This is a genomic window from Shewanella sp. UCD-KL21 (assembly GCF_001957135.1).
Lineage (GTDB): Bacteria > Pseudomonadota > Gammaproteobacteria > Enterobacterales > Shewanellaceae > Shewanella.
Genome location: NZ_MPHK01000020.1, coordinates 1 through 57,671, shown reverse-complemented (window position 1 = coordinate 57,671; position 57,671 = coordinate 1). Strand labels below are relative to the sequence as shown.

At 38.6% G+C, this 57,671-nt stretch carries 54 protein-coding genes, 4 tRNA genes and 1 pseudogene (1 of these 59 running past the window's edge); 24 read left to right on the top strand and 35 right to left on the bottom strand.

Going from position 1 to position 57,671, the window contains the following annotated elements:
- The 3 genes from BM739_RS16125 to BM739_RS16115 form a co-directional block, all read left to right on the top strand.
- Positions 1 to 225 carry the 3' end of a site-specific integrase gene (locus tag BM739_RS16125; protein ID WP_076542447.1) on the top strand. It extends 2,655 nt beyond the left edge of the window, so only the last 225 of its 2,880 coding nucleotides appear in the window; its start codon lies off the left edge, out of view; its stop codon occupies positions 223 to 225.
- A 12-nt stretch (positions 226 to 237) separates the two neighbouring features.
- On the top strand, positions 238 to 1,494 hold the full coding sequence (locus BM739_RS16120; protein ID WP_076542444.1) for a hypothetical protein: 1,257 nt from the start codon (positions 238 to 240) through the stop codon (positions 1,492 to 1,494).
- A gap of 349 nt (positions 1,495 to 1,843) precedes the next feature.
- Positions 1,844 to 3,022 (top strand): DUF3596 domain-containing protein, encoded by a 1,179-nt coding sequence (locus tag BM739_RS16115; protein ID WP_076542439.1) that lies wholly within the window; start codon positions 1,844 to 1,846, stop codon positions 3,020 to 3,022.
- Between the two features lie 145 nt (positions 3,023 to 3,167).
- Here BM739_RS16115 and galE read toward each other — a convergent pair whose 3' ends face one another.
- From galE to BM739_RS16005, 22 genes are all read right to left on the bottom strand, one after another.
- Positions 3,168 to 4,181: a UDP-glucose 4-epimerase GalE gene (gene galE / locus BM739_RS16110; protein WP_076542436.1), complete on the bottom strand. Its 1,014-nt coding sequence runs from the start codon at positions 4,179 to 4,181 to the stop codon at positions 3,168 to 3,170.
- Positions 4,181 to 5,071, bottom strand: a complete 891-nt coding sequence (gene galU, locus BM739_RS16105) for a UTP--glucose-1-phosphate uridylyltransferase GalU (protein ID WP_076542434.1) — start codon at positions 5,069 to 5,071, stop codon at positions 4,181 to 4,183. The genes galE and galU overlap by 1 nt, the downstream gene beginning before the upstream one ends.
- An 18-nt stretch (positions 5,072 to 5,089) precedes the next feature.
- Positions 5,090 to 6,256, bottom strand: coding sequence for a nucleotide sugar dehydrogenase (locus tag BM739_RS16100; RefSeq protein WP_076542432.1), 1,167 nt, complete (start codon positions 6,254 to 6,256; stop codon positions 5,090 to 5,092).
- A 16-nt stretch (positions 6,257 to 6,272) separates the two neighbouring features.
- Positions 6,273 to 6,779, bottom strand: a complete 507-nt coding sequence (locus tag BM739_RS16095) for a hypothetical protein (RefSeq protein WP_076542430.1) — start codon at positions 6,777 to 6,779, stop codon at positions 6,273 to 6,275.
- Between the two features lie 10 nt (positions 6,780 to 6,789).
- The gene (locus BM739_RS16090) at positions 6,790 to 7,977 is read right to left on the bottom strand and encodes a glycosyltransferase family 4 protein (protein ID WP_076542428.1); all 1,188 of its coding nucleotides are present in this window, start codon (positions 7,975 to 7,977) and stop codon (positions 6,790 to 6,792) included.
- Positions 7,974 to 9,125: a hypothetical protein gene (locus tag BM739_RS16085; RefSeq protein ID WP_076542426.1), complete on the bottom strand. Its 1,152-nt coding sequence runs from the start codon at positions 9,123 to 9,125 to the stop codon at positions 7,974 to 7,976. Before BM739_RS16085 ends, BM739_RS16090 begins: the two co-directional genes overlap by 4 nt.
- A gap of 3 nt (positions 9,126 to 9,128) precedes the next feature.
- Positions 9,129 to 10,019, bottom strand: coding sequence for a glycosyltransferase family 2 protein (locus tag BM739_RS16080; protein ID WP_076542424.1), 891 nt, complete (start codon positions 10,017 to 10,019; stop codon positions 9,129 to 9,131).
- Positions 10,020 to 10,028: 9 nt separating this feature from the next.
- Positions 10,029 to 10,877 (bottom strand): hypothetical protein, encoded by an 849-nt coding sequence (locus BM739_RS16075; protein WP_076542422.1) that lies wholly within the window; start codon positions 10,875 to 10,877, stop codon positions 10,029 to 10,031.
- 8 nt (positions 10,878 to 10,885) lie between these two features.
- Positions 10,886 to 11,806, bottom strand: coding sequence for a hypothetical protein (locus BM739_RS16070; protein ID WP_076542420.1), 921 nt, complete (start codon positions 11,804 to 11,806; stop codon positions 10,886 to 10,888).
- Positions 11,807 to 11,823: 17 nt separating this feature from the next.
- Positions 11,824 to 13,350: a lipopolysaccharide biosynthesis protein gene (locus BM739_RS16065; RefSeq protein ID WP_076542418.1), complete on the bottom strand. Its 1,527-nt coding sequence runs from the start codon at positions 13,348 to 13,350 to the stop codon at positions 11,824 to 11,826.
- The gene (rffA, locus tag BM739_RS16060; protein ID WP_076542416.1) at positions 13,340 to 14,467 is read right to left on the bottom strand and encodes a dTDP-4-amino-4,6-dideoxygalactose transaminase; all 1,128 of its coding nucleotides are present in this window, start codon (positions 14,465 to 14,467) and stop codon (positions 13,340 to 13,342) included. Before rffA ends, BM739_RS16065 begins: the two co-directional genes overlap by 11 nt.
- On the bottom strand, positions 14,460 to 15,026 hold the full coding sequence (locus BM739_RS16055) for an acyltransferase (RefSeq protein ID WP_076542414.1): 567 nt from the start codon (positions 15,024 to 15,026) through the stop codon (positions 14,460 to 14,462). Before BM739_RS16055 ends, rffA begins: the two co-directional genes overlap by 8 nt.
- 18 nt (positions 15,027 to 15,044) lie before the next feature.
- Complete coding sequence (rfbC, locus tag BM739_RS16050; RefSeq protein WP_076542412.1) at positions 15,045 to 15,608, bottom strand: dTDP-4-dehydrorhamnose 3,5-epimerase; 564 nt, start codon at positions 15,606 to 15,608, stop codon at positions 15,045 to 15,047.
- Between the two features lie 14 nt (positions 15,609 to 15,622).
- Positions 15,623 to 16,495: a dTDP-4-dehydrorhamnose reductase gene (rfbD, locus tag BM739_RS16045; RefSeq protein ID WP_076542410.1), complete on the bottom strand. Its 873-nt coding sequence runs from the start codon at positions 16,493 to 16,495 to the stop codon at positions 15,623 to 15,625.
- A gap of 2 nt (positions 16,496 to 16,497) precedes the next feature.
- On the bottom strand, positions 16,498 to 17,367 hold the full coding sequence (gene rfbA, locus BM739_RS16040; RefSeq protein WP_076542408.1) for a glucose-1-phosphate thymidylyltransferase RfbA: 870 nt from the start codon (positions 17,365 to 17,367) through the stop codon (positions 16,498 to 16,500).
- Between the two features lie 49 nt (positions 17,368 to 17,416).
- Positions 17,417 to 18,493 (bottom strand): dTDP-glucose 4,6-dehydratase, encoded by a 1,077-nt coding sequence (gene rfbB, locus BM739_RS16035; protein ID WP_076542406.1) that lies wholly within the window; start codon positions 18,491 to 18,493, stop codon positions 17,417 to 17,419.
- Between the two features lie 16 nt (positions 18,494 to 18,509).
- Positions 18,510 to 19,253 carry a glycosyltransferase gene (locus tag BM739_RS16030; RefSeq protein WP_076542404.1) on the bottom strand — a complete coding sequence of 248 codons (744 nt, stop codon included), beginning with the start codon at positions 19,251 to 19,253 and terminating at the stop codon, positions 18,510 to 18,512.
- Entirely contained in the window at positions 19,254 to 20,222 is a 969-nt protein-coding gene (locus tag BM739_RS16025; RefSeq protein WP_083698200.1) for an exopolysaccharide biosynthesis polyprenyl glycosylphosphotransferase, read from the bottom strand. It lies immediately after the preceding gene.
- Between the two features lie 274 nt (positions 20,223 to 20,496).
- Positions 20,497 to 21,471 carry a Wzz/FepE/Etk N-terminal domain-containing protein gene (locus BM739_RS16020; RefSeq protein WP_076542400.1) on the bottom strand — a complete coding sequence of 325 codons (975 nt, stop codon included), beginning with the start codon at positions 21,469 to 21,471 and terminating at the stop codon, positions 20,497 to 20,499.
- Positions 21,472 to 21,586: 115 nt separating this feature from the next.
- The gene (locus BM739_RS16015; RefSeq protein ID WP_076542473.1) at positions 21,587 to 24,325 is read right to left on the bottom strand and encodes an SLBB domain-containing protein; all 2,739 of its coding nucleotides are present in this window, start codon (positions 24,323 to 24,325) and stop codon (positions 21,587 to 21,589) included.
- A 421-nt stretch (positions 24,326 to 24,746) separates the two neighbouring features.
- Positions 24,747 to 25,238 (bottom strand): transcription/translation regulatory transformer protein RfaH, encoded by a 492-nt coding sequence (gene rfaH, locus BM739_RS16010; protein WP_076542398.1) that lies wholly within the window; start codon positions 25,236 to 25,238, stop codon positions 24,747 to 24,749.
- Positions 25,239 to 25,486: 248 nt separating this feature from the next.
- Positions 25,487 to 26,047 carry a DUF4136 domain-containing protein gene (locus BM739_RS16005; protein ID WP_076542396.1) on the bottom strand — a complete coding sequence of 187 codons (561 nt, stop codon included), beginning with the start codon at positions 26,045 to 26,047 and terminating at the stop codon, positions 25,487 to 25,489.
- Positions 26,048 to 26,404: 357 nt separating this feature from the next.
- Here BM739_RS16005 and yciH point away from each other — a divergent pair, with 357 nt between their 5' ends.
- The 3 genes from yciH to ruvX all read left to right on the top strand — a co-directional run bounded on the left by yciH (position 26,405) and on the right by ruvX (position 27,946).
- The gene (gene yciH / locus BM739_RS16000; protein WP_076542394.1) at positions 26,405 to 26,734 is read left to right on the top strand and encodes a stress response translation initiation inhibitor YciH; all 330 of its coding nucleotides are present in this window, start codon (positions 26,405 to 26,407) and stop codon (positions 26,732 to 26,734) included.
- Positions 26,735 to 26,829: 95 nt separating this feature from the next.
- On the top strand, positions 26,830 to 27,390 hold the full coding sequence (locus BM739_RS15995; protein ID WP_076542392.1) for a YqgE/AlgH family protein: 561 nt from the start codon (positions 26,830 to 26,832) through the stop codon (positions 27,388 to 27,390).
- A gap of 130 nt (positions 27,391 to 27,520) precedes the next feature.
- Positions 27,521 to 27,946, top strand: a complete 426-nt coding sequence (gene ruvX, locus BM739_RS15990) for a Holliday junction resolvase RuvX (RefSeq protein ID WP_076542390.1) — start codon at positions 27,521 to 27,523, stop codon at positions 27,944 to 27,946.
- Between the two features lie 59 nt (positions 27,947 to 28,005).
- Here ruvX and hemH read toward each other — a convergent pair whose 3' ends face one another.
- The 5 genes from hemH to BM739_RS15965 form a co-directional block, all read right to left on the bottom strand.
- On the bottom strand, positions 28,006 to 29,019 hold the full coding sequence (gene hemH / locus BM739_RS15985; RefSeq protein ID WP_076542388.1) for a ferrochelatase: 1,014 nt from the start codon (positions 29,017 to 29,019) through the stop codon (positions 28,006 to 28,008).
- Between the two features lie 143 nt (positions 29,020 to 29,162).
- Positions 29,163 to 29,642, bottom strand: coding sequence for a glutathione peroxidase (locus BM739_RS15980; protein ID WP_254843570.1), 480 nt, complete (start codon positions 29,640 to 29,642; stop codon positions 29,163 to 29,165).
- 199 nt (positions 29,643 to 29,841) lie between these two features.
- Positions 29,842 to 30,963, bottom strand: a complete 1,122-nt coding sequence (locus tag BM739_RS15975; RefSeq protein ID WP_076542384.1) for a hypothetical protein — start codon at positions 30,961 to 30,963, stop codon at positions 29,842 to 29,844.
- A 188-nt stretch (positions 30,964 to 31,151) separates the two neighbouring features.
- Positions 31,152 to 32,264, bottom strand: coding sequence for a PilT/PilU family type 4a pilus ATPase (locus BM739_RS15970; protein WP_076542382.1), 1,113 nt, complete (start codon positions 32,262 to 32,264; stop codon positions 31,152 to 31,154).
- Between the two features lie 11 nt (positions 32,265 to 32,275).
- Positions 32,276 to 33,313: a type IV pilus twitching motility protein PilT gene (locus BM739_RS15965; protein WP_076542380.1), complete on the bottom strand. Its 1,038-nt coding sequence runs from the start codon at positions 33,311 to 33,313 to the stop codon at positions 32,276 to 32,278.
- A 35-nt stretch (positions 33,314 to 33,348) separates the two neighbouring features.
- Between BM739_RS15965 and BM739_RS15960 the strand changes: the two genes are divergently transcribed.
- The 8 genes from BM739_RS15960 to BM739_RS15925 all read left to right on the top strand — a co-directional run bounded on the left by BM739_RS15960 (position 33,349) and on the right by BM739_RS15925 (position 40,896).
- Positions 33,349 to 34,044 carry a YggS family pyridoxal phosphate-dependent enzyme gene (locus tag BM739_RS15960; protein WP_076542471.1) on the top strand — a complete coding sequence of 232 codons (696 nt, stop codon included), beginning with the start codon at positions 33,349 to 33,351 and terminating at the stop codon, positions 34,042 to 34,044.
- Positions 34,045 to 34,182: 138 nt separating this feature from the next.
- A complete protein-coding gene (gene proC / locus BM739_RS15955; protein ID WP_076542378.1) occupies positions 34,183 to 35,001 on the top strand; it encodes a pyrroline-5-carboxylate reductase in 819 nt (272 codons plus the stop codon).
- 86 nt (positions 35,002 to 35,087) lie between these two features.
- The gene (locus BM739_RS15950; protein WP_076542376.1) at positions 35,088 to 35,639 is read left to right on the top strand and encodes a YggT family protein; all 552 of its coding nucleotides are present in this window, start codon (positions 35,088 to 35,090) and stop codon (positions 35,637 to 35,639) included.
- Between the two features lie 42 nt (positions 35,640 to 35,681).
- Entirely contained in the window at positions 35,682 to 35,981 is a 300-nt protein-coding gene (gene yggU / locus BM739_RS15945; RefSeq protein WP_076542374.1) for a DUF167 family protein YggU, read from the top strand.
- A 213-nt stretch (positions 35,982 to 36,194) separates the two neighbouring features.
- Entirely contained in the window at positions 36,195 to 36,629 is a 435-nt protein-coding gene (locus BM739_RS15940; RefSeq protein ID WP_076542372.1) for a DUF4426 domain-containing protein, read from the top strand.
- 308 nt (positions 36,630 to 36,937) lie between these two features.
- Positions 36,938 to 37,537: an RdgB/HAM1 family non-canonical purine NTP pyrophosphatase gene (gene rdgB, locus BM739_RS15935; protein WP_076542370.1), complete on the top strand. Its 600-nt coding sequence runs from the start codon at positions 36,938 to 36,940 to the stop codon at positions 37,535 to 37,537.
- 5 nt (positions 37,538 to 37,542) lie between these two features.
- A complete protein-coding gene (gene hemW / locus BM739_RS15930; RefSeq protein ID WP_076542368.1) occupies positions 37,543 to 38,694 on the top strand; it encodes a radical SAM family heme chaperone HemW in 1,152 nt (383 codons plus the stop codon).
- 312 nt (positions 38,695 to 39,006) lie between these two features.
- The gene (locus BM739_RS15925; protein ID WP_076542366.1) at positions 39,007 to 40,896 is read left to right on the top strand and encodes a DUF885 family protein; all 1,890 of its coding nucleotides are present in this window, start codon (positions 39,007 to 39,009) and stop codon (positions 40,894 to 40,896) included.
- 622 nt (positions 40,897 to 41,518) lie between these two features.
- Here BM739_RS15925 and BM739_RS15920 read toward each other — a convergent pair.
- The 5 genes from BM739_RS15920 to trmB all read right to left on the bottom strand — a co-directional run bounded on the left by BM739_RS15920 (position 41,519) and on the right by trmB (position 46,236).
- Complete coding sequence (locus BM739_RS15920) at positions 41,519 to 42,460, bottom strand: LysR family transcriptional regulator (protein ID WP_076542364.1); 942 nt, start codon at positions 42,458 to 42,460, stop codon at positions 41,519 to 41,521.
- A gap of 546 nt (positions 42,461 to 43,006) precedes the next feature.
- Complete coding sequence (locus tag BM739_RS15915) at positions 43,007 to 43,816, bottom strand: YggN family protein (protein WP_076542362.1); 810 nt, start codon at positions 43,814 to 43,816, stop codon at positions 43,007 to 43,009.
- A 398-nt stretch (positions 43,817 to 44,214) separates the two neighbouring features.
- Positions 44,215 to 45,129, bottom strand: coding sequence for a glutaminase B (gene glsB, locus BM739_RS15910; protein WP_076542360.1), 915 nt, complete (start codon positions 45,127 to 45,129; stop codon positions 44,215 to 44,217).
- Positions 45,130 to 45,137: 8 nt separating this feature from the next.
- Positions 45,138 to 45,464: a 50S ribosome-binding protein YggL gene (locus tag BM739_RS15905; RefSeq protein WP_076542358.1), complete on the bottom strand. Its 327-nt coding sequence runs from the start codon at positions 45,462 to 45,464 to the stop codon at positions 45,138 to 45,140.
- 55 nt (positions 45,465 to 45,519) lie between these two features.
- Positions 45,520 to 46,236 carry a tRNA (guanosine(46)-N7)-methyltransferase TrmB gene (gene trmB, locus BM739_RS15900; RefSeq protein WP_076542356.1) on the bottom strand — a complete coding sequence of 239 codons (717 nt, stop codon included), beginning with the start codon at positions 46,234 to 46,236 and terminating at the stop codon, positions 45,520 to 45,522.
- A gap of 163 nt (positions 46,237 to 46,399) precedes the next feature.
- On the opposite strand from trmB, the gene mutY reads away from it, so the two are divergent.
- From mutY to BM739_RS15870, 6 genes are all read left to right on the top strand, one after another.
- Positions 46,400 to 47,536, top strand: a complete 1,137-nt coding sequence (gene mutY / locus BM739_RS15895; RefSeq protein ID WP_076542354.1) for an A/G-specific adenine glycosylase — start codon at positions 46,400 to 46,402, stop codon at positions 47,534 to 47,536.
- A gap of 9 nt (positions 47,537 to 47,545) precedes the next feature.
- A complete protein-coding gene (locus BM739_RS15890; protein WP_076542352.1) occupies positions 47,546 to 47,824 on the top strand; it encodes an oxidative damage protection protein in 279 nt (92 codons plus the stop codon).
- Positions 47,825 to 48,146: 322 nt separating this feature from the next.
- Entirely contained in the window at positions 48,147 to 49,949 is a 1,803-nt protein-coding gene (locus tag BM739_RS15885; protein WP_076542350.1) for an aryl-sulfate sulfotransferase, read from the top strand.
- A 330-nt stretch (positions 49,950 to 50,279) separates the two neighbouring features.
- Entirely contained in the window at positions 50,280 to 51,677 is a 1,398-nt protein-coding gene (locus BM739_RS15880; RefSeq protein ID WP_076542348.1) for an MFS transporter, read from the top strand.
- Between the two features lie 16 nt (positions 51,678 to 51,693).
- The gene (locus tag BM739_RS15875; RefSeq protein ID WP_076542346.1) at positions 51,694 to 54,129 is read left to right on the top strand and encodes a glycosyl hydrolase family 65 protein; all 2,436 of its coding nucleotides are present in this window, start codon (positions 51,694 to 51,696) and stop codon (positions 54,127 to 54,129) included.
- Between the two features lie 142 nt (positions 54,130 to 54,271).
- Positions 54,272 to 55,144 carry a CBM9 family sugar-binding protein gene (locus BM739_RS15870; RefSeq protein ID WP_254843568.1) on the top strand — a complete coding sequence of 291 codons (873 nt, stop codon included), beginning with the start codon at positions 54,272 to 54,274 and terminating at the stop codon, positions 55,142 to 55,144.
- Positions 55,145 to 55,217: 73 nt separating this feature from the next.
- On the opposite strand, the gene BM739_RS15865 is transcribed toward BM739_RS15870, so the two are convergent.
- Both BM739_RS15865 and BM739_RS15860 read right to left on the bottom strand, forming a co-directional pair.
- On the bottom strand, positions 55,218 to 55,805 hold the full coding sequence (locus tag BM739_RS15865) for a YceI family protein (RefSeq protein WP_076542344.1): 588 nt from the start codon (positions 55,803 to 55,805) through the stop codon (positions 55,218 to 55,220).
- Positions 55,806 to 55,934: 129 nt separating this feature from the next.
- On the bottom strand, positions 55,935 to 56,486 hold the full coding sequence (locus tag BM739_RS15860) for a cytochrome b (RefSeq protein WP_076542342.1): 552 nt from the start codon (positions 56,484 to 56,486) through the stop codon (positions 55,935 to 55,937).
- A gap of 439 nt (positions 56,487 to 56,925) precedes the next feature.
- Here BM739_RS15860 and BM739_RS15855 point away from each other — a divergent pair.
- The 4 genes from BM739_RS15855 to BM739_RS15840 all read left to right on the top strand — a co-directional run bounded on the left by BM739_RS15855 (position 56,926) and on the right by BM739_RS15840 (position 57,369).
- A tRNA-Phe gene (locus tag BM739_RS15855) sits at positions 56,926 to 57,001 on the top strand.
- Between the two features lie 39 nt (positions 57,002 to 57,040).
- Positions 57,041 to 57,116: transfer RNA gene (locus tag BM739_RS15850), tRNA-Thr, on the top strand.
- 64 nt (positions 57,117 to 57,180) lie between these two features.
- A tRNA-Phe gene (locus tag BM739_RS15845) sits at positions 57,181 to 57,256 on the top strand.
- Between the two features lie 37 nt (positions 57,257 to 57,293).
- Positions 57,294 to 57,369: transfer RNA gene (locus tag BM739_RS15840), tRNA-Thr, on the top strand.
- A gap of 47 nt (positions 57,370 to 57,416) precedes the next feature.
- On the opposite strand, the pseudogene BM739_RS15835 reads toward BM739_RS15840, so the two are convergent.
- Positions 57,417 to 57,671 (bottom strand): annotated as a pseudogene (locus tag BM739_RS15835) (IS4 family transposase); the annotation flags it as partial.

Sequence of the window (57,671 nt, the reverse complement as noted above, 5' to 3'; positions counted from 1 at the left end):
TTCGATGCCACACTGACCTTAAAACAAAACCGAAAAAGCCTTAACAGTAATAAGCTCACATTAGTCAAAACCCGCTTTGCTCGCAAGCAAGACAAAGTGTTGCATGACGTTATTCCTGTAGGTGATACCTACCTTAACATCACACTGCACACACCATTTTCAGCAGCAATATTCAAGCGCCCACTCAACCAGTATTTTGTTGATTTATCAACGTTCACCGCTTAAGAGGATCCCACTATGCCAAAACTTGAATTTCACACAGACCGTAAACAAGGCATTAGCCACCTAGTTGACGCCATCAGCGACAAAGATCCTATTCCTTATGTCACCATTGTGATAGAAAGCAAAGAGGTCGGTTATTTAATTGGTGGGCAGAGCGACTTTCCTTCTATGGTTCAATTACCGCTTAACAACGACTGGGGGCTCAAAAAAGGTCAATGGTCATTATGCGCGAGTAGTTTTAGAACATGGTGGCGAGCTGAGTTAAAAAACACGTTAAATGAAACCCCAATCACCATCGAAGCTGAGTATGCTAAACAACAAAAGCTACCGCTCCTCAATGGCTTGATGGCACATGTATCTCGCCTATATATTCAAGCTAAACCGCCGATCGAGGCTCATCTCGCCTTTCTTGAACAACATAAAAACCAAACTTACCAATCATTACCTACAGATTCAGCGAGAAGAATCCTTGAAATCGCAGATTCTCATCAACCTTTAGATGTGTTTGAACTCAATAAAGAGCAACAAAAAGTCCGCATTGAACGTGACAACAACATTCAAACTTGTGCGCTACCAGAGAATATGGAAGTAACACATGGCATATTGCTTAACAAAGAAAGCGTGGTACAACTGGAAAGGATCTGCCATAACACTGATGCACAACATATCCAGTATTATCTAGATGATGAACGCGCGATATTTAGTGATGGTAACAGTGTGAGCTCCAGCTCGTTGGCATCATTGCGTGAATATCGATTGAAAAAAGAAACAATCTACCGTACCGAGGTGAAAATTATCATCAACATTTATGATTTTAAGGAAGATCTCAAAAAATACTTGTCGATTACACCGCTAAAAAAAGCCAATCAAGCGCTACTCTATATCGATAAAGACTATGTCATGCTTGCCAGTTTAGTTGAAGAAACCGGTAGTAACCGTTTTATCCGCACCAAGCAAATCGAGTGTGATAAGCCCACTCTATACAGCATCAATCTGAGTCAACTTGAACGTGTGCGTATCAAAGATATGACCGATGCAAAACAAATGAAAATCGCGGTATTAATTAATGAGCAAGGCGAGTTAAAGCTGGGCTTTTATAATGACAGAGATAATACCGACCCTTACCAAAGCATCACTGATATCGAATACGCGTCCCCTAAAATGGAACTTGTACTGCAATCAAAAGCCAAGCTAGAGATCATGCTAAAACAACAAAATGCTACAGGGGATGAAGGCAGCCAGGATGATTTGTTTGGTTTTGAGGATGTTTAATCTCGATAAGAAACTCATGTGACGTTAAGTTCTGTGTCCGTTGAAGAAATGCAACAAAATACTGGACAAATATACAGTACTAGGTATATAACTGGACTGGTTAACTAATAAGCTAAAATATCAGTCTATTGGTAAACACACTATGATGAGTTAACTTGCGCGTTTTAAAAGCCCTGTTAACCTAAAGAAACCTAAAAAAGAAAGCAGTTGGGGCAGAGTGGCGGCAACCACTCTACCCCGTACCGGCTGCGTTAGCTATTAACCCAGACCCAGCCGATGGGCAAATTCTAACGAATTCCATTGGTAAGGGACAGATCTATTTAACGATCTGAAATCAATGGAGACCACTATGGCTCATATTCGCATACGTCCAAACGGGCGCATTCAGTTCGACATGCATCTTTATGGCTGCCGTTTTCGTGAAGGCAGTAAATTGATTGCAACCCCTAAAAACCTCACCCAAGCCAAAGCCACACTCAAAAAAATGAATGCTGAGATTGATTTAGGCAGCTTTCAATATCGTGACTATTTTCCGAAAAGTAAAAAAGTCGCTAAATTTGAGCAACTACAACGTGATAAACACCCAGACCGTGAATATCCATTTTTCAATGACTTTGCTCATCAGTGGTTTGAGCGTAAAAAAGGCACTTGGAAAAACAGCTATAAAAACACCATGCGCAACACTCTCGATAAATATCTTATCCCTGAATTCGGTAATACCTTGGTAAATGAAATCACCTTGTCGCAAATTGATTATTTTCGTCAAGAGTTGATGGAAATGATGAAAGACAGGGATAAACGTCAATTATCAAATCGCCGTATCAATTTTTTACTTTGGCCTGTGATTGCCATCATTAGCCTTGCAGCAGAAGAATGTAAGTTTGAGTATCCACTAAGACGCTACAAAGCGCTCAAGGAAGAAAAAGCAGAGTCGCACCCAATGACGATTGAGGAAGTACGTAAGTTCTTAGATAAGGTGCCACCCCAGTGGAAGGATTACTTTATTATCCGATTTTGGACTGGCATACGAAGCTGTGAGATACACGGCCTTGAGTGGCAGCATATTGATTTTGAACACCGTTTAATTCGTATCCGTCAGAACTGGGTAAATGGTGAAATCTGTGATGTAAAAACGCCTAAATCACGCCGAGATTTAAAGATGTGCGTTACTATCTATGAAGCCTTTAAACGCATTAAAGATTCAAGTGAGGCTGGATATGCCCCCTATTCTGACTTTGTATTTACCGGAAAATCAGGTGTGCCACTTGATACGCATTATGTGAGTAAAGCTTTATGGTATCCCACATTAATCAAAGCTGGACTTAAACGCAGACGAGCTTACGAGACACGCCATACTGCAGCAGTTCTTCATATCGCAGCGCTTGAGAATCCATTGTATATATCTCAAATGCTTGGTCACAGCGATACTCGCTTATTGTTTGACGTATATGCCCCTTATGTTGCTAATGCATCCCGTACTGATGGAAATGCATTTGATACGCTGATGCGCAGTGAAGGCTTTGGCTAAGTTCATCTCAAAACGATCGTTGGAATTTATCAGACTGAAAATATTGGCTAAAATTTACATGATAAAAAAAGGGTTTTGAGAATAAACTCAAAACCCTTTTTAACTAACTAGAAAAATGTAGCTAGTGGAAATTTAATGCTAAACCCTAATCACTATATCCATTAGGGTTTTGTGACTGCCACTTCCAACTGCTATTAACCATATCGTCAAGATTATGTGTCGCAGTCCAATTTAACTCTGCTTTGGCTTTTGTAGGGTCAGCATAACAAGCTCCTATATCACCAGGACGACGAGCGACGATATCGTAATTAATGACTTTATCAGAAACTTTTTCAAAAGCTTTAACCATATCTAAAACACTATAGCCTTGGCCAGTCCCCAAATTATAAGTAACTAGACCACTGTTAGTTTTTAACTTATCTAATGCTTTTAAATGCCCAACAGCTAAATCGACAACATGAATATAATCCCTAACGCCTGTACCGTCCGGTGTTGCATAGTCATCACCAAACACCATTAGTTTTTCTCTTTTACCTATAGCAACTTGAGAGATAAATGGCATTAAGTTATTTGGTATATCATTTGGATCTTCACCAATTAAACCACTGTCATGTGCACCGACTGGGTTAAAATATCGTAAACATGCGATATTCCAACTAGGATCTGAATTATGTAAATCTGCAAGTACATGCTCAACGACTAGTTTAGATTGACCATAAGGGTTTGTTGCTGAAGTCGGGAAAGACTCTAAAATCGGTAAACTAGCAGGGTCACCATAAACTGTAGCGGAAGAACTGAACACCAAGTTCTTTATACCAAACTCAGCCATGACGTCGCATAAAACGATGGTACCTGTGACGTTGTTGGTATAATACTTTAATGGCTGTTCAACAGATTCCCCTACTGCTTTTAACCCAGCAAAATGGATAACGGCTTCAATGGTATTTTCTGCAAACACTTTACGCAATAATGCTTTATCTAAAATATCACCTTCGTAAAACGATACTTGCTTTCCAGTAATACTTTTAACGCGGGCTAAGCTTTCCAAACTTGAATTAGATAAATTATCAATAACAACAACATCTGTCTCGATATTTATTAATTCTACAATCGTATGGCTACCAATATAACCTGCACCACCAGTAACAAGAACAGACATTACTTACAATCCTTAATCAAGCTTTTTACTTCAGTTAAGAACTCACTTCCGAGCTTTTTATCACGTAATCCGTACTCAACAAAGGCTTTCATATAACCCAGTTTATCACCACAATCGTGTGATTTACCGGTCATGTTGAACGCTTCAACGGTGTCTTCCTCGATCAGCATATCAATCGCATCGGTTAACTGAATTTCATCACCAGCACCTGCTGGTGTCTTCGCCAATAAAGACCAGATTTTTTCAGATAAAACATAACGACCAACGACAGCGAGATTCGATGGTGCACTGCCAATAGCTGGCTTTTCGACCATCGCTTTAATTTTAGCTGAGTCACCCGGTGCGATTTCGTCACCATTACAATCAGCAATACCGTATTTATTCACTTCATTATCTGGTACTGGTGCAACCATAATCTGACTAGCAAAACTCGTATGGTAACGTGCCATCATCGCAGCTAAATTTTCAGTTTTTTGGTCTGCGGTATACTCATCTAAAATAACGTCAGGTAATACAACAGCAAAAGGTTCATTACCGATACAAGGTTTAGCACATAACACCGCATGCCCTAACCCTTTAGCTTCACCCTGACGTACATGCATGATGGTGACATCTTTAGGGCAAATTGACTGCACCTCTTCTAACAGCTGACGTTTAACACGCTTTTCAAGCGTTGATTCAAGCTCGTAAGATTTATCAAAGTGGTTTTCAATGGCGTTTTTACTGGCGTGAGTAACTAATACAATTTCTTTGACGCCAGCTGCTACACACTCATTAACGATATACTGAATAAGCGGCTTATCGACGATTGGAAGCATTTCTTTTGGAATAGCTTTAGTTGCGGGAAGCATTCGAGTACCAAGACCTGCAACAGGGATTACGACTTTCATAATAAAACCTCTAGATAATTAATCTGATCCAAATAAATCACGAGTATAAACTTTCTGTGCAACGTCTTGAATTTCTTCAACCATCCTGTTGGAAACAATAACATCACAAGAGTTTTTAAACTCATTCAAATCCTTGATTACCGTCGAATGAAAAAACTCACTTTCATCAAGTACTGGTTCATATACAACTACTTCAATTCCCTTAGCTTTCAACCTTTTCATTATTCCTTGAACACTAGAAGCACGAAAATTGTCAGAACCAGACTTCATTATTAGACGATAAATACCCACACACTTGGGGTTCCGCTTAAGAATAGATTCAGCGATAAAGTCTTTTCGAGTAGAATTCGAGTCTACAATCGCACCAATGATATCACACGGAACATCGGCAAAATTTGCTCTTAATTGTTTGGTGTCTTTGGGCAAACAATAGCCACCATAACCAAATGAAGGATTATTATAGTGAGAACCTATACGTGGGTCTAAAGAGACACCATCTATAATTTGTTTTGTATCTAAACCATGTGATTCAGCGTAAGTGTCTAGTTCATTAAAATATGCTACACGCAAGGCTAGAAATGTATTAGAAAATAATTTTACAGCTTCGGCTTCAGTTGAATCGGTGAACAAAATATCTATCTTTTCTTTTATCGCCCCTTGGGCTAAAAGCTTAGCAAATACCCCTGCACGTTCACTACGCTCACCAACAATAATACGAGACGGATATAAATTATCATATAACGCACGACCTTCTCGTAAAAACTCTGGGGAAAATAGTAGGTTATCACAACCAAACTCTTGAGCAATACGCGCAGTATAGCCCACAGGAACAGTAGATTTAATTACCATTACAGCATTTGGGTTAATATTCATAACATCTTTAATTACCGCCTCTACTGAAGAAGTATTAAAGTAATTAGTATCAACATCATAATCAGTAGGTGTTGCTATAATTACATAATCTGCTTCGGTATAAGCTAAATGTTTATCAAGGGTTGCGGTTAAATTTAACTCTTTATTTTGAAGATAATCTTCTATTTCACAATCTGAAATAGGTGATAATTTATTATTAATCATCTGGATTTTATCAGATAAAATATCGACCGCCACAACAGTGTTGTGCTGTGCAAGTAACACTGCATTTGATAAACCTACGTAACCTGTACCAGCTATAGCTATTTTCATAAAAACCTATTTGAAATTATATTTGTTTTAAAAACTTACTTGGAACACCACCATAAATTCCGCTTTCAGTAAACTGACCAGTGAAACAAGAATTAGCGGCAATTAATGAAGAATTTGGTAACCTTGCTCCCGCAACAATAGTACAGTTTGCTCCAATCCAAGAGCCCGAGCCAATTATAATTGGTGAAGTAATTGAGTCACCAAATCGAAATGAACCGCCAATACAAGAATGATTACCTGAAACTAAAACTGAATTAAAGCCAACCATAACCTCATCATTCAAGACTACAGATGATATCGCGTTAATAACTACGTTAGGAGCCAAATAAACATGGCTACCGAAATCTAAATTTTCTAAATTACGTAATATGACAGAAGATGACACTTGGAAATTTGAGCCACAACTCTTCATGCCAAGAGAATAAAAGTGTCCCCGTAAGCGCATAATCAATGGTTGATCAGGAAAACAAACAAATATTAAACGAATAAACCATGTATATATCAATAAGAATTTGTGCTTCATATTTATCTCATCATGAACGGTTAACAATATCTAAAAGCTGCTTAATCCAATAATCCTGATTAGATATACTTGCCATATGCTGGATACTTTTTTCCATTGTTGTTAGTAATTCTGGATTAGTAACAATATTACTCACTACCAAAGATAAAGCTTGAACATTTCCTGGCTCAAAAATAAAACCATTTTCTTCATGCTTTACAAATGCATTAATACCACCAACATTAGAAACAATCACAGGCTTAAAGTTTGACCAAGCTTCCATTATTACACGAGGAAATCCCTCGTAGTTATTATTCGACGGTATAACTACCAAGTCACAACCAGCATATAACTGATTAAGTTCTGTATGAGGCAATTGGCCAGTAAAATTAATAAGATGTTCTAAACCTTTATTTTGAGTAAATTTGATAGCTTTTTCTAAATCAGGTCCATCACCTACAAATGTAGCTTTCACCTTGCAACTTTGCTCTGAAATTGCCTGAATTAAATCAAAAACCCCCTTATCTTCAACTATACGACCAACAAAAAGTAGATTTAATGCACTCTCAGTATTTAAAGAAGCTTCCGTCACCACCTTAGTACTTACTGTAGATTTGCTCATCAAATCTACAAACTGGAATGTTTTAGCGGAATATTTTTGACTAAAAGATTCCAAGACATCTCCTGTACAAAGATTAATAGTATTGTCGTGAGCACAAATCTTTTTGAGCTTCGACCTTAATACTTTAGAAAAGAAAAAAGCAAATAACTTATTTAAACCTTTATATTTATTATCTTTCCAAGTATTTGAAGCATCTGCACACATGTGATGTAGTAATTTTTGATTTAACTTTAACGCCGTTAAGCCAAATACAATACTTCCTATTGATGGGGTTCTAATCCAAAAAAAAGCACCATCATGTTCTAGAATTATTTTTTCAGACAAAGTAACATACTGACGCAAAAAACCTTTTTTAAATAGAGATTTTAATACAAAATCCTTTGTAGATTGATATGGTGGAAACGGATAAAAGTGATCCGAAGCTACTGTTGTACTAATACCAACAGGCTGTTCACCTGATGTTTGCTTTGAAGAGGATGCGACATAAACATTCTCCTTACCGATACAGTCTTGAAGAAACGCTGCAGAAGTGGGTTTTGCATGAAACGCCCCATCATACTCTTCAAAGGTTTCACCTACAAAAGCGATAATTTTCATGAATAAATCCGACCTTTAAAATATCTTACATTTAGAAAAACAAAGAAGTCTACAAAAAAACAAGTCGCCACTGCTAAAGTATGAGTTAGAGTTAAAAGAGGATGAGCTCCTGCAGTACCAAAGATCACAAAACTTAACAGTATAACGAAAGTAAATAGGAATCGGCCAGCGATACAAAATGCTAATAAAATAAAACAATATAAACCTTTAAGAATAAGACCTAGTGAGCCAAAAGCACCAACAAACCAACTCCACCAAGGGTAGAGAACATTTGCTAAAAATGGCCTTCCTGTTTCATTCCCGAAACCTAAAACGTGCAAATGGGAAACAAAATCTGAATCAATAGGTCTACTCAATGAAGAAAATAATCTTGAAAAAAACTCTGCAATATAACCTAAAAATGGAAATAACACTTTTTCACCGCCGGTAGATGCCTCCATCGAATATTGAGCTAAATAATATGAATATGCTCTATATTGGAATACGGTCCTAGTCATATCAGACAAAGCTCCAAATCCATCTGTAATCGGTCTGTTTTGTAGAAAAATGGTTGAAATTATAGCAAGAAAAATCATTGAGGCTGCAATGGCACCTAACCACATAACTTTTTTGTAACCCTTACTAAAAACTAACAATATTATATAAAAGCCAATCACATACATAAGCTCTGATCGTGAAGCTGTTAGTATAATAGTTAGTAATAGTCCTACCGTAGCTAATAACCTCAATTTTAAGCTAGTATTAAAAAAGAAAACAAAAGGAAACAGCATTTTAAAAAAACCACTTATTAGCATATAGGAGAAACCACCAGTGCCATATTCTTGCATCAACTCATGTCGTGGTATCCCTAATAAAATAAGTTGAAATGATTGAGATGCCAAATAACCAGTGTAAATAACAAGTCCAAATAAAAACCAACGGTAACGATGAAATGTTTTTATGTAGTTTTCATTAAAATAAACATTTACATTTTCAAAAAAAGTAGGGAAACGAGCCTTCACAACCAATAACACTAAAATATTAACTACTAAATCAAGAGTGCTATGTATTAAAATTGATTCAGAGATTTCATTATTAAAGCCACCTACACCTGAGTAGTAAATGGAAAAAACATGATAGATAATGGCGACTAAAATTACTGTATACATACATTACTTCAAACCTAAATTTCTAATAATCCCTAAAACTCTAACAGGAATGACATTTTTAATAACTTTTATCAAAATTGACTTAATAACAAAAAACAACATGTTATTTTCGAACCCAAAAGTAATAGCTTTAATGTAATCGTGATGAGATATCATTGACCTTATGACAACAAGCTGGTTGAAACCTTTTACTGCACTGTTAGAAAGATAGAACTTATAAATACCTAACCAATGAATCGAAAAATTATAGTCATTTAACTTAGGTATCTGCACAAACTCGTAACTTACTTCATTCAATAAAAAAAACTTTGCTCCTACAGACTCCAGAGCAAGGCAATATTGATAGTCTTGATGACGTTTCAAATTATCAAACTGGACTAAGTTTGATGTAGCCTTACTCAAGAAAATTCCGCTCGTTTGAATTATTTGTTTACTAAAAAATAAATAGTCACCAACTTTTTCATCTGTAAATATTTCTCTAGTAGGTCGAATAAAATTACTATTAACCTCTATTATTTTACATTTTGAATATATAACTGGATTCGGATATTCTACTGCATGTTGTTCATATAAAGATAACTGTTTTTCTAACTTATCTTTGTACCAAATATCGTCATAATCTAAAAAAGCGATAAATTGGCCATTTGATAAATTAACACCTGTATTTCTGGCAATGCCACCATTACTATTTTTTTTCTGACGAACTACCCTTAGTCGTTCATCATGAATAAAATCAAGCTCACTCAAAGCATCAAGAGGAGAACAGTCATCAACAACAATAACTTCTACGTTTACAATTTTTTGATTTAAGGCACTTAATACAGCTTTTTGAAGTAAGCCAGATACATTAGAATGAAACGGAATTATAACTGAAATTAACACTGAAGATTTCATAAACTACACTTAGTTAATATTTTTGTAATGTTTCCCACCTAAATATGCATGACATAAGTAGATGAAATTATATGTTCTTTTTTTCCTTAAAATTAATTTTAAGACATCTTTGCACGAAAAAATAAAACATTTATAGAAAGAATGATAAAATGGAAAGTAATATCTTAGTTGCAAACCTAAATCATAAGATCTTTCTTTCACTTTAAATGGCGTATAACCATCAGATTCAAGTCTAGATAGAGAATGTTCAAAACCATTCAATATATATATACTAGGTTTGTCTTTTAATTCAATAAGCCTTTTAAAAAAAGAGGTATCTACACCATAAAGATAAAACCGTTCATCAAATACACAGCCATATTGTTTTTTCATTGCTGTAACTACACAACTCCCCACCACTAACCCACTTGCAATACCCATGGCAGCTTTATAGTCAGAAATAACACTATTGGCTGATAAGGAATGATTGTCTATTTGTGGACTTACTATTACCTTTGAAGAAGAGATGATTGGAACAGCAACTTGATCAGTTGCTACATAACTTAGATGTTCTAAATACTGCTCAGACAAATCACTATCATCATCTAAAAAAATATATTTATGTGATTCGTTATTACTAATTACATTATTATAAATCATAGAAAGAGAGCTGTTATTCAAAGTCTCAACTAACTCAACACTTTTAAATGTAGATTTATTTATTTCTGACTCAACCAAAAATATGCCATTCGGACCATTATTCCAAATAATTAACTTTGATTTACAAAAGTCAACCCTAGAGCTAAGAATATTTTTTAAAGTTTTAGACTCAGAAATAAACTTATTATAAACAACGACAACAAATATATTATTAAACATTATTACTCTCACTTCTTGTTGAAGAAATTAGTACATTCTTTTACAAACTCAACAACACACTCTTGTGATTTTCTGTGCTCATTTTCCAAATGCTCTAATACTTTATATTTTGTTTTCTTTGCCCAAATCAACTCTTCTTCTTCAAATCCATATGCAATTCCATAACGATCAGACACATTCGGATACCATTTTTCTTTATCAATATGAATATCTGGTACTACGATTGATTCACAACCAGAAAGTGTGGCGAAAATTGAATATGCTGTGTAATCATCATAAGAAATAAAACGTTTAGATGAACGGAATATATCGCCAATTTCTTGATGTGACTTACCGTCAATCAGAATAGATTCAGAATCATGACAGGCAGACTTATGCTTACCTTTACGAATAGCATGACAGGTATTAATCTTTACATCATCATTTTCATAGTAATATTCTAATGGATAATATATAACCTTTAATTCAAGAGAGGACATTGTTGAGTAACAATAGCTAAAATCCTTTATAGCTGTATTAAACTTAAAATAAAGCTCATCAACACCAAAACAAAATTCTTTATTAAAATGACCGGGTTGGTGCAAAAACCAACGGACCACGTTAGGCGATTTTAAAGGATTACCAAAAGTAACTTCTGGATAGACTGTAATAGCATCAGGGTTATTTTTAACATCTTTAAAACTTGCTATTGGTGTATTCCAATTTTTATTAACCTCAAATCCTTTCAATTTATTAACCAGGAAATATTTAATACTTACTAAGAATGATTTTAAAGAAAAAACATTTATTTTTTCAAGTACTCTTGGCACTAAAAAAGCATTAACTCCATCAATATTATTTAATAGTGCACATAGCCTATGTAAAACAATTGCACCACCACTATTTTCGTCATAACTTGGCGCATAAATATAGAAAACTTTAACATTCATTATAAAATCTCTTAAAACTATTTAACATCACACTTGTATTTTATTAAAAACTTTTCATTAACAATATTGGGTAATAACTTAAAACACCAACAATATAAAGTCGCTACATTAAAAATAAATATAAATGAGCTAAATAAAATATCATGAAGCAATACATCAAACCTAAAAGCATCTGCTAAATAAAATATAATATACGTAAACAACATGGATGGTAAGATCTTTACCACGCTTACATAAATGAAATTATCAAAATATTTGTAGAAATTTAGATAAGACCAAAATAACAATAAAAACAATGAACTTGAAAAATAAAATCTAACAGAGCCATCTGCACCGTAATGTTTTGCAACAAGAACATTCAAAATTATTATTACTATGCTAAAAACACTATAAAATATAGTATGCCATTTCAAATTACCATGACTATATAATAATAGAAAACAAAAGTTGGAGAATACAGTAAACACAGAACCGATAAAAAGCCAGGGTACATAACGTATTACAACGTTTGCTGTTTCACTATCACCTAACCAAGCTGAAATAAAATCAACACCAAAATAAATAACCAAGAAGCAAGATGGTATGAATACTATAGCTAAGTAGTAATATGTATTTTCGAATATTTTTGAATACTCATCAAATTTTGAAGCCGAAAAAAGGGAAGTTAATCTGGGTTGTAAATATTGATTGATGGGAGAACCAAAGATACTTACAACGGAGACAGCTGAAATAGCCAAGCTGTATAATGCATAATCATTTAAGGTCATTATGCTAGTTAAGGTTAATTTATCTGACTGAGTAACAAGTACCCACAAAATCGATAAAGAAGACAATTGCATCCCAAACCTTACTATCTGTTTAAAATCTGATTTAACTGGATTACAAGAATGTTCAGGTTCGCTTAGTAAACGTCGTTTTGATTGTTTAATTAAAAAACTTGAACACAGGAAGAGGACAATTAACCTCAACGATGAAGATACTGCTTGAAAGTAAAAATATGAAAGTATTTTTTCTTGAGAATAGTAAACGAAGATTAATGCTATTGGGTTTGTTATAGTAGTAAAAATAATATCAATTGTAGATAACAGAATATGTTTTTCATTTGCCAAAATAATACTTCTGAATGGTCCTTGCAAATACCTTAGTGAAAAAATCAAACACATTAATGCTACACAGGAAGAAGCGATATCAACATCTAATGAGGTATTGAGCCAAAGATTTACAATCGAATCAGAAAAGTTATAACCTAAAAAGCTGATAAAAACTGAAATAATAAAAAAAACTAAGATTATTTTTTTAAACAATTGAACAAAACCATGATGAGATTTAGCGTCATGTTTAGTTAACACACACTGCCTTGTTAACACACCTCCAACCCCAGCATCAAGTACTTGCAAGCAGGCTTGTAGTACAACAAAAAAACCTATTAAACCATAGGCCTCATGGCCAAGCTCTCGTAAAAGAAATGGGACTAAAACTATAGATATAATAGCCATATAAATACGGCTAAAATATATTAGAGATAAATTAAGCTTAGTTTTCATTAAAGAAAGATTTAATTGCAGAAACTACAAGCTCTTGCTCTCTTACTGTAATACCATAAAATAATGGCAACCTAACTAATCGTTCACTTTCAAAAGTCGTGTGAACATCTGTACCATTAAACTCACTAAATTTCTTGCCAGCCAAAGAGGAATGTAATGGTATGTAATGAAATACTGCCATGATACCTTTTTGCTTAAGTGATTCAATAAAAAAATCTCTTTCTTTTATATCACGGACTTTAACATAGAACATATGCCCATTATGACTACAACCCTCTGGAATTTTCGGTATTTGTATTGACTCAAGGTTTTTAAGCCCCTCGTAATAATAATCCCAAGCATTAAGTCTATTATTTAAAATATCATCTGCCATTTCCAATTGACCATACAGATAAGCCGCTTGTATATCACTAGGTAAATAGCTACTCCCTAAATCTACCCAGCTGTATTTATCTACCATACCCCTAAAGAATTGACTTCTATTCGTGCCTTTCTCTCTAATAATTTCAGCTCTTTTTATAAATGTTTCATCGTTAATAATTAGTAAACCGCCCTCACCACCACTAGTGTAGTTTTTAGTTTCATGGAAACTAAATGTACCAAAATGCCCAATAGTCCCTAATTGTTTACCTTTATAAGTTGACATCATTCCTTGAGCGGCATCTTCGATAACAAATAAATTATGCTTTTCTGCAATACTCATTATGGTATCCATTTCACATGAGACACCAGCATAATGAACGGGTACAATTACTTTAGTTTTATCCGTTATTGCCTGTTCAATTAACTTTTCGTTAATATTCATTGTATCTTTGCGAATATCGACAAATTTAATTTTAGCTCCTCTAATGACAAATGCATTAGCTGTACTAACGAACGTATAACTTGGCATGATAACTTCATCACCAGGTTCTATCCCGATAAGTATGGCTGCCATCTCTAAAGCCTGAGTACAGTTAGGTGTAAGTAAAGATTTCGAGTTTAAAAGCTTACTATCAAACCACTTGTGACACTTTAAAGTAAATGGGCCGTCACCAGAGATCTTTCCACTAGTTAAAGACTCTTTTATATATTTATCTTCGTTACCTGTGTATGGTGGCTTGTTAAAATTAATCAATTTCAATTTCCTTTAAAAAACTTTTCTCTAAAACCAGTAAGTTTTTACTGCGCTCTTTAATTCGCTTACATGGTGTACCTACGTATATTCCCCATGCTTCAGTAGATTTATTAACTAAAGTCATTGCTCCAAAGGAACAACCTTCATTTATAATAACACCTGGCATTATCACACTATTAGTTCCAACTACCACATGCTTACTAATTATAACTGGAGAAAAAATTTCGGATTTATATTTAGTAGGTATTAAAGAGTTAACCATTGTATAGCCACTGTAATCATCTGACTGGGAAAAAATTTTTACACCGTATGCTAATGTACTAAAATCGCAAATAGTAACTCCAGGCTCTCCACCAGCAATAAGACACATTGGGGTAATATGTACATAGCTCCCAATATTTACATTACCTGAGATAATACAAAAATCATCTATTCTCGAATTATTACCTATTTCAATCTTTTCAGGGTCATAAATACTAGCTTTATTACTGATTTTTACATTCTTACCTAGATGTTTAAATTTTAATTCTTTTAATTCATCATTTGTATAATAGGCCATTTAAAACCTCAATAATCCCTAACGTCTTCGAACATTGATTTTATTTACAAAATCATGAAACCCTAATCCAACTTCATCTTTATCTGATAGAATTGGCTGATTTAAATTGGGCCAATTGACATTAATGGTTTCATCATCCCAAGCTAGAGTGACTTCAGTTTTAGGATTATAATAATCTGTACATTTATAAACAAATTCAGCACTTTCACTTAAAACATAAAAACCATGTGCAAAACCTTCTGGAATCCATAATTGCCTTTTATTTTCTGAAGATAAGGTTACGCCAACCCACTGACCGAAAGACTTAGAACCTTTTCTCACATCAACGGCGACGTCAAATACCTCTCCAGCAATAACTCTAACCAATTTTCCTTGAGTATTTTCATACTGATAATGTAAACCTCTTAGGATATTTTTATTCGACTTAGAGTGGTTATCTTGTACAAATTTCGTCGGTCTACCTGTTACTAGAGCTTCAAACTTCTGCTGATTCCAACTTTCAATAAAGAACCCCCTTTCGTCACCAAATACTTGAGGTTCAATAATTATAACATCCGGTATATTTGTTTTGATAATGTTCATTATTTACCATATATTCAGTATTTGTGTAAATTTAATAAAGAATTTTTCCAATCACTTTGAGAGATCTTAAAATCTTTATAAATCTTTTCACAGTTAAGTTTAGAGTTATTAGGCCGTTTTGCAGCTGTAGGATAATCTTTGGTTTCTATTGGTGTTAGTTTGACATTATGTTCAATTAAGCCCTGTTTGAATGAAGCTTTGAAAATCTCATCAGCAAATTGAAACCAATTAACATACGGATAACCACTATAATGATAAATTCCGAATGATCGATTCCCCGAAAAAATACTTCTTGAAATTTGTATAATGGCTTTGGCTATATCACCTGAATATGTTGGAGCACCAAACTGGTCAGAAACAACACTTAATGTATTCCTGCTTTTACCAAGACGAAGCATAGTTTTGACAAAATTGTTACCGTATTCTCCGAATACCCAAGCAGTTCTTAAAATTATATGACTATCACATGATTTTGATACAGCTTGTTCACCAGCAAGTTTACTGCGACCATATTCCCCTTGCGGATCAGTTTTGTCAGATTCAACATATGACCCATAAATTTCGCCTGAGAAAACATAATCTGTTGAAATATGTATAATTACCGCATTAGATTCATTGGCCGCCATTGCAAGGTTGTAGGGGCCATCACGATTAATCGAATAAGCAAGACTTTGCTCTTCTTCAGCCTTATCAACTGCTGTGTACGCAGCGGCATTTATAATGATATCAGGCTTAAAATCCCAGACAATTTTATTAACCTCAACAGCGTCAGTAATATCAAGCTGTTCTCGATCTAAAGCTAACAACGTAATATCAGCTATAGTATTTATTTGATCGACTAAACAACGTCCAACTTGACCATTCTTACCAACAATTAAGAGTTTCATCATTATAATCCATTAGCTAAGCGAGCTAAGTATTGACCATAACTATTCTTCATCATCGGTTTAGATATATTGGAAAGCTGCTTCGAGCTTAACCAACCATTACGCCATGCTATTTCTTCTAAACATGCAACTTTTAAACCTTGAATATGCTCAATAGTTTGAACAAACGAAGAGGCCTCATGCAGACTTTCATGGGTACCTGTATCTAACCATGCAAACCCACGACCGAGTAGTTCTACATTTAAGTTACCTTCGTGTAAATACATTTCATTTAAGGTTGTAATTTCTAGCTCACCACGGTGTGATGGTTTAACTTGCTTTGCCATGTCTACTACGCGATTGTCGTAGAAATAAAGACCAGTGACGGCATAATTTGATTTTGGTATTTCAGGCTTCTCCTCAATGGAAACCGCTTTCATATCTCCATCAAATTCCACCACACCAAAGCGCTCAGGATCTTTAACTTGATATCCAAAAACAGTTGCTCCTGACTCACGCGAAGCTGCATTTTTTAGAGTTTTTGAAAATGATTGACCATAGAAGATATTGTCACCAAGAACTAAGCAAACACTATCATCACCAATAAACTCTTCACCAATGATAAATGCTTGAGCTAAGCCATCAGGACTTGGTTGAATGGCATACTCAAGGTTAATACCAAAATCAGAACCATCTCCTAATAAGCGCCTAAAGCCACCATTATCTTCAGGCGTGGTAATGATTAAAATCTCTTTAATGCCTGCTAGCATTAAAGTAGACAAAGGATAATAAATCATCGGTTTATCGTAAACAGGTAATAATTGTTTTGAAACACCACGTGTTAATGGGTATAAACGAGTACCTGAACCACCAGCTAAAATAATACCTTTCATAGATCCTCATCTTTTATAGGGTAGACATAATTAGAAATAAAATAGTTAATTAAGCTTTAATACCTAATCGCTCTCTCTGATAACTACCATCTTGAACGTGGTTACACCATGTTTGATTACAAAGATACCATTCGATAGTTTTATATAATCCGGTCTCAAAAGTTTCTTCTGGATTCCAATTCAACTCATTGCTCATTTTGGTTGCATCAATGGCATACCGGCGATCATGGCCAGGTCTATCCGTCACATAAGTGATTTGCTCTGCATAAGTTGACTCTTTAGGTACTAATTTATCTAAAATTGAGCATATTGTGGTTACCACTTCAATATTCTGCTTTTCATTATGACCACCTATATTATAGGTCTCGCCAACTGTACCTTCTGTTACAACTTTATATAATGCACGTGCGTGATCTTCTACATATAACCAATCACGGATCTGATCCCCTTTACCATAAATAGGTAAGTCTTTACCTTCTAGAGCATTAAGAATAACCAACGGGATAAGCTTTTCAGGGAAATGGTATGGACCGTAATTGTTTGAACAGTTGGTTACGATAGTTGGTAAACCATAGGTCCGTAACCATGAACGTACTAGGTGGTCACTCGATGCTTTAGACGCAGAATAAGGACTACTAGGCGCATAAGGCGTTGTTTCAGTGAATAAGGTTAACTCTTCTGCACTTTGAACCTCATCAGGATGAGGTAAATCGCCATATACTTCATCTGTAGAGATATGATGAAAACGAAATGCATTTTTAGCTTCATCTGATAATTCGTTCCAATATGCACGAGTTGCTTCAAGCAAGGTATAAGTGCCAACAATATTGGTTTGAATAAAGTCTGACGGTCCCGTAATAGAACGATCTACGTGAGACTCTGCAGCCAGATGCATTACTGCATCTGGTTTATGTTGATTGAATACTCGTTTAAGTTCAACAGGATCACAAATATCAACTTGTTCGAATGAATAGCGAGCATGGTTTTCTATGCTAATCAATGATTCTAAATTTCCTGCATAAGTTAATTTATCAACATTAATTACGCTGTCAATTGTATTATTGATGATATGACGAACTACTGCAGATCCAATAAAACCTGCTCCACCTGTAACTAGAATTTTCATTTAAATACTCTATTTTTTAAATTTGACTTTTAATAAAGCCTTTGTATGAATATATTAAAAAGCACTTTAATGTTTGGAAAAAATTTAGACCTGCAACTTCACGATAAAAAAGCCATTGCCATTTTAAAACATTAAATTTGTTTTGAGTCATACCCGAATCAATTCGGTACTTAGCAAGTACCTGAGGCACGGCTTTGGCAGAATCAACTCCCTTAAGAATATCTAACCACAATCCCATATCCTGTCGTTTTCTAATCAATGGCATGTGACGTTTACCCAGTTTTTCAGCATCATAAATAGCAGTTAAACAACCGATAACATTACTATATAATAATTGTTGATAGTTGACTGTTAATCTGGGCTTAACTAGACCGCCATCCCCATTTGAATCAAATTTTTGATACCAAGTATAAGAAAGAGCAACATCATTTTTAAGCATAAAGCTTATTTGAATTTCTAATTTGTTGTTATACCAAAGATCATCTGAATCTAAGAACGCAATAAACTTACCTTGAGCTGAGCTTATAGATCTATTTCTTGAGCCACCTGCTCCAAGGTTTTCTTCATTTTCAAATAATCTAATTCGTTCATCTGTTGATGCGTACCGTTTAATGATATTTACAGTATCGTCTTGAGATTTATCATCTGTTATCAATAATTCCCAGTTAGAATATGTCTGTGCCAAAACAGAATCTATACTCTCTGATATTGTTCCAGAAGAGTTGTAACTAGGCATTATTATTGAGACTAAAGGTAGCATTTAACGTCCCATACCAAACAAAACAACTTTAACGGTTTTAAATAAAATTTTAATATCTAGATAAGCACTGTGATGTTTTATGTAAAACAAATCATATTTATGTTTCCAAATAGCATCATCTATTGATGCTCCATAAGGATAACTAACTTGAGCAAGCCCTGTTACACCAGGTTTAACTGCATGCCTAAAGCGGTAATATGGAATTTCCTTCTCAAGCTCATCAATGAACACTTCACGTTCTGGACGTGGGCCGACAATTGACATTTCACCTTTAAAGATATTAATTATTTGTGGCAGTTCGTCTATACGTGTTTTTCGTATAAAGTTACCTACTTTAGTCACACGGGCATCATTTTTTGTGGCCCATTGCGCACCAGACTTTTCTGCATCATTTCTCATTGAACGGAATTTTATAACATCAAACTCTACGTTGTATTGCCCAGTTCTTTTTTGTTTATAAAATACAGGCCCTGGCGATTCTAACTTAATAAATAATGCAGTGATCAGACCTATGGGGAATGCTACGATAGACAATAAAAATGCTGAGATTATATCAATAGCGCGCTTAGCTAACTGAGTGCGTTTAGTTGAAAGGATTGAGAAGGCTTTTTGATGTAAGAAAAAACTACTGTGAAGCAATTTAACCTCTGTATAACCAACCCTAGAATCTAAATAACTAACTAGAGGTTCTACCCAAGCTCCAAGCTCTGTAGCTACAACTAAGTAATGGCGTTGGTCTTTGGTTAAATTGCTAGCTTGGTAATGACACACTACCTTTTTATTGAAGTCAGTAATGGTGTAATCATTAACAACCATATCGAAAGAGTAATCATCAACAATTTGACCAATTGCCTTTTCCATTTCAGGTGGGCAATAGACATAAATCTGCCTTTGTTTTAACGCTTCACTTCTGGATTTAAATCGATTAGTGACTTTAATATTTTTGAATTTATCATTGTTATAGAACATTTTATATCTCATAAATTATATCTAAAAGTCCCAAATTTTAATTTAAAACCCTTTGAAACTTTGGAACCTAACATCACTATAAAGATGAATTAGAAAATATATTTTTAAAGCTTTGAAGAATTACACTTTTAAATCTCAGCCTTTAAAACCATGCAGAGACACTTTCTATCCATTTTGAGACAGCGACATTCCCGCAATCTCCTATAAAGCCACGGTTTTACTGTTTTTCTTAAAACCGTCCCAATAGGCTATAATTTTTTTAATTTTTCTTTGCTTAATCTTCTTTTCTAACGAAGTGCCTGATTAAAACAATCATTACCGCTAACATGCCACCTAGCATTGTTCCTAAAACACAAATCAAGGCTCGTTTAGGTCCTGCTTTTTCTTCTGGTACTAATGCAGGGTCAATGGTTTTGAATACGTATTCTTCACGTACTTCAGCAAACATAATGGTTTTTGTTTGCTCTTCAATTAGCTGGTACAAGATAGTGCGAATATCTGCAACATTAGTTTGGGCTATCTGAGTTTCTAAAAATGCGGTACTGCGTTTAGCTTCTGCTACATCGCGCTGTTTCATTTCTAAATTGATATCTTCAACTAACCATTTAACCCACTGCTGAGCAACCGAAGGTGATAAATGCTCTACCGACACTTTCACCATACCCGTTTCTTTGTCACTATTAATCGCAATAACTTTACTAAACTCTTTATATGCTTCCTGCATTGAAGGCTCTGGCTTAAATGGTGCTTGAACCTCACGAATCCATTTGTTGTTTTTAGCATCAAACATATCTACATCATAAGCGAGTGTATTTGATGCCATGTCCCACTTCTCAGCGGCCATGAGGTCGGCAAGAATATTATGCTTTTGTATAAACTCGCTGGTGAATTGACGTGATTTAACCACTTCTATCGCCATTTGAGTTTTGTCAACACCACCGCCACCACCAAGGTTGATGCCTGCCATACTTGCAAGACCGCCAAACTGTCCAGCAAGTGCTGCTAAACCGCCGCCACCTTGTTCCCCGTCAGCTGGTGAAAGTAGCGCTTCTGATTTATAAGTATTTGGTTGACTAAGAGCGAACAAAACAGAACCTACAGCGAAGACTGCAGTCACTGCTATGATTAACCATTTGCCTTTCCAAATTACTGAAAATAGCTCACGTAAATCAATTTCATCATCTGCTACTGATTGCGGATTCGAAGTGAAATTAGCATCTGTGTAATTTTGTGGTATTTGGTTATTCATTGTTTGTTGTTACTAGATTTACAGCGATGTTTTAATTGCATTATCTTAAGCTGTAAATCTAGTCTTATCCCTATTATTAATTTGTTTTACAAGGTTCTAGGATTAAAAACTAATTTTATAAGCCTGAAATCGTCGCTAAGGCAACAGCTGAGTTATAAACAATTTGAGTAACTTGAGTCCAAAGCGTAAGGTTATCTTTGTATTCAGTATCAAGTGGCACAATAACGGTATCGCCAGCTGTTAAAGCAGCTTTACTACTAAACCAGAAACTTTGTTTTGGCATCATTACCGAGCCGTCAGCTTTAATAATATAAGTTCTATCGCTATCAGCACGTTCTCTTGGGCCTCCTGACATAGATAAATATTGGTCTAAGGTCGTGCCTTCTTTAAATCTATGAGTTGACGGGTGTTGTACTTCCCCCATCACAGAAACGATTTGCTTGGTTGTCGGTACATATAAAATATCTTTATCTTCAAGCTGTAAATCTGCTTGTTCAATGCCCACTTGAATTGCATTTAGATCTACAACTAAACGGCCAACTGCTTGAATATTTTCTAAGTCTGTAAGCATTAGCTGTGCTTCAGAGTAATTAACAACCGTACCGTCTTTTGATACTCCGCGGGTTGCAATATCACGGCGTAATTGATCGGCAAGCTTTTTAATTTCGAGTTGTTCTTGTTGTTTTACTGATTCTCTTACAAAAACAGCCGCTGTTGGGAAGGCATAATCAGTAAAACCGCCTGCACGTTGCATAACATCAGCAAGAGTCTCGCCTCTACGAATGTTATACATACCAGGGAATTTCACTTCTCCACGAATTTCAATCGATTTACGCTCTTGCCATTCTGGAGTTGTTAGTACTACCAACATATCACGGCCTTCTAATAACAAATCATCAGATGGAAGGTGATTTAAGGCATTATTAATATTGACGTGTATATGCTTTATATCTGAAAGCGAATCAGAGTTTTCGGTTCGGGTTAATTCTGCTCTATTTGTATAAGCGCCTTCAATTAATCCACCTGCAGCAACAAGTAAATCACTGACTTTAGCATTAGTTGCTAATGGATATATACCGCCATTTTTGACTTTACCAGAGATCGCAATTACTTGAACTTTTTCTGAAGGGCTACTTTGCTGAGATAACTTGCTAATAATCGGAAATAACAACTCTTCACGACTCATTGAGCCACTCAATTTGATTAAGTCTCTGTCATCAAATAAATTAGATAACATTTTACTGACTTCATCACCAATAAGTTGTTCTTGTTCATTAAGTTCCTTATCAGAACCTGGAATAACAACTCCACCTATTGAAGCCTTATGCAGCATTGAGCCAGCAGCATCAATATTCATTGACTTAAAACCAGCTTTGAATAAATCGGTGCCAATAAGTGAGTCACTACTGAGGGATTTTATTTTTTTCGCTCTATTTTGAACTAATTTATTTAACTGGTAACGATTTATGGATGAATCATCATAGTTAAACAGAATAACTTTATCTCTAGGACTTAACTCGATATTTTGCGAGTGGTCCTTCTGTGCAATTGCTTTACCTGGAGAAAATTGTAGTACTTCAATCTTACCAAACTTATTAATTTCACGAATAATAAGTGCATAGTTCAAATCAGCAGAGATGGCTAAATCCCCCCAAATAGTAGGTAAAAGATCGTTAACTTTTTGCCCCTGATACCACTGATATTTGCCAGGTCTTACTACTGCACCGACTAAGGTAATGGCATCTTCGTATTGTGTAGATGCACTTTTTACACGGATAAAATCACCCGCTTTCGCTAGTTTGCTAGCTGCTTTTGCTGAAGTTAAGTCAACATTGACGATGCTTTTTAAACCGTTGTTATTATAACGCTCAATGCTGCTTCGCTTAGGGTATGCACCTGGGTTAACACCAGCAGCCATTGTAATAACATCATCAATGGTTTCATTGCTCTTAATTTCATAAATTGCCGGACGTCTAATTTCACCGGTAATACTGACTCGGCCACCAACTGAAGGAATAAACACCACATCACCTGAGCGTAAATTGATGTCTTTCGATGCATCACCTTTTAGCAGCAAATCATATAAATCAAAGCTACCAACTAATTGGCCCTGACGTTTTACTTGAATATTACGTAAACTACCTATTTCATTTACGCCACCAGCTGCAAACAGAGCTTGTGTAATTGTAGATAAACTAGAGACAGTATACGAACCAGGTTTATAGGCGTCTCCGGCGATAAAAATCCGTATGGAGCGCAGCTCGCCAAGTGTTATATTAGATTCAACGCCGATCATCTGCTTCTGAATTCGTTCACCTAAATATGCTCTCAACTCAGAAAATGTGTGACCAACTACGGAAATCGGCCCTAACTCTGGGAATTGGATATTGCCATCGCGGCCAATTGTTAAGGTATATTCACGATTATCTTTACCATAAAGTTGTACATTTAGCGTATCGCCTGGGCCAACAATATAGTCACTAGGGACAGGTATATCTGAAATAGGTGCGAATGTGGTGGGTTCACCTGCAAACATGTCATAACCAAAAAAGCTTAATTCCCCTTTTTTAGTTTCTTGTTCAAAATCAAGACTATCAGCTTGCTGTTCTTTTGCTTGTACTTGCCTCGCAGGAATTGGCGTTGCTTCAGCAATTTGACCCGATTGACTGCCTTGCCCCGATAATACTGAAGGGCTAATACCATACTGTTTCGCCAGTCTTTGTTGTTCAGAGGCTGGCAAGGATTTAAACTGCTCTATCATTTGCGGTGAGGGTGTAACTGCTTGAATAGGTGCGCTGATAAATAATGTCGCACTCAATGCCGCTATTGCGAATGTTTTAATCTTCTGTAACACCATGTCTCTCCAAGTAAATAATAGCAAACTAATATTTGAGCTAACGTTAATATTTAATAAATAATCTTGTAATTTTTATGTGTAAATTTTGCAAATTAGACTAATTTTAATTGCGGATGAATCACATTCAGACACGCTACCGCCCATAGATTACGGCTTCTAAAGTGCCCTTCAATAAATGAAATTCAAGTTTTGTTACTCAAAGTCTTTACTAAGCTATTGCAGACTTCTTTCTTATTTTAAAATGCTCTTACTAAAGGCAACGTTCAATTAATCGTCTTTAGTAACAGCACTGTATATTACCTGACTATTTAACGCTGTTTATCACTGAAATCTGAAAACTAAATCACCTGCACATAAAAATCGGCCATTAAAACAAAACACCAACACCATAACGACAAATCTTAACGAACAAAACTCATTAAATTTTCTTAATGCTACTACTGTCTACACACATTCTTTTTTGTTGCCCCATGATATTAAACAAAACAAAGCATCGTTTTTGGGCATTTTTTTCTTCAAAAATGGCTTCTAAGTCTACAAATGGCCCATCAGTAAATTGGACTTTGTCTCCTGCGATTAAATCACTTTCAACATCAGGCTTATGGACTGAAACTCTGTTTTTGATTGCTTGAATGATCCGCTCATCAATCGGTGTCATCGCTTCACTACAACCTATGATGCGACTTGCACCGCGGGTTGAATGAATCCGGCTTACACTGACTTCTAATGGATCAAAATAAATAAACAAATAACATGGAAATAGCGGGACATCGACGAGTTTGGTCTTTCCGTGTGAGGTTTTCTCTTCTTGAATGATAGGTAGGTAGCTTTCGACTTGTTGCAATGCAAGGTTTTGCTGTGCTCTAACTTCACTGCGTGGCTTACAATATAACAAATACCATGACTTCATTTTCTACTCACTTAATATCATCCTAGGTGACGTCCATTATCACCAAGCGCAGCATTTTACCAAAGCCAGCAAACTAAGTGAAAGCTTTTTGATATTAAATATTTCAAATGCTGCAAATTGATACAAAGGTATTCATTTGTATTACTTATGTGGCGTCGTAAGGGCGCTTTCAATGAACAACAATAAAAAAACCGTATCAAAATTAGATACGGTTTTATAATAAAGGGTAACTTAACTAACAATTAAGCCTATTTTGTTTTAGGCTGCGGTGGAAAGTTCAGCATCACTTGTGAAATTGCCGAGTTGATGATTTGTACTCGCTCTTCTGGGGTGTTTTTATTGCGGATGGTATCTGCAACACTGCCACGCCATACTAAATTGCCAGTTTTGTTATCGATTAAATCAACAATTAAGGTGCCGACTTCATATTCACGTACTGTGGTTTGGGTATTCATCCCTGCTCCGCCCCAGCCACGACGACCATAATATGGGTAGTAACCAAAACTGGTATTGAAGGTGTCGACATTAATTTTTTTATCGACTTTAGTTAAGTAGTTAACCAGTAAGTCAGCTTCTGTGATGTCTGCTTTTGTTAAGCCTTTTTGCCCAAGCTCGTTGTTAACAGCATCGCGAACACGTTGGTCCATTAGGCCATCGAGATGATAACTTGCATCTTGGTCTTTCTTTTCGACCCAAGAGTAGGTTTTATATTGGTCAAATGAAACGGCTGGATCAAAATCGGTATTGGTTTTTAAGGTGCTACATGCACTTAATGCTAAAACCGCTGCAGCAACAAATAACTTTTTCATAATAACTCCGAATAACAACCCAAACTGGCTGTTTCTGTATTAAATACATTTTAATAAGGCTAATAAATAGCTTACCTAGCTAAACTATAATCATCAACTGATAATATTAACAATAGTCGCTTTATCCCGTTTTCTAAATGTTTAACAGCAAGCTTTAGCCTTAACCACTGCGAAAGCGATACTTACCCTAGTAATGGGCTTAGTGAATGGACTTAATGAATTAACTTAGTAAATAGACTTAGCCCCAATAAGATAACAGCTAGATTATACAACTGAGGGGTCTTTGCTGCTTTAGCCAAGTCAGTTAGTTTGTTAAACTGTGTGTATTGATTATTTATATAAAGTACAAGTGAACCTATGCGTATTGATCCTAATGTTTCTTTAGTTTACAGCACCGATGGCGGTAAAATTGCTCAAGAAAAGCCAACAGAGCAAATTCCTTCAGGTGACGGCATTGTCCGCATCCATAAAGACAGTAAAGGCCGTAAAGGTAAAGGCGTTAGTATCATTAAAGGGCTTGGGCTAGATGCTAAAGCGTTAAAAGCCTTAGCGCAAAAGCTTAAAAAACAATGTGGTTGTGGCGGCACGGTAAAAGAGTTCAATATTGAAGTTCAAACTGATGACCGCGAAAAAATCAAAACCCTATTAGAGAAAATGAACTACTCGGTCAAACTCGCCGGTGGTTAAGCCTGCGCTAATTAAGCATAAATCATAATCCCGAGTTTAAGGGCGTTGTAAGTATGTATGTTGAATTGACAAGTGGTTTTTCAAAAGGATAAATAATGGACAGTTTACAAGGTCATCTGTTAATTGCTATGCCCTCTTTAGATGAGTCTTTTTTTGAGCGTTCTGTCATTTATATTTGCGAACATAACGATAAAGGCGCCATGGGAGTGATGATCAATCGCCCAACCAATATCGTTATTGATGAGCTGCTAGAGCAAATCGGCTTAGCTAAAAAAGCGCAATTAAGTCTTTCCCTTGAAGAGTCGGTAGTTTTAGGCGGCCCAGTTGATACCGACAGAGGCTTTGTATTACACACGCCGCAATCTATTTGGGTCAATAGTGAGCCCGTTAGTGAATTTTGCATGCTAACCACATCACGAGATGTGCTTAACGCCCTAGGCACAGAAGAGTCGCCAAAACAATTTATTGTAGCCTTAGGTTATGCAGGTTGGAGCAAAAACCAGTTAGAAGAAGAGTTAGCAGAAAACACCTGGTTAACTATTGAAGCCACACCCGAACTTGTTTTTAACCAAGACTATGATCAGCTTTGGACACAAGCCACCAAACAATTAGGCTTTGATATTTGGCAAATATCATCACAAGTAGGTCACTCTTAAGCTTTTTTATAACTCGCTAATACACCAATTTATGTTTATAAGCGCCAAGTATTCATCTTCATTTGCTGTCAGTTAATTACTTGGCTTGGCAACTGTCGATATTCATTATTTCGATTATCCAGAGAACAACATGCAATCTAAAACAGTATTAGGCTTTGATTTTGGCACCAAAAGTATCGGTGTTGCGGTTGGCCAGGAAATCACTTCAAGCGCAACGCCCGTTTCGGCCATTAAAGCCAATGATGGCATCCCTAATTGGGATGAAATTGAAGCGGTATTGAAAGAGTGGCAACCTGATTTAGTCGTTGTTGGTTTACCACTTAATATGGACGGTACTGAACAAGAGATGACTCAGCGGGCGCGAAAATTTGCCAATCGCATTAGTGGCCGCTTTGGGGTAAAAGTGGTAACTCAAGATGAGCGCCTCACCACCACAGATGCTAAAGCAAGGCTATTTGAATTAGGCGGCTATAAAAAGCTAACCAAAGGCCAAGTTGATGCCGTATCGGCGGTGTTAATCATTGAAAGCTATTTTGAGAACCAATACTCAGACTAGTTTTAGCCCATAAGAAAGGAGTCAACCGACTCCTTTTTTAATCTATCACCATACATTAATTAAAGATAAGGCTTCACCAGATTGGCCATCATATTGATATGGTCATCATTATCATTTAAGCATTCAATGTAGCGGAATTTTTTACCACCAGCATGTTCAAATACTTCGCGGTTCTCACCTTTAATTTCTTCTAATGTTTCTAAGCAGTCAGCGCTAAATGCTGGGCAAACAACAGCAATGTCCGTCACGCCCTGACCCGGTAACGCTTCCATGGTGGCATCGGTATAAGGTTGTAACCACTTGGCTTTACCAAAGCGTGATTGGAAGGTCATCACATATTCGTCTTCCGACAAACCTAGTTTTTCGACCACTAAGCGAGTGCTTTTAACGCAAAAACAATAGTAAGGATCGCCTAAATGCAGATTGCGTTCTGGCATGCCGTGATAAGACAACACCAATTTTTCCGGTTTTCCATTTGCGTCAAAATCCGCTTGAATTGATTTCGCTAATGCATCAATAAAATTAGGATCGTCATGGTAGGTATTAATAAAATGCAGCGCTGGAATATAGCGCCATTTACATAGCTCTTTGGCAATAGCATCAAAGGCTGATGCCGTTGTTGGCGCGGCATATTGAGGATAAAGCGGTAATACAATAATCTTATCGATTCCGTCTTTGTGCATTTGCTGTAACACACTCGGGGTTGATGGATTACCGTAACGCATAGATAAATGCACCGATGCATCGACATCGTGCTGCTTAAACAAGGCATCAAGCTTGGCCTGTTGACGCAAACTAATATCCATTAAAGGCGAACCATCTTTGGTCCACACTTCTTTGTACAGCGCTGCTGATTTTGCAGGGCGAATTCTTAGAATAATTCCGTGTAATATACACATCCACACTAATTTAGGAATTTCAACTACCCGAGGGTCGGCTAAAAACTCTGCTAGATAGCGACGAACGGCTGATGCGGTTGGTTCATCTGGGGTGCCTAAATTCATTAACAGCACACCGGTTTTACCACGGGCTTTGTGGCCGACTTCTTTACTTAAACCAGAAAATTTGAACAAGATTGACTCCGAGAAAGTGATTATTAATGATGCCCTATCAAACATTTTTTGATAAAGGCATCATCCAACAACAGCTACTTTTCATGCTAATATTAGCCAGGCACATTTATCTGCAAGCTTATGCTTTATTAGCAATATTATTTTTATAGCACTGACTCTATCGCTTTTTGCAACTCTTCGCTATCTGGTTTTACTCGAGAGTTGAATTGCTGCACATTTTCACCGTCTGCGGTAACCAGGTATTTATAAAAATTCCATTTTGGTGATGCTGATTTTTCACCTAAATATGAAAATACCGAGTTGGCATCGCTGCCTCTTACTGGTGAGGTCGACACCATGGTGAATGTCACACCATAATTTAAGAAACACACATCGGCTGTTTTGGCTTCGTCATCTTCTTCTTGAAAGAAATCATCTGATGGAAAACCAATCACCACTAAATCGTCTTTATATTGCTGATGCAGCGCTTCAAGCGCTTTAAATTGCGGCGTAAAACCACAATTACTGGCAGTATTAACAATTAACACTGGTTTGCCTGCTGTTAGCTGACATAAGTCGACTGTGTCATCTGAGTGCAACTTTCTCGCTTCGACATCGAGGTATTCAGGACAGCTATTAGCCATTGTATTCGTTGAAAAAGCGCTAAAGCTTAAACCAATTAAGCCAGCTGATAATAAGAGTTTGTTCATTTTGATTCCTTTCCAACATATATCTAAAATAATCTATTTAAAGTAAAAACACTTGCGGCTATTACTCTTACAAGCAAGCCACAAGTACATATACGCTTCTAAATACGCATCAGATCAACCTGGTACATTGGCCTTAGAAATAAAAGCCAACATTAATATTGAGCCTTGAATGCCAAGCGGTATCGCCATTATCAATGCCAATGCCATCGCCACCTGCAAACCACATATTTTTACCGGCAATCCAGTCAACATATGTATAGAACTTACCGGCAGCAATCATACAGCCTGTGACATTTTGAATAGAGTCGTCTAAGCCTTCACCAGAAGCGATCACCTGACTGTAATCGTTGTAACAGTTTAATTGGCTAATCGGGCCCCAATCCACATCAATTTGACGCGATAAGTTTAACGTTACCACATCGGCTTTCGCGGCAATTTCAAACGGCGCGGCAAACGCGGCTAAGGTGATGCGGTTGCTGTTGTCTAAATCATAGTCATAATGAATATACTGGGTTTGTAATTGCCATTGCTGCCAATCTAACTGCCAATGCACTGCTGCGGTAATACTTGTGGTATCTTCGCCTTCAGCTGCATTTTCAAAGCCTTCAGGCACATATTCTAAATTACCATATTGAAATGACGCGCCGACTTTACTCTTAAACTCATCACCAATGGTTTTTTCAATGCGTAAGTTTAATTGGCCGGCTTCTTGATAAGGTGACTCTTTTGTAGTGCCAACATCAAATGAGTAACGATCAAAACGACTGCCATCACCATACTCATCATTAACAAAATAAGCGGCATCATAACGCCAGCCATTGCCTTCATATTGATAATGAATACCGGCATCATAATCATCTTCCAGGCCTAGATAATAAGTCGCCCCAAACCAAAATGAGTGAGAAGCCACTGGCATAACCCCAAATGGCACTTGGGTGACGCCCACTTGTAGCTTCTGGTTTTCATCAAATTGATAGCCCATATAAGCATGGTGTATCACATCCATATACTCATACCAGCGGTATTGCGCTGAGGCAAATAAGCCACTGTCTGATTTGTAATTTACATCAGCTCTAAACAGTTCAAACTCAAGCGTGCCATTGCCATCAACATAATCTTGCCAACCATAATTTACCCTTACTGCCCCACCAATATCGAGCTCATCGTTAATACTGACAGCCTGAGCTGAAGATGACATAAGTGTAAATGCCGCTATTAGCGAAGTTGCTAATACGGTTTTGTTGAAACTAAACATGGGATCCCTAGGGGGTTCATTGGTTGGATTGTTATTATAGCAAATTACTAGGCTGTAAATAGTAAGTATTTGTTACGTTAAAAAAGGCCAACGCTTACGCCTTGGCCTTTTGATGCGATCTTCAATCAGATCAATGGACTATTATCGCTGATGTAAATACCTGGTTAGCATCAGGCTAATTTGCGCCTTTAATTCATATCAAATGTCACGCCATCCATCATGCCTGATGAATTAGCTTCATTACCTTGCAGTTTAATCATTAAGCGCAAATCATTAGGTGAATCTGCATGATGCAATGCATCGGCATAACTGATCTCTTTTTCAAGGTATAAATCCAACAAGGCTTGGTCAAAGGTTTGCATGCCCTGCTCTCTTGATTTTGCCATGGTTTCTTTCAGTAAGTGCAGCTCATTTTTAGCTATCAAACTGGCTACACGTGGCGTATTAATTAACACTTCAATTGCCGCACGACGGCCACTGCCATCAGATTTCGCCACCAATTGCTGCGCCACAATACCGCGCAGGTTTAACGACAAATCAAACAATAACTGATTATGTTTACTTTCAGGCACTAAATGCATAATGCGGTCTAACGCTTGGTTAGCGTTGTTAGCATGCAAGGTCGCCATACATAAGTGACCCGTTTCAGCAAAGGCTAAGGCAAATTCCATGGTTTCTTGGGTACGAATTTCACCAATCAAAATCACATCTGGCGCCTGACGCAGTGAACTTTTCAGTGCCGCATCAAATGAATCAGTATCAATGCCGACTTCTCGCTGGGTAATAATACTTTTACGGTGGTCATGAACAAATTCCACAGGGTCTTCAATGGTTAAAATATGCCCGCGTGCATGGGCATTTCGATAACCAACTAATGAAGCTAGCGAGGTAGATTTACCCGTACCTGTACCACCCACCATGATGATCAAACCACGTTTACTCATCACCAAATCTTTAAGAATGGGTGGTAGCTTTAAATCATCAACTTCAGGAATTTTAGTTTCAATTCGGCGCATCACGCAGCCGGGCGATTCACGCTGCCAAAAAGCACTGACACGAAAGCGGCCTAAATCTTTTGCCGCAAAAGCAAAGTTACATTCACGAGACTCGTGAAACTCTTTCTTTTGCACATCAGTCATTAAGGCTTCAACAAACTCTAATGACTGCTCAGGGTTAAAGCTATTATCCGATAGTGGTCTTAGCTCACCATCAATTTTGGCGCTGGGCGGAAAGCCTGCAGTAATAAATAAATCTGAAGCCTTGCGGTCAACCATTACCTTTAAAAAAGGACGCACATCCATTTTACTTTCCTTTAAAAGTTAGCTTGTTTGTTTGAGCTTTTTGACATGGCATCATCACGGCTAATAAGACCGCGATTCACTAGGTTTTGTAGACACTGCTCAAGGGTTTGCATTCCATGAGACATACCCGTTTGAATAGCTGAATACATTTGCGCGACTTTATCTTCACGAATAAGGTTACGAATAGCTGGCGTGCCCATCATGATTTCATGTGCTGCCACTCGGCCGCCACCGACCTTTTTAATCAAGGTTTGCGAAATAACCGCCTGCAAAGATTCTGACAACATAGTACGCACCATGTCCTTTTCGCCAGCAGGGAATACATCAACAATACGGTCAACGGTTTTTGCCGCTGAGGTGGTATGCAAGGTACCAAAAACCAAGTGACCGGTTTCTGCTGCTGTCATTGCTAAGCGAATGGTTTCAAGATCACGCATCTCACCCACAAGAATAACATCGGGATCTTCACGTAACGCACTTCGAAGCGCGGCTTCAAAGCTATGGGTATGTTTATGCACTTCACGTTGGTTGACCAAACATTGCTTATTTTGATGCACAAATTCTATTGGGTCTTCAATGGTCAGAATATGGTCATGGCGTTCATTATTAATATAATCCACCATTGCTGCCAGTGTTGTAGACTTACCAGAACCTGTCGGCCCGGTAACTAAGACTAATCCACGCGGGAAGCTGGAAATCTTTTTGAAAATTTCAGGAGCGCCTAGCTGCTCGAGTGATAATATATCGCTGGGAATGGTACGGAACACGGCACCTGCACCACGGGATTGGTTAAATGCGTTAACACGAAAACGGGCAAGGTTGGGTACTTCGAACGAGAAATCGATTTCTAAATGTTCTTCGAAGTCCTTACGCTGTTTATCATTCATGATGTCATAGACTAATCCATGAACAGCTTGATGGTCTAATGCGGGTAAGTTGATTTTTCTCACTTCACCATCAACGCGAATCATCGGAGAAACACCGGCAGAAAGGTGTAGATCTGATGCATTGTGCTTTACACTAAAGGCAAGTAACTCAGTTATTTCCATGACTAATGACATCCATTCAAACAAATCAAAACAATATGACAACAATAGCAGACCGAATATCAATCGCCCAGAGCCAAATTGCTCAAGCGGCGCAAAATTGTTCACGTAATAGTGAAGACGTCACCTTACTTGCCGTCAGTAAAACTAAGCCCATATCGGCTATTGTTGAGGCTTATCAAGCGGGTCAGCGTTGCTTTGGTGAAAATTATGTCCAAGAAGGCGAAGAAAAAGTCCTCGCACTAAAAGATGACTATTGTGATATTGAGTGGCATTTTATCGGCCCATTGCAATCCAACAAGTCGCGCATTATTGCCGAGCATTTTGATTGGATGCACACCTTAAGTCGTGAAAAAATCGCTAAGCGCCTTAATGAGCAAAGACCAACAGACAAAGCGCCATTGCAAGTGTGTATTCAAGTCAATATCAGTGAAGAGTCATCAAAGTCAGGGGTGATAGCGACCGAGGTTAGCCCATTAGCTAAGGTGATCTCATCGCTCCCTAATTTGACTTTACGGGGCTTAATGGCCATACCGACTGCCACCAGCGATATTGCCCTGCAACGCCAAGAGTTTGCCAAACTGCAACAGCTTTTTACGCAACTAAAAAGCCAATACCCTGATATTGACACCCTATCGATGGGTATGAGTAATGATCTCGGGGTGGCGATTGAGCATGGCTCTACCATGGTCAGAATTGGCACTGCAATATTTGGCGCTCGTGATTACCCATAAATCCTAAACGCCAAAATCGTCACATCATTAATTAAAATTTATCCGCTACTGCTTGTATTAGTAAGCAATAGCCCAAACATTAGTAAATAAGCAATTCGCAAATAACAGCTAACATAAAAAATAAAAGTGACCCTTAATATGACTCAAGCAAAAGTATGTTTTATCGGTGCAGGCAATATGCCCCGCTCTATTATCAGTGGTTTAGTCAGTAATGGTTACCCAGCCGATCGCATTCACGCCACTAATCCCAGTGTTGGTAAATTAGATGCGTTAAAAGCCGATTTTAATATTGGTGTATCTCATGACAATATTGCAGCTGCAGATGATGCTGATGTGATTGTATTAAGTGTTAAACCACAACTTATGCAAATGGTTTGTGAGCAACTTAGCCAGTTAGATTTAACGCAAAAGTTATTAATCACTATCGCTGCTGGCATCCCTGCGGCGCGCTATGTCGATTATTTTAAGCAACCGATTAAACTTATTCGCACCATGCCTAATACCCCAACACAAATTGGCGTGGGTATGACAGGCTTATATGCCGATGAATCCATTTCAGCGCAGCATAAACAAATTTGCGAAACCTTAATGATAAGTGGCGGCAAAGTTGTTTGGGTAAATAAAGAATCCGAGCTTAATCAAGTAATCGCTTTAGCTGGCAGTTCACCTGCTTATTTCTTCTTGTTTATTGAGTCTATGATTGACCATGGTATTAAGTCTGGTATGGATGAAACCACCGCCAGAGAGCTCGCCCAACAAGCGGCATTAGGCGCAGCGCAAATGGTGATTCAAAATCCACAACTTTCATTAGCAACCTTGCGTAATAATGTCACCTCAAAAGGCGGCACTACAGCCCAAGCGGTTGAAACCTTCGAGCAGGGCGATTTACGCGGTTTAGTGGATAAAGCTATGACAAACTGCATAAAACGAGCAGAAGAAATGGCAAAAACATTTTAAACAAACGATATTTAATAGAAAATACATCTTTACGATAATTTTCAGCTCAATGTTAGTTCAACTTCAGATCAACTAAGGCACATTCAATGAATGCATTACATTTCTTAATCACAACAGTTTTTGATCTCTACTTGATGGTGGTATTACTGCGCTTTTGGCTACAATTAGCCAGAGCCGATTTTTACAATCCATTTAGTCAGTTTGTGATTAAAGCGACCCAACCTATCATAGCCCCAATGCGCCGCGTATTGCCGTCTATGGGCAGTATTGATACCGCATCAATCGTACTGGCCTTATTGGTAGTATTTATAAAATTCTCAATACTAACCGCCATGACACCTGCTGCGCTATTTGACCCATTAATGCTAGGTCTTCTTACTGTGGTATCAGTATTAAAAGAAGCTGGGGTATTACTGTTTTGGGTACTTATTCTGCGCGCTCTGCTTAGCTGGTTTAACCAAGGTCAAAACCCAATTGTGATGGTAATGGATCAACTTACCGAACCATTTTTAGCTCCTGTTCGTCGTATCCTGCCTCCTATGGGCGGTTTAGACTTATCGGTGATGTTAGTGCTGATTGCAATGAACTTCCTTAATATTTTGTTAGCGCAGTACATTCCATTTTGGGCTCAGGTTTAAAGTTCATGTTTTCGGTTTTAACCTCCGAGCGAGGTTAAGCTAATGCCTGCCGTTATTCAGCAACAGCAAGATGTGTTGCTGAACCTTTATATTCAGCCTAAGGCCAGCCGTGATAAAATTGTGGGCTTACATGGTGATGAAATAAAAATCGCCATTACAGCCCCGCCAATCGACGGTAAAGCCAATAGCCACCTGATAAAGTATTTAGCCAAAGCCTTTAAAGTGCCAAAGTCTGATGTGATGCTTCTAAAAGGGCTTCAAGGCCGTCATAAGCAAGTGAAGATACTCAGCCCGTTAAAGATCCCGCCTGAAATATCGCAGATAATAGCCCACTGCAACTAAGCATCGATGAGTGAAATCATCCATTATTGAAATCATCCATCAAAATGATCCAATTACGGGTGATCTGGCTAAAAATTCTCTATACTTAAGTCTACATTCCAATTAGTGAATCAACTCTTTCGTCGCGACGATTAACTAACCTAGGGCTAAACTTACCCGCTAGGTCAATTAAGCCAGCTGTTAGCAACACAGAGTCGATCAAGGATTTATATTATGTTTCGCAGCCTTTTATGTAGCTTTGTCATTTTAATGAGTACCCTAACGACCGTTCAAGCAGAACAAAAACAGACTGTCGGTAATTATGATATTCATTACATGGCATTAGGTAGTACCTTTATCACCCCTGCTATTGCCAAAACCTATGGTATTGAACGCAGTAATTACAACGGTATTGTCAATATTGCAGTATTAGATACCAGTCAAGAGGGCAATCCCGCTGTTGCTGTTGAAATCGCTGGCGTAGCCAACAACCTACTTGATGCACGAATGGATTTAGAGTTTAAAGAAATTCGCGAAGGTGATGCTATTTATTATATCGCCCAAGTGCCTTACCGAGACGATCAACAAATCAACTTTAATCTGACGATTAAGCGCGGCAATAAGCTCAATACATCGTTAAAGTTCAAACAGAAATTTTATGTGGAATAAGCCTAAACAGCGGCTTATTTCAAATAATGTTGCACTTTTAACAAGCTAAACCTCAAGGTTTAGCTTTTTATTTAGTTGCGCAAACCATAGCGATTTTATCCTTTGCTGCTGTCTATCAACTCAGCGCTTAGGTATCATTAGGCCAATGTCATTGATGAAAATTTAAATAGCCAGTCAAGGCGTAAAACTAAGCCTATTTTGAGGCTGTATGCCACTTATTTGATGTGAGTTTTAGTTTACGACAAGCCTGCTCACCCCATAAGCACTATTTAAAACATCAGCCCCTTATTTAATAAAAAAGGTATTCCATGCAACAGATTGTTTTAGCCAGCGGCAACAAAGGTAAACTAACAGAGTTTGATCAAATGTTAGCCCAATTTGATATTGAGGTTTTACCGCAAAATCAATTTAACGTTCCAGAAGTGGCTGAAACAGGCACCACCTTTATTGAAAATGCCATTATTAAAGCCCGCCACGCTGCAGAAATCACAGGCAAAGCCGCAATCGCGGATGATTCGGGTTTAGAGGTTGATGCCCTGCAAGGCGCACCGGGGATTTATTCAGCCCGTTACGGCGGCGAAGGCGCCAGCGAGCAAGACAACTACCTTAAATTACTTGCTGCATTGGAAGGCAAAACACAGCGCCAAGCACGCTTTCAGTGTGTATTGGTTTATATGCGCCATGCTAAAGACCCTACCCCAATAGTTTGCCAAGCGGCGTGGGAAGGCACTATAGGATTGAGCCCTCAAGGTGAGCAAGGCCATGGCTACGACCCTATCTTTATTCCACAGGGGTTTGATATTTCAGCAGCCGAGCTTTCAAGTGAGCAAAAAAACCAGTTAAGCCATCGTGGGTTAGCACTTACTTTGCTTGTAGATGCCATGAAAGCCAAAGGGATTATCAAGTAACTATCATGCAATCAGCAAAATTAACTCTGCCACCACTGAGCTTATATATCCATATCCCTTGGTGCGTACAAAAGTGCCCATATTGTGATTTTAACTCCCATGGTCAGCATGGAGAATTACCGCAACAAGCTTATGTTGATGCACTTTTAGAGGATCTCAACCATGACCTTCACTATGTGCAAGGGCGAAAACTTCACAGCATTTTTATTGGTGGCGGCACGCCATCTTTATTTGAAGCCACTCAAATACAGCGCATTCTAGCCGGTGCTGAAGCTGCCATTGGTTTTGAAGATGATATTGAAATCACCATGGAAGCCAACCCCGGTACGCTAGAGCATGATGACTTTGCCGCATATCGCGCTGCAGGGGTGACGCGCTTGTCCATTGGAGTACAAAGTTTCTCAAAAGATAAACTCAACCTTCTTGGGCGTATTCATGATGAAGATGAAGCCGTTAGTGCGGCTAATACAGCCCGTAATGCAGGTTACAACAGCTTTAACTTAGATTTAATGCACGGCTTACCGAATCAGTCATTTGATGAAGCCATGGCCGATATCGATACTGCCGCCGAGTTAATGCCGCCACATTTATCTTGGTATCAACTAACCATAGAGCCAAATACCTTATTTCATTCTAAACCGCCACAATTGCCTGACGATGAAAACTTATGGCATATCTATGAGCAAGGACAGAAGAAGTTGGCAGCACTTGGCTATGTGCAATATGAAATCTCTGCCTATGCCAAAGACGGCTTTCAGTGCAAACATAATCTCAATTATTGGCAGTTTGGCGATTACTTGGGCATTGGCTGCGGCGCCCATGGCAAAATTACTCAGCCAGAACTCAATAAGATTATTCGTACCGTTAAAATTAAGCATCCTAAGGGTTACTTAGCCACCTCAGAGCACACCAGTGAAACCACCGAAGTGTTAGCTGAAGATCGCGCCCTTGAATATTTAATGAATCGACTCAGACTAATGACGCCTATCGCTAAAACTGAATTTGAACTGCGCACCGGCTTACCAGTGTCAGAGCTTGATGAAGGTATTGCTAAGTCAATTAAAAGAGGCTTATTAACCGAAACTGAGACCCATTGGCAATTAACCGCCAAAGGCCATATGTTTGTTAATGATATATTGTCGCAATTTTTAGATTAAAAAAACTTTATAGCTAGCCGATTTATAACAAGCTATTACTAGCCTATTTATTACTACCTTATATAAAAGCCTGATGGATTACCTTCATAACACAAGGTTAATGTATTAGGCTTTTTTGGTTTTCTTTGCCCATTTAGCTTGGCACCTTAAGCAAAGTGCCTGCCAGTCACTAAATAAACTCTTTCGCATTTCCCCTGCAAATTCAGCAACATTTAAGACACAATTGCTAACATTTCACGTTATACATTTATGCTTGTGTCATTTAGGATATCAATCGATCTCCTGTTCTATTACTTTGCTAACGGAAACCCTATGCGACTAACAACAAAAACGACATTAATAGCCGTTGCTTTAACCAGCTTATTATCCAGCGCAGCAATCGCCCACACTGCAGCTCACCAACCTTTAACCAATACAGCAGCATCCACTAAAACAGCCACCACCGAGTCAGAAAAAGCCAATGAGCTGTTTGAAAGCATGTTCATGGAAAATGTAATGGCTAGCCCGATTTCGCAAACCTATTTACGTATCAAAACTGATTACGATAAATGGGCTGACTTTAGCGATAAAGCAGCTGATGAAACCTTAGCTCGAGCCAAAAAACACTTAAAACTACTTGAAGGCATTAATGTCAGCCAGTTAGATAAGCAGACAGCCCTTAGCTATAAATTAATGAAGCAAGGCTTAGAGCAGCAAATCAGCGATGATAAATGGCGTTACCATAATTACCCTGTAAACCAGATGCGTGGTAGCCATTCGTTTATTGCTACCTTCCTTATCAATCAACATCAAGTTGAAAATGTCAGTGATGCACAAGATTATATCAGCCGTTTAAACGGTGTAAAGCATGTGACTGATCAAGTGATTGATGCATTAAAAATTCGCGCCGATAAAAATATTATCGCGCCAAAATTTGTCTTCCCTTATGTGATTTCAGACAGTGAAAATATTATCAAGGGTGCACCTTTTACTGATACCGAAGCTAAAAGCACCCTATGGGGTGATATCAGCCGTAAAATCGATAAGCTCGATATTACCCAAGCTCAAAAAGATGAGTTATTAGCAGCCGCTAAAACAGCCTTAATCGAAAGTGTAAAACCTGGATATGATAATCTCATCAGTTATTTACGTGAATTAGAAACCAAAGCTGATAGCCGTGATGGGGTGTGGAAGTTACCTTTAGGCGAAGATTTTTATACTACTCGTCTAAATCGTATTACGACGACTGATATGAGCTCTGAAACAATTCATCAGTTAGGTTTAGCAGAAGTTGAACGCATTCATAATGAAATGCGCGCTATCATGAAAAAAGTAAACTATGAAGGCAACTTAGCTGAATTTATGGCTTTCATGCGTGATGATGAGCAATTTTATTACCCCAACACGGATGAAGGTAAAACTCGCTACATTACCGAAGCTAAAGATCTGATTGATAATATGGAGTCACGCTTAGGTGAAGTGTTTAACATTAAACCTAAAGCTGGATTAATCGTTAAACCTGTTGAAGCCTTTCGCGAGAAATCTGCTGGTAAAGCATTCTATGATCAACCCGCGCCCGATGGTTCACGCCCTGGTACTTATTACGCCAACTTGTATGACATGAAAGCAATGCCCACTTACCAAATGGAAGCCTTGGCTTATCATGAGGGGATCCCAGGGCATCACATGCAAATTGCCATTGCTCAAGAGCTAGAAGGTATTCCTAAATTTAGAAAATACGGTGGCTACACTGCTTATATTGAAGGCTGGGGTCTTTATACTGAATACTTCCCTAAAGAAATGGGCTTGTATGCTGATCCCTACTCTGACTTTGGCCGCTTAGCGATGGAGCTATGGCGTGCTTGTCGTCTGGTAGTAGACACAGGGATCCACACTCAAAAATGGACTCGTGAGCAAGGTATCCAATACTACGTAGACAACACCCCAAATGCTAAGTCTGATGCCATTAAAATGGTAGAACGCCACGTGGTGATGCCAGGCCAAGCTACTGCCTATAAAGTCGGTATGATTAAAGTGTTAGAACTACGTGAAAACGCCAAGCTGAAATTAGGTGACAAGTTTGATATTCGTCAGTTCCATACCCTAGTACTGCAAAATGGTCCTGTACCATTAGATGTATTAGAAGCTGAAGTTGACAATTGGATTAATCAAACCAATAAACCTGAGCTATTAAGCCAATCGGCAGACTCAAATCGCGGTTAATCAATCCAACGATTAAGTTATCTAAGGCCACTTTTTAGTGGCCTTCTTTTTGGCTAGTACTAATGCCTAAATAATAAGTGACTGTCTATAAATAGCAAAGGCAATAACAAATGCTGTAATCGACAAATATATTCAATTAGCAGCTAAAAATAGAAGAAAAGCACAAAGGCGCGACAGCAGACAAATTAAGCGGATATTATAGGCCAGAAAAAAATAACCCCAGCACAATGTCTGGGGTAAACCAATTAAAACTAGGATGATGGTTTCAAAGCCGGCATTGTTCTGATTTTAAAACCTCTGCCAGCAGTGATTCAAAACTTGCGAAGTTGCTGATTTGCACAAAAAGCTGAAAAGGGGTCATTTCTCAACAAGATGCGTGACTCAAATCATTCCGAATCAACTGAAATCTATTGTATTGATTTAAGAACAGAGTTCAAGCAGCTTTTTGCAATCCATTAACAACGCCACACAGAAATGATCTGAGCATTTTTTAACCGCGAGACAATTAAACTGTTGTTTTAATTCAACAAACAAAAAAGCCGCAATTTAAATTGCAGCTTTGTTTTTAAATTCGAACAATGTTTCCAGTTTTAGTTACTGATCTGGAAACCTCATTGAAAGGCTATTTACGTAATTTGTATAAATGATCGAACTTACCATCCCAATAAGGTGTAGTACCAATATGGCCTTTAATAAATTCAATAAATGCACTTACTTTAGGCGCAAGGTGCTTACGTCTTGGGTAAACAGCCTGTAGTGGTAAGTTGTTGGTCAATTGCCAATCTGGTAATAGCGGTACTAATGTACCTTGTTCGATTTCATCTTCAAGTAAATAACTTGCTAAGTAGGCAATACCTAAACCGCTAACGGCCGCCGATTTTAATGCCGGGGCATTATCAACCCGGAAGTTACCAGAAACACCAATTTCACAGTAATCGTCAGCTTTCTTAAACTGCCACATGCTGTGCTCATGCCACTCACCTTGGTAGACAAGACAGTTATGGTCAACAAGTTGTTCAGGTCGAGAAATATTGCCATGTTGGGCAATATATTCTGGCGATGCCGCTAATAAGAACTGACACTTCATTAATGGTCTCGCAACCATACCTAATGGTAGCTGCTCAGACATAGTCAATAGTAAATCTAAACCTTCACTAACCACATCAACTTTATGATCAAGTAGGCTAACTTGTAGCTCAAGCTCTGGATGTCGTGCCATAAACTCAGGTAATGCAGGAATAATATGCATGGTACCAAAAGACTGAGAAATACCGACTTTAAGTACACCGCGGGTAGCATCATTTAGGTTATGCACACTAGCAACGGCCTGCTCAGCATCACGTAGTAACTCTTCACCTTGTATGTAAAGCAAGTTACCCGCTTCAGTTAAACTTAAACTACGTGTAGTACGTTGGATTAGTTGAACCCCAAGTTTATGTTCAAGATCAGCAACCTGAGTACTTACTTTGGACTTAGAGATACTCAACCTTCTGGCAGCGGCACTGAAGCTCCCGGCTCTAGCAACATGAGTAAAAATAGCAATAGGTTCTAATAGTTCTAACATTGGAGTCGCCTTAAGCTGTTTACGACATTAAAAATATTTTTTGAGTTCCAAGTAATGTCGCTTATTACAGACAATGCTGCATAAACTCCACCAGCTTTATATGGTGCTTTGAACAATGCGCCACTCACCCAAAAAGAAATTAAATTTCGATAGTCCATTATCCTGAATAGCCAACCAAAACTAAAACAACAAGTTAATTGGTTAACGCCATACAGTTTTATAATTTTAGGAGTATACCAAAAATTGTATAAATGGCTCTATATTTATAATATACAATTTTTTTATCAGAACAAATCTACGATGAACTGTAATATTAATGACATTTTCTCAACTTAAACGATGGTTGTTAGACTAAAAATCGGCTTGCTCGATAGCACATTTCGCTACAAAGCAGCACAAATGACAGATAGTTAACTAGCACGTAATTGGAGCGTGAAGTTTTTGATTGATAATTTAAGCGGGAATGGTTTAACGAAAAAGCCCCTGCACAAGGTACAGGGGAAGGTCAGGTGCATTTTGACAATGCTAGAACTTACAAGGTTACCGCTACTCAGTATCTGATAATGTCGCTAACTCATAAGAAGATAGCTGTGGAATGGATTGACGTAATTCACTTTCAAGCGCCATTAACTGCTCAAAGTTGGCACAGACTTTTTTGGCTTTAGCTTCTATGGCCTCTGATTGTTCAGAGATCTGCAATTCAACATCTTCACCTATTCTTTCCATTTTGCTTGAAAAGGCAGTCATTTTCTCATCAAAACTGCCACCTTCTGAAGACATCATTTCAGCCCCTAGCGCCATCATGAAACTGCCCATGGAGTTTTTAATCATTTGCTCCATTTCTTGTTCAAACTCTTCATTAAATGCTTCTTCTAACGAAGACTCTGTCGCGCCAAGATAAAACTTATCCCCTTGTTGATATGCTGCTTGGTCAACACGGCTTTGAATTCCAGCTAATAGCTCATCTAATTTAGCCGCGGTCGCATCTCCAAAAATAGGGGTTAATGCCATGCTCACTGCATCTGTAGCTAAAATAACAGCGTCATCAACTAAATCGATTACCTCTGGGATCTGTTTAGATACTTGCTCAGAATAATCAGCTAACAAAGCAGCTTGTTTATCATTTAGTTCAACTTGATTGCCATCAATATATAACTTACCAAGTTCAACTCGGTAAACCTCAGCGCCTTTTTCGCTAAAGGATAATTTTTGTGGCTCAACGGTAACATCATAGTTTAAGGTCACGTTGCATTGATTATCTTCAATGGACATTTTGGCCATCGCTGGCGACATGGCCCCTGCAGTAAAAATCAAACCAGTTAGTGCAATAGTTTTAAATAAACCTTGGGTATTCATTAGCTCTATCCTTGCTGTTAATCGTTATGTAGATAATCAATGGCGCGAGCGGCTAAACTGCTTACTAAGCTACTGGCTACGTTTTGATATCTAGTTTCAATGTTAATTAGACTGATACCAAGTTATTGCATAGGCTGTGCCAAAAACATAAATAAGATTTTTATCAACAACTTAAAGCAGATAATAACTAATAGGTTTAGCTTTTATATTTGGATTTATATTAACTATGTGTGAAATAAGCCAAATGTTGGTAATTTTCATCATCGCTATTATATGGCTAGATTTAAGGATAGAAGATTTTCAAACTCGTGAATGAGAATACTTAAAAGACAATGGATGATTTCAAGCTTAGCAGTTGAAAATGGGCATAAAAAACTCGCTCAGCAACATAAGCGAGTTTAAAAAATTGAGCGACCTAAAGATTGTGATAAATGCTCAAGCATGCGAGTGCCAGCCAGTGAGTTACCATTTTGATCAAGTTCAGGCGACCATACGCAAATAGACATGTCCCCGGGGATCACCGCAATAATACCGCCGCCAACACCACTTTTACCTGGCATACCAACCCGATAAGCAAACTCACCTGCGCCATCATATAAACCTGAGGTAGCAAGCAGTGCATTTAGCTGTCTGGTTTGTACTGGGGTAACAATTTGATCCCCTGCTAGGCTTTTACCGCGATTGGCGAGATAAAACATCGCTTTTGATAAGTCAGCGCAATTCATTTTTAATGAGCAGTAATGAAAATAGCTCTTTAATACCGTATCAACATCGCCGTTAAAATTACCAAATGACTTCATCAAGTAGGCAATGGATGCATTGCGGGCGCTAAACTGAAATTCTGAATTAGCCACCAGTTTATCAAAAAGTACGTGAGGGTTTTCGCTCAGGTTTCTAACCACTTCTAGCATATGGTGCTTGGGAGCCCCCAAACGCGCTTGAATTAAATCTGCGATAACTAAAGCGCCAGCATTAATAAAAGGATTTCTTGGAATGCCTCGTTCAAGCTCAACTTGAACCAGTGAGTTAAACGACTGACCTGAAGGCTCTTTACCTACCCTGCTCCAAAGTTCATCTTCTGAATATAAACTAAGAGCTAAAGTAAGGCTGAATACCTTGGAGATAGATTGAATTGAAAACGGCTCAAGATAATCGCCAGCGCCAATGGTTTGCCCATCTGCGCCGGTGACTGCTATTGCTATTTTGTTTGGATCAACGTCAGCCAATGCAGGAATATAATCTGCGACTTTCCCTAAACCAATAAGTGGCCGAACTTTGTCGACCACTTCATCAAGCAATAATTGCTCAGGCATTAGCTATATTAGCCCCACCAGATGTCGTACAGTGCACTAACTTCAAGTTGTGGCACTTTTTTCGCTTCCCAGAAGGCTTTAACTGCAGCAACATCTTCTTCGGTACATTTACCGATCTCTTGTGTTGCAATAATGCCTTCCCACATCTTATGACCGCCGCCATGGAAACCTAGTTTACGAGGTTCAATTACTTGTTCAATGAACTCATCAACAGCTTTATCAATATCTTCTTCAGAAATTGACTCTTCAAAAGTCCAGTTGATATCAAAACCAAATTCTTGGAATTCATCAACGCGTAGTTTCTTACGTAAACGGCGAGTTCGGGTCTTAGCCATGGTTATTTCCTAGTTAGTTGATTAAATAGTTTATTTTAACAATATTTTATTTTAATTATGCAATACGTTCGAACATTATGTCCCAAACGCCATGGCCTAAACGATGGCCGCGGGCTTCAAACTTAGTTAGCGGGCGATGATCTGGACGTTCAACTACAGTGTTGGTTGCTGATTGGTTTTTATAACCTTCAGCCGCAGACATCACTTCTAACATATGCTCGCTGTAGTTTTCCCAATCTGTTGCCATATGGAAAACACCGCCAATCTTAAGCTTACGACGAATTAATTGCGCAAATTCAGCTTGCACAATACGGCGCTTGTGATGACGTTTTTTGTGCCAAGGATCTGGGAAAAATAATTGTACTCGGGCGAGTGATCCATCAGCAATGCTGTTTTCAAGCACTTCCATCGCGTCATGATGATAAACACGTAAATTAGTAATTTCAGCTTCACCGGCATCAACTAAACATGCGCCAACACCTGGTTTATGTACTTCGATACCAATGTAGTTTAACTCAGGAGCCGCTTTAGCCATTTCAACTAAAGATGCACCCATACCAAAACCAATTTCTAATACGGTATCAGCGTCACGCTTAAACACTTCAGCTAAATTAATCGCTTCTGGTGTGTAATCTAAACCCATTGCAGGCCAATGTGCTTCAATTGCGTTTGCTTGGCCTTTGGTTAAACGGCCTTCTCTTAATACAAAACTTCTGATTTTACGAATATATTTGCCATCTTCGTTAAATTCAGCGGTGGTAACGTCGCTCATGTATGCCTCATCATTTGAATAGCGTTTAAATTGCCGACTATTCAAAGTTTCATCTTTGTTCCAATAATAGTGGCTAAGTATATCTTAAAATCACCATGACTAAAGTATTTATCAGTTAACAGGCTCCCTTGTTTATAGAATATTCTCCATATACACTGCGCTGATGAAAAAAGTTAACGCCTTTTCTGAGCGGATCACCGCTTGGTACGATTTACACGGACGCAAGACCTTACCGTGGCAAATCAATAAAACCCCATATAGAGTGTGGATTTCAGAGATCATGTTGCAACAAACCCAAGTTGCCACTGTTATCCCCTACTATGAAAAATTCATGCACAGCTTTCCCGACATTAAAGCCCTTGCCAATGCCAGCGAGGATGATGTTCTGCATCATTGGACGGGGTTAGGCTATTACGCCCGCGCCCGTAACCTGCATAAAGCCGCTAAAACAGTTTGTGAGCAACATGAAGCTAAGTTTCCTGAATCCTTAGATGAGGTCATTGCCTTACCGGGTATTGGCCGCTCCACTGCTGGGGCTATTTTGTCATTGTCACTAGGTCAGCATCATTCTATTTTAGATGGCAATGTTAAACGGGTACTTGCCCGTCACGGCGCAATTGAAGGTTGGCCGGGGCAAAAAGCAGTTGAACAGCAATTGTGGCAATTAACTGACCAATTAACCCCGCAAAAAGATGTGGTTAAATTTAACCAAGCCATGATGGATATTGGCTCTGGGGTCTGTACTCGCAGTAAGCCTAATTGCGCTCAATGCCCTGTTGCAATTGATTGTAAAGCGCAGCTTGCTGGCCGACAGACAGAATTCCCCGGTAAAAAGCCTAAAAAAACCATTCCAGCAAAATCTGCATGGATGCTAGTACTGCATAAAGATGGTGAAGTCATTCTTAATAAAAGGCCACCAGCAGGCATTTGGGGCGGCTTATGGTGCTTCCCTCAATTTGATACTGAAGCGGCGCTCCTTGAGCATATCAGTGCTAATGGATTTAACCGCAGCAGTAATGAATATGGCGCAGCAAAAGAAAGTAATAATCAAGACTTACAATGGCTTGCTGGCTTTAGACATACCTTTAGTCATTTTCATTTAGATATTCAGCCTATCTTAGTGAATATCGGTGAAAATCAACAATCGCCTCAAATTGACTCAAGTGTAATGGAACAAAATCAGACACTCTGGTATAACATACATCATCCCGCGAAAGTTGGATTAGCCGCAGCAACTGAGCGGATTTTATCTAACTTAGCCGCTCTTTTAGCAGTAGATCCCGTCAAGGAATCCCTTTAAGGAATAATCATGGCTCGTAATGTTAATTGCGTATATTTAAAGAAAGAAGCTCCAGGTTTAGATTTTCAACTTTACCCTGGCGATCTAGGCAAGCGTATCTTTGATTCAATCAGTAAAGAAGCGTGGGCACTTTGGCAGAAAAAACAAACCATGCTAATCAATGAAAACAAACTTAACATGATGAATGTTGATGACCGTAAACTACTTGAAGAGAATATGGTTAGCTTTTTATTTGAAGGCAAAGATGTTGAAGTTGAAGGCTACGTGCCGCCAAGTGAAGACGAGTAACTAAATCGCTAACCCCTAGCGAGTCTCACTAACTTAAGAGCCTACTTTAAAAACCGCTAACGGCGAGTTGATATAAAGTAGGCTTTTTTATTACCACTAATCACCCATCATTTTGACACAATTGTAATCAGCTTTCATGTTAGCTTTAAGCAGTTGTTACCACACAGCCTTTTCACAAAAGTTCCATAATTTTAGTTAATAATCATATTTCGTGAGCTATTAACCAAAATTAAAATTTATAACACTTTCTGTTAGTTACACAGCATTATTATCAAGTGCCTCAACGTATACTGCGCTCATAAATTGTTAAAGGAGTATACCAATGCTTAAACCTATTCTTTACTCAACATTTGCATTATCCATACTGTGTTGTGCCATTAATGTTACCGCCGCCCCTGCTGGGATGAAGCCCGTACCCGTGGCAGATGCGCCATTAGGTTATATTATTCACAACCCATATGAGAATGCCCCACTTACCGCTTTAGTCACCTTAAACGGACATACTATCTCGGATGTGGATGTGACCATTCACGCTAAAGATGAAACAGGCGTTAGCATTAATTATCAAGTAGATGATATGCGAGTGATGGATGAAGGTGGCGTGCCAATCTTTGGTTTATACCCAGCATTTATGAATTCATTTACTGTTAAATGGACAGAAAACGGCAAGCAGCGGAGCCATGACTATCAAATGCTAACCCCAGACATTGATATGGGCTTTTCAGAAAGCCAGTGGGCGAAAGCACCCATTGTAGAAGTTGAACACGTTGATGCCGACTTTAAAGACCGCCTTTATTTTGTTAACTGGACAAATCCTGATGGAAAAACCGGCCAACTAGCCCATAACAACCTTGAGGCTCCTGGGGCGTTTTCTTGGGATGGTAAACCGGGATTTTTCATTATCGATACCGCAGGTGATATTCGCTGGTACCTAAACCCTTATACCACCCATAATTCAACTTCCCTTGATACTGCAGGTTACGCCATGGGCATGAATGTCACTAAAGATGGCAACATGGTATGGGTGCAAGGTCAAGGCTGGAAAAAAATGTCATTAATGGGAAGAATGATTTCTGAACATAGCCTACCCGGAAACTTTATCGATGCCTCACACGAAGGCATTGAAGCCGCCAATGGTAATATCTTTATTCGCGCCGCCGCCAAAGATTATCGCCGCGCTGATGGCATGCTAGTCAACACCATTCGCGATCAAATCATCGAGGTTGATAACACAGGTAAGTTAGTTGATTACTGGGATCTTAATAGTATTTTAGATCCTATGCGTGATGCAGCGCTATTATCCCTTGATGCTGGCGCAGTTTGTTTGAATATGAATATTGATCAAGCTGGCCATCAAACCACCTTAGAAGATTTAAAAAATGCTCCTTATGGCGATATTCATGGTGTCGAAACCGGCCGTAATTGGGTCCATGTAAACTCTATTGATTATGACCCTAAAGATGACAGCATCATTATTAGCTCTCGTCATCAATCTGCAGTTATTAAAATCGGTCGCGATAAACAAGTTAAATGGATTTTAGGCCCTGAAAAAGGCTGGAGTGAACAATTCCAAGATAAATTACTCACGCCAGTAGATGCTGCAGGTAATAAAATTAACTGTAACGAAAAAGGTCGTTGCCGTGGCAGTGATTTTGACTTTTCATACACGTCACATACCGCTTATCTTATCCCGCAAAAAGGCACTTTAAGCGTGTTTGATAATGGTGATGGCAGACACCTTGGTCAGCCAATGTTCGCCAATGAAAAATACTCCCGCTCGGTTGAATACAAAATTGATGAGGCCAATAAAACCGTTAGCCAAATATGGCAATATGGTAAAGACGAATTGGGTTATCAAGGCTACTCACCAGTAACGTCTATCGTTAAATATCAGCAAGATAAAGACAGCATGATGAGCTACTTTGCCTCTGCTGGTTTATTTGGTTTAGGTGGCGGTTACGGCAACTTAAAAATGGATGACACTACAGGTAAAGTTAAATCTATTTTAGTTGAACATCGTTATGGTGAAACCAAGCCTGCTGTGCGCATTAATATCAACAGTCACGATATGTTCGCAACCGGTTACCGCGCTCAGGTTATACGAGTAAACGAGATGCTTAAATAGTTTACTAACGATGAATCAGCCCTTTGATAGTAAAGGGCTGAATGCCTTCCCCTCTTTACCCCACATAAATAAATCGCTTCTGCCCTTCACTTTTTAAAATCATATTCAGTTTATTTAAATTAATACTGGTCAAAAAATGATTAATAATTTACATTAAAACCACAATGTAAGCGCTTACACCAAGGTGTGGCTTAGGCGTGCTAAATGTTAAAGCCTTACACTTTACTAGGTATCAACCCTGCGAAGATGATGTAATTAAAGGCAATAAATGGGTTCGTTGTAAGTAATACCTTCAAGTTAGATTGCTACAATCAAGGTATAAATACGATTATGGAACAATCAGCAACCAGCGCAAAAGACACATCAGTCAAACACGATAAGTTATCCTTAAAAGAAAAAGTCGGTTACGCCCTTGGGGATGTGGCATCTAACTTTTATTGGCGTGTTTTTGATGTATTTTTATTTATTTTCTACACCGATGTATTTGGTATTTCTGCTGCCGCGGTTGGCACCATGATGTTAGTGACTCGCATAATCGATGCGATATCTGACCCCTTAATGGGCGCCCTCGCAGATAGAACTAACAGCCGCTTTGGTAAATTTCGCCCTTATCTAATATTAGGCATTATTCCCATTGCTGCAGCTGGTGTACTCACCTTCACAGTGCCCGATTTAGGTGATGATGGTAAGTTGATTTGGGCTTATGGCACTTACATTTTTATGATGCTGGCGTATACCTTTATTAATGTCCCTTATGGCGCATTACTTGGGGTTGTCACCAGTAATAGTCAGGAAAGAACCACATTAACCAGTTTTAGATTTATCGGTGCTTTTTCTGGCGGAACTTTAGTTGCTTATTTGACGCCAGAATTAGTTACTTATCTTGGCGCGGGGAATGAGGCATTAGGCTGGCAACTGACCATGACCTGTTATGGAGTTATTTCAGCGGTGCTGTTTTGCCTTACTTTTTTTGCAACTAAAGAGCGCATAGCGCCACCAGCGAATCAACAAACCTCAATCAAACAAGACATCATCGATTTAACCAATAACAAGCCATGGCTGATTTTATTCTCTTTAGCATTAATCATCATGTTTACCATTACTTTACGCGCCAGTACCGGCACCTTTTACTTTAAATACTATGTAAACCGAGAAGACCTCATTGGCACCTTTACCGCGGTTTATATGATCTCACTTGCCCTAGGCGCCGCCTCTACGCCTCTATTAACCAAATACTTTGATAAACGCCCACTGCTTATTGGTTTAATGACCATTGTTGCCATACTTTCGGCTGGCTTTTACTTTATTCCAGCTCACAACCTTACCTTGATGTTTGTTATGCAGGCCTTAATTGGATTTTGCTTAGGGCCTAAATCGCCGTTGGTATTTTCTATGTATGCCGATACAGCTGATTACTCACAATATAAAAATGGCCGCCGCGCCACCGCGATGATTTTTTCAGCAGCTGCCTTTTCGCAAAAATTAGGCGGCGCTTTTGCAGGCGCGATGATCGGTTGGATGCTGTCATCTATGGGTTATGTGGCAAATCAGCAGCAATCACCCGACTCGTTAATGGGGATTTTACTGCTCAATACCATCATCCCTGCAGGCTTTGCCTTATTAGCGGTTTGGGTTGTTAAACACTACAGCTTAGATGAACAAAAAATGCGCCAGATTAACCAGTCGCTTTATCAACCTATTGATAAATCAGAGCCTGCAAGCGAGTAATTGAGGAATTTAAATAGTGATTACTTACCATCAAAAAAATGGCAACGTCAGCTTGCATAGTCCAACCACTATGCCAAAAGCCTGTGGTTTTTTATGGAATAAAAACATGATGATTCAAATGAATTGTCGGGGTTTTGCGACTGCGCAATTTATGCAGCCAGAACCTGCTAAATATGCCCATGGGCCTGCATTAGAAGCCAAAACCTTTATGCAGCCAGAACATGCCTACTTTAGCCATCATCCTGGGCGATTTTTTTATATAAAAGATAACCAAACTAACGAGCTATTCTCATTGCCCTATGAGCCAGTAAGGCAATCATTGGCATCATTTGAGTTTATCGTTAGCCAGCATCAAGTCAGTTGGCAAGTTAAGCACCTCAACCTACACTGCAAACTAAGCTTAACCTTAGCCACTGAAGATACCGCAGAGCTATGGCAGTTATCCATTGATAACCTAAGTCAAACGGCGCGAGATATCAGCGTTTATAGCTACTTTCCTGTGGGCTATATGTCGTGGATGAATCAATCAGCAAAATTTGATAGTTCACTTAATGCAATTTTATGTCACTCAATCAGCCCCTATCAAAAAGTCGATCAATACTTTGTTCAACAAGACTTTAAAGACACCACGGTATTTCTAACTGATACAACTCCTGATAGTTACGAAACCCGTCAAAGTGTTTTTGAAGGCGAAGGCGGTTTACATAACCCAACGGCCATCAGTAATAACCGCCTAGAAAACATGCCCGCTCATTACCAAACTCCTGCAGCGATAATGCAATTTAATCGTAAGCTTGCCGCTTATGATGACGCTAGCAATAACGCCAAGCCAGCAGTGGCATTAAAGTTTGTTTTTGCGCCGGTAAAAGATGCTCACCAAGCGAGTAAGTTAAAACAGCGTTATTTGAGTTCAACAGCGCAATTTACTCAAGCCCAAGATGAATACGAAGCGTATCTTAATAGAGAAACTGGCTGTTTAAGCCTTTCATCATCCACCCCTAAGCTTGATAACTTCATCAACCATTGGCTACCAAGACAGGTGTTTTACCATGGCGATGTCAATCGATTAAGCACTGATCCACAAACCAGAAACTACCTTCAAGATGCTATGGGAATGATTTACATCAACCCTAGCAAGGCCAAAGCCGCCTTTGAAGTCGCCCTCGCCCAGCAACATCGCAATGGTGAAATGCCGGATGGCATTTTATTGCACCCAGAATCTGAGCTTAAATACATCAATGTAATCCCGCACACGGATCATTGTGTCTGGCTAGTGATTTGTATTGAGGCATATTTAAATGAAACCGCTGACTTTGATTTCTTAAATCAAACCATTGGTTTTGCCAACAGTGAAGATAAGCTTTCGGTGATGGAGCACGTCAATTTAGCGCTGGAGTTCTTGTTCTCTCAACGTGATAACCGCGGCCTTAACTTTATCAACCAAGGCGATTGGTGCGATCCTATGAATATGGTGGGCTATAAAGGCTTAGGTATTTCAAGCTGGTTGACGTTAGCAAGTGCTTACAGCATGACACTGTGGGCAAAAGTTTGTCAGCAAATGGCCTGCGACAATAAGGCGTCAAAATTTAGCCAACTTGCAACGCAATTGAATGATGCTGTCATTGAGCATTGCTGGGATGGTGAATGGTTTGCCCGCGGTATTACCGATGCTGGTCACTGTTTTGGCGTAAGCGATAATCAACAAGGCCGCATTTATCTTAACCCGCAGAGCTTTGCTATGTTGTCTGGCGCGGTTAATGATCAGCGCTGGTCACTGATGCAGCCGCAAATCAAGCAGCAATTACAAACACCTTTTGGGATGATGATGCTAGCTCCCGCTTATACCCAAATGGATGAGCAAGTGGGCAGACTAACCCAAAAGTTTCCTGGCACCGCTGAAAATGGCTCTGTTTATAATCATGCTGGGGCATTTTATATATACGCCCTATTTGAACAAGGCGAAACAGAGCAAGCATTTGAACTATTACAAACCATGATAACTGCTGAAGATGTGCAAAATGAGCTCACCCGTGGTCAATTACCCGTGTTTATTCCCAACTATTACCGCGGGGCTTATTTTCAATATCCTGACGATGCGGGTAAATCGAGCCAGTTATTTAATACTGGCACCGTCGCTTGGATTTACCGCATTATCATCGAACAACTTTGTGGCCTAAAAGGCTGCAGCGACGGCTTAAAAATTAAACCGCAACTACCAAAGCACTGGCCTAGCCTAAAGGTAAGCAGACGTTTTCGCGGCGCAACTGTGGATGTATCAATAAAAAGGCGAGCAGACGTTAGATCCCAGCAGGTTTTAGTTAACGGTAAAAGCTTACCGGCTAACGCGGCAGGTGAGCATATTTTAGCTATCAGCACTAATACAAGCTTCAGTACAGATACAAGCCCTAACACTAATACAAGCTATAGCATCAGCGTGTTGCTGGCTGAATAACGCAAGTTGAAAAATCAGCATCCTAGGGCTACTGATTAAGATAACGCTTTCGACTAATGTCAAAGCGTGTGAATATGCCCAATAATAAATGATTCTATAAAATACTGACTTTAAGACTTAAACTTTAGGAGTTTACTGGACAATGGACTGCACTGAAAAACCAACTAATAAAGCGAGCCATAAACATAAGGCCAACGCCTCACTTAAAGGCCTAATACTGCCCTGCCTGTTGGCATTAAATTGCACCGCAATTGCTTCAATGGCGAATGCTGATACGGCTTCAAGCACAAACAAAACATCTGCTGAATATATTCATGCTCCTATTGAAGTTAACTACGCTAATAAAGCCATTACCCTTGATGGCATTGCAGATGAATCTGATTGGCAGCAAGCTAAGTGGCAACCTATTGATCAAATGATCATCGGCGATGCAATAACAGCCGATGATTTTAGTGGCAAATATAAACTGCTTTGGCGTGAAAATAAGCTCTATCTTCTGACTGAAGTGATTGATGATGTGCTATTTGATCAAACCGCTGATCCCACCGTGCTGTATTGGGATGATGACACCGTAGAGGTGTTTATTGATGAAGATGGCTCAGGTGGCGAGCATCAATATAGCCATAATGCTTTTGCCTATCATGTGGCATTAGATAAACAAGTAGCTGATTTTACCACGCAAAAAAAGGCCGCTACCTTTAATGATCATATCACCACAGCATGGTCGAGAGACCCTGTTAACCCTCAAAAAATCTATTGGGAAATGGCGATAACGGTATTCCCTGACAGTTACAATGACAGCTTAAGCGCTTTTGATAAGCAGCAGGTTTCGGCCGTTAGCTTACAAGCCAATAAACAAATGGGTTTTATGCTGGCCTATTGTGATAATGATGGCTCCAAACAAAGAGAGAACTTTATTGGCTCCCACCCGATAAAGCCGTTAAATGGCGACATGAATCGCGGCTATAAACACGCTGATGTTTTTGGCAGTATTATTCTAAAAGCTGCACAATAATCATCATAAAAAGCCGCCAATGACTAATATCATTGACGGCTTTGTTGTTTTTAGTAAACCTGTTCAATAGACGTTATTGCTTAATCCCTTCAATAACCAAATCTAGGCTAACATTGGCAGACGCTGGGCCTAAATCCATTTTAAAACCGAAGTCTTTCATGGCAAATTCTGTGGTACCAATAAAGCCAGCACGGTAACCACCCCAAGGATCTTGGCCTTCACCAACAAATTCAGCGGTAATAGCCACAGGCTTAGTCACCCCGTTTAAGGTCAAATTACCGTTAACCAATATCTTGCCATTGCCTTGGTCTTCAACACTGGTCGAGGTGTACTGCGCCTGAGAGAACGCACCAGTATTTAAAAAGTCAGCACTGCGTAAATGCTTATCACGCTCAGCATGGTTTGAGTCAACACTGCTGGTGTTGATGGTGACATTCAAATTAGTGTCAGCAATTTTTGCCGCATCGTAACTAAAGTCACCACTGAAATCATTAAAACGACCCGCTACAAAGCTATAGCCTAAATGATTTACTTTAAATTGAATTGATGCGTGGGCACCTTGAGTATCTATCTTATAATCGGCCGCATTAGCGACTGATGGTAGTAACATTGCAGCGCCGATAACGCTAGATAATACTGTGGCTAAAAGTTGCTTTTTCATTGGTCATTCCCTTTATTATAAATTCAATATTATTGATGTATTCGAGTACTAATAAGTGGTGCTAGCTAATAATGAGTGATCACAGCTCGTCGAGTTACAGGCTCGATTCAAGTGCTGTAGGTGTTAAAACTATTTTGGGGCAGGTTTTAGCATTCTTGATAACGTGCCATCCTTATCAATCAATTGGTGTTTTATCGCGCCTGCTGCATGAATAATGACTAAGGCTATTAATGTATAGGCTGCATATTGATGAACCAGGCCAGCAATATCTGCTTGGTTGTTAATAAAGCTGCCCAGTGACGGCACTTCAAACCAATCAAATACCCAAATTCCGCGGCCATCAGCTGTTGAAATTAAAAAGCCTGTCGCCATAATGGCCAACATTAATAGATAAAGCATTCCATGAGCCCACTTAGCCGCCGTTTGCTCCCAAGCCTTGTGATTATTTTTTGCATGAGGTTTCGTAGAGCCTAAGCGCCACACTAATCGCACTAGCGTTGCCAGTAACAATAAAATGCCAACACTTTTGTGAATATCCGGCGCGGTTTTATACCAACTACTGTAATAAGTCAGGTCAACCATCCAAAAACCTAAGCCGAATAACCCAATAACGGTTAATGCACTTAACCAATGGAGACTAATACTCACTAAACCATAGCCATTTTTTGTATTTGCTAACATCAATCTGTCCTTGTCAAAATCTATGCAAACGATTATATCGACAAAAAACAAAAAGAATACCGCTAAAAATAGCCAAAACCATTCGATAAAATAGAACCATTAGGCTAATTGAGTCCTGACTAAACCCAGCCAGTCGTATTCAAGTAAGCGTTCAATTTGAGAAATCGATTAAAGCTGCTAAAAATCACCGTAATTGGGCTTTAATAGCCGTATTTTCAGCCAATAAACTGGAGTTAAACTGAATTAATAGAATTAAAAACCGATTAAAGGCAAAAAATCGCTCAGTTTGGCCATTTACTAGCCGAACGATTAAAATCATTTAAAAAAGCACTTGCAGGATTAAAACCATCGCTATACTATGTGCGCACTCCAAACGACACAGGCTCTAACTACTAAGTTAGCACCCAGTTTGAAGTAGTAAACTAACGCTTAGTTAGTTGCCCGAATAGCTCAGTCGGTAGAGCAGAGGATTGAAAATCCTCGTGTCCCTGGTTCGATTCCGGGTTCGGGCACCATATTTAATTTAATAGTGTTATCACTGTTAAGAAAGATAAGCCGGCATAGCTCAGTTGGTAGAGCAACTGACTTGTAATCAGTAGGTCCCGAGTTCGACTCTTGGTGCCGGCACCATATACAGAGAAACCACTCASTGAGTGGTTTTTTCTTGTAAGTTTCAAGCTAACGATAGTTAGTCGCCCGAATAGCTCAGTCGGTAGAGCAGAGGATTGAAAATCCTCGTGTCCCTGGTTCGATTCCGGGTTCGGGCACCATATTTATATTAATAGTGTTAACTATTAAGCAAGATAAGCCGGCATAGCTCAGTTGGTAGAGCAACTGACTTGTAATCAGTAGGTCCCGAGTTCGACTCTTGGTGCCGGCACCATAAAAACAAAAAAGCCACTCAATGAGTTAATGCCGTTCGGATAAGCATTACTGTTTAAACCTAAGTGGATAGCGGCTAGGTATATAAAGCACTGAACGTGGATACGTTCGGTGCTTTCTTTTATCAGGCAAGATAAAGTGTTTTATATCGGCACGCATTTGCTTCAATTTAGCGGGCAACTTTCCATCAGGTGATAGAGCCTGCCACCTCAATTGGGTATCTATCAGACTTATTGCTGCCGTAAAACTAATTCGAGTGGGTGCAACCTCTGCCTCTTTTGCTATCGCCACCATCTCTAAACG

Excerpts from the sequence above, each read along its gene's own strand:
- BM739_RS16090 (WP_076542428.1), bottom strand. The coding sequence starts at position 7,977 with ATGAAAATTATCGCTTTTGTAGGTGAAACCTTTGAAGAGTATGATGGG.
- BM739_RS15865 (WP_076542344.1), bottom strand. The coding sequence starts at position 55,805 with ATGAAAAAGCAACTTTTAGCCACAGTATTATCTAGCGTTATCGGCGCT.
- BM739_RS16065 (WP_076542418.1), bottom strand. The coding sequence starts at position 13,350 with ATGAAAACTAAGCTTAATTTATCTCTAATATATTTTAGCCGTATTTAT.
- BM739_RS15880 (WP_076542348.1), top strand. The coding sequence starts at position 50,280 with ATGGAACAATCAGCAACCAGCGCAAAAGACACATCAGTCAAACACGAT.
- BM739_RS16070 (WP_076542420.1), bottom strand. The coding sequence starts at position 11,806 with ATGAATGTTAAAGTTTTCTATATTTATGCGCCAAGTTATGACGAAAAT.
- BM739_RS15920 (WP_076542364.1), bottom strand. The coding sequence starts at position 42,460 with ATGTTAGAACTATTAGAACCTATTGCTATTTTTACTCATGTTGCTAGA.
- hemW (WP_076542368.1), top strand. The coding sequence starts at position 37,543 with ATGCAATCAGCAAAATTAACTCTGCCACCACTGAGCTTATATATCCAT.
- BM739_RS15970 (WP_076542382.1), bottom strand. The coding sequence starts at position 32,264 with ATGGATGTGCGTCCTTTTTTAAAGGTAATGGTTGACCGCAAGGCTTCA.
- BM739_RS16095 (WP_076542430.1), bottom strand. The coding sequence starts at position 6,779 with ATGAAGCACAAATTCTTATTGATATATACATGGTTTATTCGTTTAATA.
- rfbA (WP_076542408.1), bottom strand. The coding sequence starts at position 17,367 with ATGAAAGGTATTATTTTAGCTGGTGGTTCAGGTACTCGTTTATACCCA.
- BM739_RS15965 (WP_076542380.1), bottom strand. The coding sequence starts at position 33,313 with ATGGAAATAACTGAGTTACTTGCCTTTAGTGTAAAGCACAATGCATCA.
- BM739_RS16055 (WP_076542414.1), bottom strand. The coding sequence starts at position 15,026 with ATGGCCTATTATACAAATGATGAATTAAAAGAATTAAAATTTAAACAT.
- BM739_RS15860 (WP_076542342.1), bottom strand. The coding sequence starts at position 56,486 with ATGTTAGCAAATACAAAAAATGGCTATGGTTTAGTGAGTATTAGTCTC.
- rdgB (WP_076542370.1), top strand. The coding sequence starts at position 36,938 with ATGCAACAGATTGTTTTAGCCAGCGGCAACAAAGGTAAACTAACAGAG.
- BM739_RS15940 (WP_076542372.1), top strand. The coding sequence starts at position 36,195 with ATGTTTCGCAGCCTTTTATGTAGCTTTGTCATTTTAATGAGTACCCTA.
- BM739_RS16100 (WP_076542432.1), bottom strand. The coding sequence starts at position 6,256 with ATGAAAATAGCTATAGCTGGTACAGGTTACGTAGGTTTATCAAATGCA.
- BM739_RS15885 (WP_076542350.1), top strand. The coding sequence starts at position 48,147 with ATGCTTAAACCTATTCTTTACTCAACATTTGCATTATCCATACTGTGT.
- BM739_RS16120 (WP_076542444.1), top strand. The coding sequence starts at position 238 with ATGCCAAAACTTGAATTTCACACAGACCGTAAACAAGGCATTAGCCAC.
- BM739_RS16080 (WP_076542424.1), bottom strand. The coding sequence starts at position 10,019 with ATGAAATCTTCAGTGTTAATTTCAGTTATAATTCCGTTTCATTCTAAT.
- BM739_RS15950 (WP_076542376.1), top strand. The coding sequence starts at position 35,088 with ATGAATGCATTACATTTCTTAATCACAACAGTTTTTGATCTCTACTTG.
- BM739_RS16115 (WP_076542439.1), top strand. The coding sequence starts at position 1,844 with ATGGCTCATATTCGCATACGTCCAAACGGGCGCATTCAGTTCGACATG.
- yggU (WP_076542374.1), top strand. The coding sequence starts at position 35,682 with ATGCCTGCCGTTATTCAGCAACAGCAAGATGTGTTGCTGAACCTTTAT.
- ruvX (WP_076542390.1), top strand. The coding sequence starts at position 27,521 with ATGCAATCTAAAACAGTATTAGGCTTTGATTTTGGCACCAAAAGTATC.
- BM739_RS15890 (WP_076542352.1), top strand. The coding sequence starts at position 47,546 with ATGGCTCGTAATGTTAATTGCGTATATTTAAAGAAAGAAGCTCCAGGT.
- BM739_RS15975 (WP_076542384.1), bottom strand. The coding sequence starts at position 30,963 with ATGTTTAGTTTCAACAAAACCGTATTAGCAACTTCGCTAATAGCGGCA.
- BM739_RS16005 (WP_076542396.1), bottom strand. The coding sequence starts at position 26,047 with ATGAAAAAGTTATTTGTTGCTGCAGCGGTTTTAGCATTAAGTGCATGT.
- rfbB (WP_076542406.1), bottom strand. The coding sequence starts at position 18,493 with ATGAAAATTCTAGTTACAGGTGGAGCAGGTTTTATTGGATCTGCAGTA.
- rfbD (WP_076542410.1), bottom strand. The coding sequence starts at position 16,495 with ATGAAACTCTTAATTGTTGGTAAGAATGGTCAAGTTGGACGTTGTTTA.
- rfaH (WP_076542398.1), bottom strand. The coding sequence starts at position 25,238 with ATGAAGTCATGGTATTTGTTATATTGTAAGCCACGCAGTGAAGTTAGA.
- rfbC (WP_076542412.1), bottom strand. The coding sequence starts at position 15,608 with ATGAACATTATCAAAACAAATATACCGGATGTTATAATTATTGAACCT.
- galU (WP_076542434.1), bottom strand. The coding sequence starts at position 5,071 with ATGAAAGTCGTAATCCCTGTTGCAGGTCTTGGTACTCGAATGCTTCCC.
- BM739_RS15960 (WP_076542471.1), top strand. The coding sequence starts at position 33,349 with ATGACAACAATAGCAGACCGAATATCAATCGCCCAGAGCCAAATTGCT.
- BM739_RS15905 (WP_076542358.1), bottom strand. The coding sequence starts at position 45,464 with ATGGCTAAGACCCGAACTCGCCGTTTACGTAAGAAACTACGCGTTGAT.
- BM739_RS16075 (WP_076542422.1), bottom strand. The coding sequence starts at position 10,877 with ATGTTTAATAATATATTTGTTGTCGTTGTTTATAATAAGTTTATTTCT.
- yciH (WP_076542394.1), top strand. The coding sequence starts at position 26,405 with ATGCGTATTGATCCTAATGTTTCTTTAGTTTACAGCACCGATGGCGGT.
- mutY (WP_076542354.1), top strand. The coding sequence starts at position 46,400 with ATGAAAAAAGTTAACGCCTTTTCTGAGCGGATCACCGCTTGGTACGAT.
- galE (WP_076542436.1), bottom strand. The coding sequence starts at position 4,181 with ATGTCTGTTCTTGTTACTGGTGGTGCAGGTTATATTGGTAGCCATACG.
- BM739_RS15925 (WP_076542366.1), top strand. The coding sequence starts at position 39,007 with ATGCGACTAACAACAAAAACGACATTAATAGCCGTTGCTTTAACCAGC.
- BM739_RS16025 (WP_083698200.1), bottom strand. The coding sequence starts at position 20,222 with ATGTTCTATAACAATGATAAATTCAAAAATATTAAAGTCACTAATCGA.
- BM739_RS16020 (WP_076542400.1), bottom strand. The coding sequence starts at position 21,471 with ATGAATAACCAAATACCACAAAATTACACAGATGCTAATTTCACTTCG.
- BM739_RS15995 (WP_076542392.1), top strand. The coding sequence starts at position 26,830 with ATGGACAGTTTACAAGGTCATCTGTTAATTGCTATGCCCTCTTTAGAT.
- proC (WP_076542378.1), top strand. The coding sequence starts at position 34,183 with ATGACTCAAGCAAAAGTATGTTTTATCGGTGCAGGCAATATGCCCCGC.
- glsB (WP_076542360.1), bottom strand. The coding sequence starts at position 45,129 with ATGCCTGAGCAATTATTGCTTGATGAAGTGGTCGACAAAGTTCGGCCA.
- BM739_RS15980 (WP_254843570.1), bottom strand. The coding sequence starts at position 29,642 with ATGGCTAATAGCTGTCCTGAATACCTCGATGTCGAAGCGAGAAAGTTG.
- BM739_RS16085 (WP_076542426.1), bottom strand. The coding sequence starts at position 9,125 with ATGTATACAGTAATTTTAGTCGCCATTATCTATCATGTTTTTTCCATT.
- BM739_RS15870 (WP_254843568.1), top strand. The coding sequence starts at position 54,272 with ATGGACTGCACTGAAAAACCAACTAATAAAGCGAGCCATAAACATAAG.
- trmB (WP_076542356.1), bottom strand. The coding sequence starts at position 46,236 with ATGAGCGACGTTACCACCGCTGAATTTAACGAAGATGGCAAATATATT.
- BM739_RS15915 (WP_076542362.1), bottom strand. The coding sequence starts at position 43,816 with ATGAATACCCAAGGTTTATTTAAAACTATTGCACTAACTGGTTTGATT.
- BM739_RS16030 (WP_076542404.1), bottom strand. The coding sequence starts at position 19,253 with ATGCTACCTTTAGTCTCAATAATAATGCCTAGTTACAACTCTTCTGGA.